Origin of the sequence: Glutamicibacter sp. V16R2B1 (assembly GCF_005774635.1) — a bacterium.
GTDB lineage: Bacteria > Actinomycetota > Actinomycetes > Actinomycetales > Micrococcaceae > Glutamicibacter > Glutamicibacter creatinolyticus.
Genome location: NZ_VATX01000016.1, coordinates 1 through 57671, shown reverse-complemented (window position 1 = coordinate 57671; position 57671 = coordinate 1). Strand labels below are relative to the sequence as shown.

The following is a 57671-nucleotide window of genomic DNA, read 5'->3' as shown; positions in this document are numbered from 1 at the left end:
ACCCGGAAGCGGACATCTACCTCTACATCAACTCCCCGGGCGGTTCGATCACCGCGGGCATGGCCATCTACGACACCATGAAGTTCATCCCGAACGACGTGGTCACCGTGGCCACCGGCCTGGCCGCCTCGATGGGCCAGTTCCTGCTCTCCTCCGGCACCCCGGGCAAGCGCTACGCCACCCCGAACGCCCGCATCCTGATGCACCAGCCTTCGGGCGGCATCGGCGGCACCGCCTCGGACATCAAGATCCAGGCCGAGCTGATCATGCACATGAAGAAGATCATGAGCGAGCTGACCGCCGAGCAGACCGGGCAGAGCCTGGACCAGATCCTGATCGACAACCAGCGCGACAAGTGGTTCACCGCGGAAGAAGGCCTGGAATACGGTTTCTTCGACAAGATCGCCCTGCACGCCGGCAGCGTCAGCGGCGGCGGCGGCGTGGGCAACGAATCCTAAAGCCAGCCCCTCGATTGAATTCACCAGATTTTTTGTAGGAGACACCATGCAGTTCAACCCTGAAGCCACCGCGGGGACAATGCCCGAGGCCCGTTACATCCTGCCGCAGTTCGAAGAGCGTACCCCGTACGGCTTCAAGCGCCAGGACCCGTACGCGAAGCTGTTCGAGGACCGCATCATCTTCCTGGGCGCCCAGGTCGATGACGCCTCGGCCGACGACGTCATGGCCCAGCTGCTCGTGCTGGAATCCATGGACCCGGAGCGCGACGTCACCCTGTACATCAACTCGCCCGGTGGTTCCTTCACCGCGATGACCGCGATCTACGACACGATCCAGTTCATCCGCCCCGAAGTGCAGACCGTGTGCCTGGGCCAGGCCGCCTCGGCCGCCGCAGTGCTGCTGGCCGCCGGCACCCCGGGCAAGCGCCTGGCACTGCCCAACGCCCGTGTGCTGATCCACCAGCCGGCCATGGGCGGCGGGGAGCGCGGCACCGCGACCGACCTGCAGATCCAGGCCGAGGAAGTCATGCGCATGCGCGAATGGCTGGAGAACACCCTCTCCTCCCACACCGGTCAGGACACCGAGAAGGTCCGCAACGACATCGAGCGTGACCTGTTCATGACGGCCGATGAAGCCAAGACCTACGGCATTGTGGACGAGGTGCTCACCTCCCGCAAGCTCGCTCGCCAGGTCGGGCACTAGCAGCAAACCGGGTGGTGACCCGGGAATAAAGAAGTGAACGGTGGCGGTTTACCGAGAGTAACCCCGAGCAGGCAGCGGGCACACGATCGGTAGACCGCCATCTTCAGCTAAAGCGTCGCCGTCCTGTCTTAGACTTAACTTTAGATCACGGTCCTCAACTTATAGGGAGAACAGCGCGATGGCACGAATGGGAGAAGGTTCGGACCTGCTGAAGTGTTCTTTCTGCGGAAAGAGCCAGAAGCAGGTCAAGAAGCTGATCGCAGGCCACGGTGTCTATATCTGCACCGAATGCATTGAGCTGTGCAACGAAATCATCGCCGAGGAGTTCGCCGAGGAACACACCAGCGAGGAATTTTCGCTGCCCAAGCCCCGGGAGATCTTCTCCTCCCTGGAGGAGTACGTCATCGGGCAGGAAGCCGCCAAGCGCGCCCTGTCCGTGGCCGTGTACAACCATTACAAGCGCATCCACGGCAACCAGGACAAGGCCCCCGTCGCGGCCCTGACCAACGACGACCCGCTCAGCGACGTCGAGGTCTCCAAGTCCAACATCATGCTCATCGGCCCCACCGGCTGCGGCAAAACCTACCTGGCCCAGTCGCTGGCCAAGAAACTGAACGTCCCGTTCGCGGTCGCCGACGCGACCAGCCTGACCGAGGCCGGCTATGTCGGTGAGGATGTGGAGAACATCCTGCTCAAGCTCATCCAGGCCGCCGACTACGACGTGAAGAAGGCCGAAACCGGGATCATCTACATTGACGAGATCGACAAGATCTCGCGCAAGAGCGAAAACCCGTCCATCACCCGCGACGTTTCCGGGGAAGGCGTGCAGCAGGCACTGCTGAAGATCCTGGAGGGCACCGTCGCCGCCGTGCCGCCCCAGGGTGGACGCAAGCACCCGCACCAGGACTTCCTGCAGCTGGACACCACCAACATTCTGTTCATCGTCGCCGGCGCCTTCGCCGGGCTGGAGGAAATCATTTCCTCCCGCGCCGGACGCAAGGGCATCGGCTTCGGGGCGCCGCTGACCGCGCTGAAATCCGAAACCGCCTCCTACTCGGATGTACGGCCCGAGGATCTGCTGAAGTTCGGGCTGATCCCCGAATTCATTGGCCGCCTGCCGGTGATCACCACCGTGGAACACCTGGACCGCGAGGCCCTGGTCCGGGTGCTGACCGAGCCGAAGAACGCGCTGGTCAAGCAGTACCAGAAGATGTTCCAAATGGACGGGGTGGCCCTCAGCTTCGAACAACCGGCCCTGGAGGCCATCGCCGAACTGGCGATCGAGCGGGAAACCGGTGCCCGCGGCCTGCGCGCCATCCTGGAGGAGACCCTGGCCTCGATCATGTTCGACCTGCCCAGCCTGGAGGACATCGGGGAAGTGGTCATCACCCGTGAGGTGGTGCTCGACGGCGCCGAACCGACCCTGGTTTCCGCCGCCGTCTCCGACAAGCGCGGCAAGAAGTCCGCCTAGGCTCCGCCGCCGGCTTTGCAGAACCGCAGCCGGCGTCGGCACCGCGGGAGATCGCAGTAGTACACAGAACGCAACGTCGAGAAGAAAGTGGGAATCACCATGGCCGAACGAGCCCAAGTAGGTTTCTGGTTTGATCCGATCTGCCCCTTCGCCTGGGCCACCAGCCGCTGGATGAAGGAAGTGGAAAAGGTCCGCGACGTGGACGTGACGTGGAACGTCATGAGCCTGTCCGTGCTGAACGAGGGACGCGACCTGGATGCGGACTACCGTAAGTCGATGGACAGCGCCTGGGCTCCGGTTCGGGTGATCATTGCCGCCGCGGCCGAACACGGTGAGCAGTACAAGGACAAGCTGTACACCGCCATGGGCGAACTGATCCACTACGAAAAGGTTCAGGACCGCGAGGAAGTGGTCCGCCTGGCCCTGGAACGGGTGGGTCTTCCGGCCGAGCTGGCCGAGGCCGGGAAGAGCGATGCCCACGATGAGGCGCTGCGCGCCAGCCATGAGGCCGGCATCAACAAGGTGGGCCAGGACGTGGGCACCCCGATCGTGGAGGTCAACGGCACCGCGTTCTTCGGCCCGGTCATCACCCGGGTCCCCACCGGCGAGGACGCGGGCAAGTTGTTCGACGCCTCCGTGCAGCTGGCTTCCTTCCCGTACTTCTTCGAGATGAAGCGCACCCGCACCGAGAGCCCGGTCTTCGAGAACTAGGCATGACTCAACGAGAATGGCGACCACTGAGTGTGGTCGCCATTCTCGTTGAGTCCCCTCCAGACCGTAGGCCACGTGAAAGGAAAATCAGTGGCACTAGCTAAGCAAGCTTCCCACGGCGGCTCGACGCGCCCCCACCCCATACCCCGGGTGATCGCGGCGGTGCTGGTGATCCTGGGCCTGCTGGCCCTGCCCACCGGGATCATCAGCCACTGGGGCAAAACACAGCTGCTGGACACCCCCACCTTCAGTGCCGCCCTGGCGCCGCTGGCCCAGGACCCCGGGATCCAGCAACAGGTCACCGACGAAGCCACCGGCGCCATCATGGACCGGGTGGAATCCGTGGTGCACGACTCCCGGATCCCCGCCGACAGGCTGCCGCAGTGGCTCTCGGCCCTGACCCAGCAGACCGGAACGGCGCTGGGGAATGCACTGGACACGGCCCTGGATGAGAAGGTTCAGCCGCTGGTGCATGAGGCGGTGCAGTCCGCGGTGCGTTCCGACGCGTTCGCGCGCGCCTGGGAGCAGGGTGTGCACCTGAGCCACACCCAGAGCCTGGCGGTGCTGCGTGAAGAAAGCTCCACGGTCAACCTGCAGGACTCCGGACGCCTGAGCATCAACCTGGGGGTGCTGGTTGACGCCGTGAAAACCGACCTGGAGCAGCGCGGGGTTTCCCTGGCCTCACTGATCCCGGACGTCGATCATGAGGTGGTGCTGCTGCACTACTCGGATTTGGGCCAGGCCAAGGGGTGGGTGGCGTTCTTTGACGCCACCGGCGGCTGGCTGCTGTGGGCAAGCCTGGGCCTGCTGGCTGCCGGGCTGCTGCTGAACTACCGTGCCCTGCCGTTGACGGCGGCCACTGCCAGCCTGCTGCTGGCCGCGGTGGTCTCGCTGTCCGACTTCGTCCAGTCCTCCCTGGGCCGCTGGCTCGGCCAGGATGGGCAGGGCGGCGGCATCGTGCGCCAGGGGTACACGAACCTGGTGCAGCAGGAGCATTCGCTGCTGGTGGCGTTGGCGATCGGGGTGGGTGTGCTGGCGGTGGTCAGCCGCCTGGTCATCACCCCCGGGCCAGGAGCGGCACGGGATGCCGGTGCCCGAGCGGATGTGCGGGCACGGCTGCGCGAAGGCGTGGGCTACGGGACGATCCTGCTGATCGCGTTGTGGCTCTGCCTGGGATTCGCGGTGTCCCCGCCGGCACTGGCCGCCGTGGTGGTGCTGGCCGTGGTGGGCCTGCTCTCGCTGGGCCCGGCCCTGCGCGCCCTGGGCCGCTAAACCGTCCCGCCGGGGGCAGGCGCTGCGGGCTTCTGAGAAAACCGTGGCTCCGGAAGGATGCTTGTCATTCTTCCGGAGCCACGGTTGTTTTTTGGGTGATCACCCTGCGCGGTGCACCTACTGGGCGGCGACGTCCTCGGCCGGAGCCAGTTCGACGTTGAGCACCTGCAGCTCACCGTCGGACTCGATCAGCTGCAGGTCACGGGCGTTGCCGGCCGACTTCAGGTCGGCGAAGCCCGGACGCAGCTGGTCCAGCAGGCTGGCCGGGGCATGGATCTGCCCGGAGAGCACCTCGGTGCGCTGCTTGACCTTCGCATCGCTCTTGGCCTTGCGGATCCCGGACAGTGCCAGTCCCACGGTGGGCAGCACCGCGGTGTCCGCGCTCTGGCGCACCTGGGCCAGGTGCCCGGCGGTCGGCCAGGCGCTCTGGTGCACTGAACCGGTGCGCCACCAGCTCCAGACCTCCTCGGTGGCGAAGGGCAGGAACGGGGCGAACAGGCGCAGCACCGCATCCAGGGTGGTGGCCAGGGCGGCCAGCACGCTGGCCTGCTCGGCCTGCCCGTGCCCGCCGTAGGCGCGGTCCTTGATCAGTTCCACATAGTCGTCGGTGAACGACCAGAAGAACGACTCGGTGATGTCCAGGGCCCGGGCGTAGTCGTAGGACTCGAACGCGCGCTTGGTGTCCTCGATGACCACCGCCAGGCGGGCCAGCAGCGAACGATCCAGCCCGTTGGTGATCACCGCGGCGTCATCGGTGAGAATGTTCGCCTCGGTGGCACCCAGGTTCAGCACGAACTTGGAGGCGTTCAGGATCTTGATGGCCAGGCGGCGCCCGATCTTCATCTGGTTGATCTCATACGCGGTGTCGGCGCCGAGCCGGGCGCTGGCCGCCCAGTAGCGCACGGCATCCGCGCCGAACTTCTCCAGCACCTCGGTGGGAACCACCACGTTGCCCTTGGACTTGGACATCTTCTTGCGGTCCGGGTCCAGGATCCAGCCGGAAATCGCCGCGTGGCGCCATGGGGCGTCCCCGTGCAGCGCGTCGGCGCGCACCACCGTGGAGAAGAGCCAGGTGCGGATGATGTCATGGCCCTGCGGGCGCAGGTCGTACGGGTAGACCTTGGAGAAGAAGGACTGGTCGGTGTTCCAGCGTCCGGCGATCTGCGGGGTCAGCGAGCTGGTGGCCCAGGTGTCCAGCACATCGGCGTCCCCGATGAAGCCGCCGGGCTGGTTGCGCTGGTCCTCGGTGTAGCCGGCCGGGGCCTCGGCCACCGGGTCCACCGGCAGCTGCTGGGCCTGCGGCAGCAGCGGCGCGTCGTAGTTCGGCTCGCCGTTCTCATCCAGCGGGTACCAGACCGGGATCGGCACCCCGAAGAAGCGCTGGCGGGAGACCAGCCAGTCGCCGTTCAGGCCCGAGACCCAGTTCTCGTAGCGTGAGCGCATGAACGAGGGGTGGAAGTCGATCTGCTCGCCGCGGGCGATCATCGCCTTGCGGCGGTCCTCGTCGCGTCCGCCGTTGCGGATGTACCACTGGCGGGAGGAGACGATTTCCAGGGGCTTGTCGCCCTTTTCGAAGAAGTTCACCGGGCGGGTGACCTTCTTCGGCTCCCCATCGAGCAGGTTCGCTTCCTGCAGCAGCTCAACCACGGTCTCCTTGGCGGAGAACACGGTCTTGCCGGCGATCTGGGCGTAGGCCTCGGCCCCGGCGGGGCTGGTGATCCACTCGGGGGTTTCGGCGATGATGCGTCCGTCGCGTCCCACGATGGCGCGGGTGGGCAGCTGCAGTTCACGCCACCAGGTCACGTCGGTCAGGTCACCGAAGGTGCAGACCATGGCGATGCCCGAGCCCTTGTCGGCCTGGGCCAGGGCGTGCGGGCGCACCTCGACCGGGACCCCGAACAGCGGGGAGGTGACGGTCTTGCCGAACAGGTGCTGGTAGCGCTCGTCCTCCGGGTGGGCGACCAGGGCGGCGCAGGCGGCCAGCAGTTCGGGGCGGGTGGTCTCGATGAAGACCTGCTCGCCGTCCTCGGTGGTGAACGGGTAGCGGTAGTAGGCGCCGGCGACCTCGCGGTCCTCCAGCTCGGCCTGGGCGACCGCGGTGCGGAAGGTGACGTCCCACAGGGTCGGGGCCTCGGCCATGTAGGCGTCCCCGGCGGAGAGGTTCTCCAAGAAGGCGCGCTGGGACACGGCCCGGGAGTTGTCATCGATGGTCCGGTAGGTCATCCGCCAGTCCACGGACAGGCCCAGGGTGGTGAACAGCTGTTCGAAGACCTTCTCGTCCTCCACGGCCAGCTGCTCGCACAACTGGATGAAGTTCTTGCGGCTGACCACGTCCCAGTCGCGCTGGTTCTTGGCCGGCTTGGCCGGCGGCTGGTAGTCCTGGATGTAGGGCTTGGACGGGTCGCAGCGCACCCCGTAGTAGTTCTGGACGCGGCGCTCGGTGGGCAGGCCGTTGTCGTCCCAACCCAGCGGGTAGAACACGTTCTTCCCGCTCATCCGCTGGTAGCGGGCCACCACGTCGGTCTGGGTGTAGGAGAACATGTGGCCCACGTGCAGCGAACCGGAAGCGGTCGGCGGGGGAGTGTCGATGGAGTACACCGCCTCGCGACCGGTGTCCTCATTGAAGTGATAGGTGCCCTCGGTGCGCCACCGGGACGAAAGACGTTCCTCCAGGCCTTCCAATGCGGGCTTGTCGGGAACTGAAACCGTGTTGGGCGTGTCTGTGCCCAAGTTTTCTTCTGCCATGTAAGCCATTCTTTCATGTTTCCTCACCCGGGCGGGCATTGTGGCCCATGGGGTGGGACACCCGGCGGGCAGCGCGTAAGAGTCATTCACCCCACTCGTGGTGGGCCGCCGCACCGTTCTATTCTGGTGCCATGACCAACCATGAAAACTCCCCAGCCCCCGCCACCGAAAGATCCGCCGTCGTCACCGGGGCCTCCAGCGGCATCGGCCAGGCCACCGTCAGGGCGCTGCGCCAGGAAGGGTGGCGCGTCTACGCCATCGCCCGGCGCGCCGAGCGGCTGCAGAGCCTGGCCGCGGAAACCGGGGCCATCGCGCTGGCCGGGGATGTCAGCGAGCAGCACAGCGTCGACGAGCTGACTTCCCGGATCCTTGCCGCCGGCGGGGTGGACACCGTCATCAACGTGGCTGGCGGGGCCCGCGGGGTCGACTACCTGGCCCAGGCCAAGGACGCGGACTGGGACTTCATGCTGCAGGTGAACGTGATGGGCACCATGCGCCTGACCCGGGCGCTGCTGCCGCACCTGCGCACCGTACAGGGCACCGTTTTGAACCTGACCTCCACCGCCGCCCTGGCCAGCTACGAGGGCGGCAGCGGCTACAACGCGGCCAAGGCCGCCCAGCGGGCCCTGACCCAGGCGCTGCGCCTGGAGGAGGTCGAGCACGGGGTCCGGGTCATCGAGGTGCTGCCCGGGCTGGTGGCCACCGAGGAATTCTCGCTGCGCCGGCTGGGCAGCGAGCAGGCCGCCGAGCAGGTGTACGCCGGGGTGGCCGAACCACTGAGCGCGGCGGACGTGGCCGAGGTGATCCGCTACGCGGTCAGCCTGCCGCACCACGTGAACCTGGACGAGATTGTGATCCGCCCGCAGGCGCAGGCCGCCAACCACAAGCTGGTGCGCCGCCAGGAGCCGGGACGGTGACCGGCCCGCAGCCCGGCAGCGACCAGCCGGTGCACCCGGTGCACGTGTTGGCCGCCTCGCACGGCACGGACAACCCGCACGGGCAGGAGCAGATCAACCGGCTGCGCCAGCAGCTGGCCGAGCAGGCCGCCGGGCACCGCGCCCTGCGGGACCAGAGCGTGGAGCTCATCTGGCATGAGGCCTACGTCGACGTGCAGCATCCGCAGCTGCCCGAGGTCCTGAAAAGCCTGCCGGAGGGGGAAGCGGCCCTGGTGCTGCCGCTTCTGGTGGCCGATGGGGTGCACACCACCGAAGACATCGCCGGGGCGGTTGCCGGGCGGGCCAACACGGTGGCCGCCGCACCGCTGGGCGCCTTGCCGGCCCTGGCCGCGGTGCTCGCCAACCGGGCCGAACCACACCTGCACGGTGCCACGACGGTGGTGCTGGCCGCCGCCGGCACCCGTCTGCCGGCCGGGCAGCAGCAGATCAGGGACCTGGCCGGGCAGCTTTCCCAGCGCCTGGGCCGAGATGTGCAGGTGGGCTACTGCGCCGGGGCCGAACCAAGGGTGCCGGCACTGGTGCAGGGGCAGGCGGGGCAGCGCACCCTGGTGCTCAGCGCCCTGCTGGCCGAGGGGTTCTTCCAGGACAAGCTGCGTAGCACCGGCGCCTGGCAGGTGACAACACCGCTGTTGCCCGACGTCATGATCGCGCAATGTTTCCTTGAAAGACTTTTCCAGGCGCTGGAAGAGGCGGCGTGGGTGACGAAAAAAGTCGAAGTTGAGGGCCGCTAAGCCGCACGAAGAGATGTGACAGCGACCGGTTGCCAGCGGGTGGGGCCCACTTCCTACGCTGGCAACCATGACGCAGACAACCACACCAAGCCGCCGGCCCCCACGGGCCGCGAAACCCAACGGGCAATGGAAAATTGATGGCCCCACCCCGCTGAACGCCAATGAGGAACTCAAGCAGGCCGATGACGGGCTGAACGTGCGCGAACGCATCGAGACGATCTACGCGGTGCACGGCTTTGACTCCATCGACCCCGACGACCTGCACGGACGCTTCCGCTGGTGGGGGCTGTACACCCAGCGCGCCCAGGGCATCCCCGGCGGCAAGACCGCCACCTTGGAACCCCATGAGCTGGAAGATGAATACTTCATGCTGCGGGTGCGCATCGACGGTGGCGCACTGAGCACCGAACAGCTGCGGGTCATCGGGCAGATCTCCCGGGACTTCGCCCGCGACACCGCGGACATCACCGACCGGCAGAACATCCAGCTGCACTGGGTGGACATCGTCAACGTCCCGGAAATCTGGCGTCGGCTGGAAGCGGTGGGCCTGCACACCACCGAGGCCTGCGGGGACGTGCCCCGGGTGATCCTGGGCTCCCCGGTGGCCGGGATCGCCAAGGACGAACTGATCGACCCGACCCCGGTGATCCAGGAAATCGCGCGCCGCTACATCGGCAACCCCCAGTTCTCCAACCTGCCGCGCAAATACAAGACCGCGATCACCGGGCACCCCAGCCAGGACGTGGTCCACGAAATCAACGACTTCGCCCTGGTGGGCGTGCAGCACCCGGAACTGGGCATCGGCTACGACCTGTGGGTGGGCGGGGGACTGTCCGCCAACCCGCGCCTGGGTGAGCGCCTCGGCGCGTTTGTCACCCCGGGGCAGGCCCCGGACGTCTGGGAGGCGGTCACCTCCATCTTCCGCGACTACGGCTACCGCCGGCTGCGCAACCGGGCCCGGCTGAAGTTCCTGCTGGCCGACTGGGGCCCAGAAAAGTTCCGGCAGGTGCTGCAGGAGGAGTACCTGGGCTACGAGCTGCCCGACGGGCCGCCGGCGCCCAAGCCCGAACAGGCCGGGGACCACTCCGGGGTGCATGAACAGCACGACGGGAAGTACTACATCGGGCTGACCGCCCCGGCCGGGCGGGTCTCGGGCAGCATCCTGCTCGCGCTCGCCGAGCTGGTCGAGGCCCAGGGCTCACGCCGGCTGCGCACCACCCCGCACCAGAAAATCATTGCCCTGGACATCCCCGGCGAGCACGTGCGGCGCTTCACCGACGCCGCGGCCGCGCTGGGCCTGGACGCGTTCCCGGGACTGGTCAAGCGTTCGGCGATCGCCTGCACCGGCATCGAGTACTGCAAGCTGGCGATCGTGGACACCAAGGACACCACCATCGACGCGGTCCGGCAGATCGAAGCCCGGCTCAGCGACCACCAGGGCCGGCTGCCCAAGGCCCTGTCCCTGCACGTGAACGGCTGCCCGAACTCCTGCGCCCGGGTGCAGACCGCGGACATCGGGCTCAAGGGACAGCTGATCACCAACCAGGACGGCGAACAGGTCCCCGGCTTCCAGGTGCACCTGGGCGGCACCCTGGCCGGGGTGGAGAACGGGGAGGCCGGGCTGGGGCGCACCGTGCGCGGGCTGAAAATCGCCGCCGATGAACTGCCCGAGTACGTCACCCGCGTGCTGGGCAGCTACTCCCGGCACTCCGCGGACGGGGAGTCCTTCGCCACCTGGGCCCACCGCGCCGAGGACGGGGAACTGTCATGAGCCGCACCCCTGGAACCCCGCACACCCAGGAGCAGCTGCGCGCGATCGCGCAGCGCGGCGCCCAGGAGCTGGGCTGGGATGCGCCGGCCGCGGCCGTGGTGGATTTCGCCGCCCGGCACCTGCCCCGGCCCGGGATTGCGGTGGCCTGCTCCATGGCCGATGCGGTGCTGCCGCACCTGGTGGCCGAACGCCTGCCCGGGGTCGATGTCCTGTTCCTGGATACCGGGTACCACTTCCCCGAAACCCATGCGACCCGCGATGCGGTGGCCGCCGGGCTGAAGGTGAACGTCATTGACATCACCCCCGAACTGTCGGTGGCCGAACAGGACGCCGCCCACGGCAGGGACCTCTTCGCCCGGGATCCTGCCGCCTGCTGCCGGATGCGCAAGATGCAGCCGCTGGGCCGGGCCCTAGAAGGATATTCGGCCTGGTTCACCGGGGTGCGCCGGGACGAGGCGCCCACCCGCACCGGCACCCCGCTGGTCACCTTCGACGAGGCGCACGGGCTGATCAAGTTCAACCCGCTGGCCGCCTGGAGCTTCGACGAGCTCAGCGGATACGCCGCCCAGCACGCGGTGCCGCTGAACCTGCTGCTGGCCCACGGCTACCCGTCCATCGGCTGCGCCCCGTGCACCCAGCCGGTCGCCGACGGCCAGGACCCGCGCTCCGGACGCTGGGCGGGGCTGGCCAAGACCGAATGCGGCATCCACCTCTGACACCCCCTTTTTCCCGCCATGACACCTCCGCCGCCGGGCACCCCACCCGCGGTCCCGGCGCCGACCCTGCCCTCCGAAGGAGAACCCGATGACCCTGACCGCTACCGCCCCACCGGCCACCGCCCGCAGCGTGCTGGACGCCCTGGAGGCCGAATCCATCCACATCATCCGTGAGGTGCTGGCCGAATTCGAAAAACCCGCCCTGCTCTTCTCCGGCGGCAAGGATTCGGTGGTGGTGCTGCACCTGCTGGCCAAGGCCGTCGCCCCGGCCCGGATCCCCATCCCCGTGGTGCACATCGACACCGGCCACAACTTCGGTGAGGTGATCAAGTTCCGCGACGCCACCGTCGCCCGGTACGGGTTGCGCCTGATCACCGGCTCGGTGCAGGAGTACATCGAGCGCGGCGAGCTCATCCAGCCGGCCGACGGCACCCGCAACCGGCTGCAGACCCGGGTGCTGCTGGACACGCTGGAGGCCAACGGCTTCGACGCGGTCTTCGGCGGCGCCCGCAGGGATGAGGACAAGGCCCGGGCCAAGGAACGCATCCTGTCCCTGCGCAACGAATTCGGCACCTGGGATCCGCGCAACCAGCGCCCGGAGGTGTGGAACCTGTACAACGGGCGCCACGAGCCCGGCTGGAGCGTGCGCGCCTTCCCGATCTCCAACTGGACCGAAAAGGACATCTGGGCGTACATCGAACGCGAAGGCATCGAACTGCCCGGCATCTACTTCGCCCACTGCCGCCAGGTGTTCGAACGCGACGGGATGTGGCGGGCCGTCACCCCGGTCAGCCAGCCGCACCCGCACGAGACCGTGAGCGTGCGCAAGGTGCGCTACCGCACCGTGGGGGACGCCAGCTGCACCGGGGCGGTGCTCTCCGAGGCCGACACCGTCCCCAAGGTTTTGGACGAACTGGCCCTGAGCACCCTGACCGAACGCGGAGCCACCCGGGCCGATGACCGGATCTCCTCCGCCGCCATGGAAGACCGCAAGAAGGAAGGCTACTTCTAAAATGACCGCCACCCACACCACACCACACGCCACCGCACCGCCGAGCACCACCCTGCTGCGCATCGCCACCGCCGGGTCGGTGGACGACGGCAAGTCCACGCTGGTGGGCCGCCTGCTGCACGATGCGAAGGCGATCCTGGCCGACTCATTGGACGAGCTGGCCCGCACCAGCGCCGAACGCGGCTTCGGCGGCCACACCCCGGCCCTGGATCTGGCATTGCTCACCGACGGGCTGCGCGCCGAACGCGAACAGGGGATCACCATCGACGTGGCCTACCGCTACTTCGCCACCCCACAGCGCTCCTTCATCCTGGCCGACTGCCCGGGCCACGTGCAGTACACCCGCAACACCGTCACCGGCGCCTCCACCGCGGACGCGGCCATCGTGCTGGTCGATGCCCGCCACGGGGTGGTGGAACAAACCCGCCGCCACCTGGGGGTGCTCGGGCTGCTGCAGGTGCCGCAGCTGATCATCGCCGTGAACAAGATGGACCTGGTCGGCTGGGACGAAACCGTGTTCCGCGGCATCAGCGAGCAGGTGGGGGAGCTGGCCGCCGGGCTCGGGGTGGGTACCACCCACCTGATCCCGGTCAGCGCCCTGCACGGGCAGAACATCGTCGAACCGGCCGGGCAGGCGCCCTGGTACACCGGGCCCACCCTGCTGGGGCTGCTCGAAGGGCTGCCGGCCGAAGCCGAACACGGCCCGGCCCGGCTGGACGTGCAATACGTCATCCGCCCGCAGGGGGCGCTGGCCCCCGGGCTGGACCAGGACGAGTACCGGGACTTCCGCGGCTACGCCGGCACCCTGAGCGGCGGGCAGCTGGCACCCGGGGACCCGGTGCAGATCCTGTCCAACGGCCAGGTGCTCAGCAGCCGCATCCGCCAGCTGCGCACCCCCGCCGGGCCGGCTGAACGGGCCGCTGCCGGGGAAGCGGTCATCCTGCTGCTGGAGGACGAGGTGGACATCGCCCGCGGGGACACCATCATCGCCGGCGCACTGCCGGACCCCACCCGGCAGCTGCAGGCCGAGGTGTGCGTGCTCGAGAACCGTCGGCTCAGCGCCGGGGACCGGGTACTGCTCAAGCACGGCACCCGGGTGGCCCCGGCCCGCATCACCGACATCGACTGCGTGCTGCAGGTCGCCGACTACACCCGCCATCCGGCCAACACGCTGGGGTTGAACGACCTGGGCCGGATCAATCTGCGCAGCTCCGCCCCGATCGCCCCCGGCGACTACGCCCACTCCCGCGCCGCCGGCTCCCTGCTGCTGATCGACCCGCGGGACGGGGCCACACTGGCGGCCGGCATCATCCGGCCCCCCGGGGCCGAAACGGATGCGGCACACCACGAGGATCCCGGCCATGTCCCCGCCTAGGCAACCGGTGCCCGCACCCAACGACGGCGCCCGCACCCGCTTCAGCGCCGGCGCCGCCCGGCCCCCGCACCGCATCCGCCGGGTGGGCGGGACGCTGGTGGCGCTGCTGGCCGCGGCCGCGGTCCTCACCGCGTTCCTGCCGGCGCCCCAAGGCGAACGGCGGCAGGCGGCGGGCCCGGCCCAGCAGCTGCGCCTGGGCTACTTCGCCACCATCACCCACGCCCCGGCGCTGATCGCCGAATCCCGGGGACTGCTGGGGCAGGCGCTGCAGCCACAGGGCACCGAACTGGTGCCCCAGGCCTTCAGCGCAGGACCGGCCGCCATCGAGGCACTGAACTCCGGGGCGCTGGATGCCGCCTACCTGGGGCCCAGTCCGGCCCTGAACAGCTACCTGTCCAGCGGCGGAAAGTCGCTGCGCATCATTGCCGGGGCCACCGAATCCGGAGCCAGCCTGGTGGTGGACCCCACGATCACCACGGTGCCCGAACTGGCCGGAAGGCAGCTGGCCACCCCGCAATACGGCGGCACCCAGGACGTGGCGCTGCGCCACTTCCTGGCCGAGCACCAGCTGTCCGACGCGGTGAGCATCACCCCCACCTCCAACGGCACGGTCGCCCAGCTGTTCGCCCGCGGCGCCATCGACGGGGCCTGGCTGCCCGAACCCTACGCCTCACTGCTGGTCGAACGGTACGGGGCCCGCCGGTTGGTGGATGAAGCCAGCCTGTGGCCGCAGGGACGCTTCCCCACTACGGTGCTGGTGGCCCGGACCGAATTCATTGACGCCCACCCGCAGACCGTGGCCCGGCTGGCCGAGGCGAACACCGAGGCGATCGCCTGGCTGAACCAGGCCACCACGGACCAGCAGGTCCAGGCGGTGCAGCAGGCCCTGGCCGCGGCCAACGGGGCGAGCCTGCCCCGCGGCGTGATTCGCGCCGCGCTCGCCGAGGTGGATTTCAGCCCGGTCCCCGACGGCAGCAGCTTCACCACCCTGGTGCAGCACGCCGCCGAGGTGGGGCTAGGCCAGCCGGGGGACGTGAGCGGGCTGATCGATCGGCGCTGGGTGCGCCACCAGGAGGAGCCATGAGCGTCCAGCTGCACGAGCTCAGCCTGCGCTACCCGGGCGGGCCGGTGGTGATCGACCGGCTGAGCACCCGGATCGAGGCCGGGGAGTTCGTGGCGGTGCTCGGCGCGTCGGGATGCGGGAAGTCCTCGCTGCTGAACATCATCGCCGGACTGCTGCCACCGACCGCCGGCTGGGTGGAGGTTCCGGCCGACGGGGCCGCGTTCATGTTCCAGGACGCGAACCTGCTGCCCTGGCTGAACGCCGCGCAGAACGTGGAACTGGCGCTGAAGCTGGCCGGGATCCCGGCGGATCAGCGGGGACAGGACGCGCACCGGCTGCTTGAACTGGTGCAGCTGGGGCACGCCGCGCAGCGCAAACCCCATGAACTCTCCGGCGGCATGCGCCAGCGGGTGGCATTGGCCCGGGCCCTGGCCCAGCAGCGCCAGGTGCTGCTGATGGATGAGCCCTTCGCCGCGCTGGATGCCATCACCCGGGACCTGCTGCATGAACAGCTGCGCGACCTGTGGCGCAGCTCGGGCAAGACCATCATCTTCGTCACCCACAATGTGCGCGAGGCGATCCGGCTGGCCGGTCGGATCCTGGTGCTCTCCTCCCACCCGGGTCGGATCCTGGAAACCCGGCAGGTCAGCGACGCGCTGCGCAACAACCCGGTCCGGGCCGCCGACCTGGCGGACGAACTCACCGCGATCCTCAGAAAGGAGCAGGCCAAAAATGAGCATTCTCGCACCCCGGCTTGAACGGGGCCTGGCACCCGCCGCCCGGCGCCGCCCGCCGGCGGTGCCCTCCCGGATTGATGCGGTTGTTGCCCCGCTGCTGGTGGTGGTCGTGGCGCTGAGCCTCTGGCAGATCCTGGCCTGGGTTTCCCCGCTGCGCGATGACCTGTTCCCGGCCCCGGCCGACGTCGCGGCCCGGCTGCCGGCCGTGCTGGCGGACGGGACGCTGGCGGCGGCGGTGGGCACCAGCCTCTGGCGCGCCGCCAGCGGGTTTGTGCTGGCCGTGCTGATCGCCACCCCCATCGCCCTGCTGCTGGGACACCAGCCGCTGCTGCGCAAAGGAATCGGCCCACTGGTCTCCGCCCTGCAGGTGCTGCCCTCCATCGCCTGGGTGCCGGCGGCGATCATCCTGTTCGGGCTCAGCGACGCCACGATCTACACGGTGCTGCTGCTCGGGGCGATTCCCTCCATCATCAACGGGCTGCTGGGCGGGATGGACCTGATGCCCCCGGCGTACCGGGCGCTGTCCCAGGTGCTGGGCGCAAACCGGCTGCAGCACCTGTGGCATGTGGAGCTGCCCGCCGCCTTGCCCGGCTATGTGTCCGGGCTGCGCCAGGGGTGGGCCTTCGCCTGGCGCTCGTTGATGGCCGCGGAACTGATCGCGGTCGGCGGCGCGCTGGCCCCCGGGGTCGGCTCCCTGCTGCAGCGTGGACGGGACCTGGCCGATTTGCCCCTGGTGATCTTGGTCATAGTGGTCATCCTGCTGGTCGGGGTGCTCATTGAACTGGCCTGCTTTGCCCCGGTGGAACGCAAACTCCTGCGGGACCGGGGAATGAGACGAACTGGAGAAAACAATGGATAAAGGAAGCATTACCCTCATCGGCGGCGGCCCAGGAGACCCGGAGCTGATCACCGTGGCAGGCTACAAGGCATTGATGCGAGCGGACGTGGTCCTGGCGGACCGGCTCGGTCCCACGGCGCTGCTGGACGAGTTGGAAGATCACGTGCAGGTCATTGACGTGGGCAAGGCCCCGGGAAGCCACCTGGCGACCCAGGACGAAATCAACCAATGCCTAGTCAGCGAGGCCCGGCAGGGGAAGAACGCGGTGCGCCTGAAGGGCGGAGACCCGTACGTGCTCGGCCGCGGGGGAGAAGAGGCCGCCTACGCGGCCGCCCACGGGTTTACCGTGCGGGTGATTCCCGGCATCACCAGCGCCGTGGCGGTGCCGGCCGCCGCCGGCATCCCGGTCACCCACCGCGGGCTGGCCGCCGGGTTCAGCGTGGTCACCGGCCACCAGGAGCTTGGCGATGTGCCGTTGCGCACGGACCACACCCTGGTGATCCTGATGGGCGTGGGCCGCCTGGCCGCCACAGTGCAGACGTTAACTGGGCGTGGGCTGGGAACTAACACTCCGATTGCCATAATTGAGCGAGGTTACTCACAGACGCAACGCACAACTATCGGTACTCTAGAAGAGATCGTAGTGCGCGCCCAACAAGCCGCAGTAACGAATCCGGCCGTCATTGTGATTGGTGACGTGGTTCGACTGGCCCCCGATGCTGCAGTGCAGCTGGCTGAGCTTCAGCCGCTGACCCACACCGATACTGCGGTGCCGGCCCTATTCGTTGACTAAGAAAGTAGAAGTTGTTTGATGAGTGAACTTAGCATTCCAGAGCACCTGACCAACCGACCCCTGCGCGTGGCCATCGTCGGCGCCGGACCGGCCGGGATCTACGCAGCCGACATGCTGGCCAAGAGCGAAGCAGTCTCCTCCGGCGCCCTGCAGCTGAAAGTCGACCTCTTCGACGAGCTGCCCACCCCGTTCGGCCTGATCCGCTACGGGGTGTCCCCGGACCACCCGCGCATCAAGGGCATCATCACCGCCCTGCACAAGGTGCTGCACAACGACTGGATCGACTTCTACGGCAACGTGGGCCTGGGGCGGGACATCACCCTGGATGAACTCAAGGCCCGCTACGACGCGGTGATCATCGCCACCGGCGCCCAGAAGGACGCCGACCTGAACATCCCAGGCGTGGACCTGGAAGGCTCCTTCGGCGGCGCCGACTTCGTCTCCTGGTACGACGCCCACCCGGACACCGACCGCACCTGGGACCTGTCGGCCAAGGAAGTGGCCGTCATCGGCAACGGCAACGTGGCCCTGGACGTGGCACGCATCCTGTCCAAGCACGCCGACCAGCTGCTGGAAACCGAAATCCCGGAGCACATCTACGAGCAGCTGAACAACTCGGCCGTCACCGACGTGCACATCTTCGGCCGCCGCGGTCCGGCGCAGGTGAAGTTCACCCCGCTGGAGCTGCGCGAATTGTCGCACTCCAAGGATGTGGACATCGTCCTGTACCCGGAGGACTTCGAGTTCGACGCCGCCTCCGATGAGGCGATGAAGACCAACAACCAGACCAAGACCATGGTCTCCACGCTGACCAACTGGCTGATCGAGCAGGAAGAACGCGAAGAGGCTCCCAGCGCCTCGCGTCGCCTGCACCTGCACTTCCTGCAGTCCCCGGTCGAGATCGTCGGCGAGGACGGCAAGGTTGCCGGCCTGAAGATGGAACGCAATGAACTGGACGGGACCGGCAACGTGCGCGGCACCGGAGAGTTCACCGAATACCCCGTCCAGGCGGTCTACCGCGCGGTGGGCTACTTCGGTTCGGCCGTGGACGGCATCGAATACGATGGCGCTGCCGGCGTGCTGCCCAACGAAGGCGGCCGCGTCCTGGACGCCCACGGCCAGCATGTGCCGGGCCTGTACGCCACTGGCTGGATCAAGCGCGGTCCGGTGGGCCTGATCGGCCACACCAAGGGCGACGCCCTGGAGACCATCAACCACCTGCTCACCGACCTGGACCAGCTGGCCCAGCCGAGCCAGGACGCACCGATCACTCAGCTGCTGGAGGAACGCGGCGTGGACTTCGCCACCTGGGAAGGCTGGCTGGCCCTGGACCAGCAGGAGAAGCAGCTGGGCAGCGAGGCCGGAACCGTGCCGACCCGCTTCGGCGAGGTTACCCGTGACCGCGTCAAGGTAGTTTCCCGCGAAGAGATGCTGGAGCATGCCCGGGCAAAAAAATTTGCTGAGAGCCTGTAAGCACTACCCCAGGCTCTAGAACCGGCCCCCGCGCCGCGACAGGAACCCCCTGTCGCGGCGCGGGGGCCGTTCTGCAACCAGCAGCCCTTTTCGAGGTGACAAGGCGGTTTTGGAGTGCACCGGTATCGGGGGTCACTGCTTCTTTTCCCAAAGGTCGCTAGACTGAGGCCATGGCTAATGAACAGAGGAAAAAGGCACGGAAGGAAGCGAACCTTGCTGCCGATCTTGAGATGATTTGGCAGGAAGAGTCACCCGAAACCGCGGCGAGCACGAAGTTTGCCGATCAGGTCGACGGGGAACTGGGGACCCGCCCCTCCAAGAACGGCAAGGATTCCTAGATAACCGTTGCGGCGTGCGTATCTTCGCGAACGCCGGACAACTGCGACCGACACGAGCCAGTCAGTAGCCGCCACCGGGTCCTTGCGGGCTCAACCATGTCCCGAGCGCGGTGCCTCAGAAAGCCAGATCATTCCCTTTGGCGGCCTGGCCGGGCCTCGCAACCCGGCCGGCAGCCGGTTCAACCTCACTTAGGTCGCAGGTTCGGGTGGCCCAAGGATCACCAGCTGGGCTTGTTTATGGACATGTAGCGGTCCACCGCGCCGGTGACATTGGCACCGAAGGATCCCGGATTGCAAAACACCACACACATTTGCGCTCTCGGCAACCAGAAAGGCGGGGTCGGAAGACCCACGACTATCTTCCACCTGGCCCGTTCTGGCATGCTCTGCGGGCTGCATGTGCTCGTGCTGGACAACGCCCCTCCGAGCAACCTCACGGCCGTAGCTGCCGCCGAACCAGTAACCGAGAAGCAGAGACGCCCTTGCCCATGACCGGAGAGGCCCCGGAAGACGTTCGCCTACCGGATCGCGCGCGTTGCCATGACCTAAACAGGTTGACAGCACGGGGCAGCGTATCAACGCAACGCTGCCCCGTCCTCGACTCTTCAGCGAAGGGCTCTCCGGCTCCAATACGCCTGCGCCGGAAGCTCTGAGCATTCGGCAATGGAGCACAGAGGTAAGGTGAGGAACGTAATAGGAAACCAGGAGACGCGCCCCGCGCTAAAGAGGGCGGAAAAATGGTCTCTGCCCTCATGTAAGGAGACCCATAATGAAGGAAAACCTATCTAGTCATATTCGTGGCTTTGTTTTCTCCTTCATCAGTTCGCTCGGAACTGTCGTCCTGGCTACGCTCTCTTCGCTCCTTGGATATAACTCAAATTCACTCTCCGACAGCCTCTCAACGCTAGTGGTATTCTTCGCCGTTTCCAGCGTCTTCGCTGCACTGATAGCTTCTGTCGTCTCGACGGGACTGTTCGTGCTGGGGAGCCGAAAGGGGCGAGTTTCCGGAGGAATTATTGCCTCCGTCGCGGGCGTGCTGCTTCTGGGCTTCGTCTTTGCTCTCCTCACGCAGCAGATTCCCGACTATGACGTGACGCTGCTCCTGATCATTGGAGGCTGCCTTGGATCACTCACCGGCCCAATTAGTTTCATCGTCGCCCTCCAGCCCCAGGCTGCCCGTGAAAACAGCCTGGATCTACACTCCTCCTAGAACGTTTTCGCCAAGCGACTACCAGCCCACCCAATGACCTGCTGATTTGGCATTGACCCTCGCGATCAGACTTTTTTGTGCCGGGGGCGATCACCAATAACAAGTTCTGGTCCAAAGCAAGGATGATAGAAACGAAGTTCTCTCAAGTGCTGATGCTTGTCCCATACGGCGGTCGTCGTTCACCGGGGCACCCGCTCTACTGATCTGGGTTGCTAGAGGTCTCTATGCTCGCGGCCAAGATGCGCGTCGCGTATACCCCGCCCGCGAGAATGCCCAATGAAGGTGCCTCATACGGACGCCAAAAACGATCGTTTTAAGACCGTCTTGCCTTGCACTCACTATTTCGAGTGACACGCCGCAGAAAGGCGGCCCGAAACCTGTGCCCGAAACCAAAACCAACCGAAACTGTCTAAGGATCGTTTTCAGGTGACTTGGTAAAATGAAGTGGGTCATTTTCTTGGAAGGAGTCCGGTCGTGACCGAGAAGTTTGATATTGAGGAACGCTGGCCAGAACTGTTTGCGCAGCTCGATGCTAACCAACGCAATGCCGTTCGGCAGTCACTGGCTGCGGCCTGGCATGAGGGATGGGTCCCGAACCGCGAGGACGTCGAGAACTTGACCGACGAGGCCCGCGGCGCGATCGACCAGGCGGAGTACTTACGTCGTGTCGATGCAGCGGCTGAGCGTCACCGGTCCGGTACGCACACGGTAGCCAAATGACCGAATTTGATACCTGGAAATCGTATTTCTATCCTCCTCCGGATCATGTGCCGACGCGGAATCTGCTGAATTTGGGCGCGCAGCTGAGGTAAGCGCTCCGCCACCGCGGTCAGATGCTCCTGGGATTCGGCCAGTTCGTCAATGATTTCCGGTGCATGCCTCTGTTGGCCCGAGGCCTCGGACGGCTGGAAGTAAGGGCGCAGTGAATCGGCGGGCACGGCGTTGCTCCAGTCAGAAATCACCAGCAGCAGGTCGCAGGACCGCTGGGCGGTGACACGGACGGTTGACGTTACATGAGGTCGGGGTGGCGGTTCGGCTACTCATTTTCAACCCAGCCCCGGGCCTTGCGGCAAGCCCCCACCCAGAGGATATGCTGAAGGTACCAAGGAAAGAACAATGGCGTTCTCCTTGGTTTTTCCTTGCCCGCGGTACACCGCGGCCTCACGAGCTGGTGTGCCGAGGCTCCCTGTCAATAGCTGCCCCGCCAGTGGAACAAGCCGCGCGCCGGGCGGAAACCGCCTCAGCCGGCGCGCGCGAGCAGTGGCTCGAGCTGCCCCGCCAACGCCAGCAGATCAGCATCCTGGTGGGCGCTACCCTGCACCGTCATCCCCACCGGCAGTCCGTGCGAGCCCCGGCCGGCGGGCGAGGTCACCGACGGCACGCCCAGCATCGTGCCCGGCCCGACATTCCGGGTCATCAGTGGGAACAGGGCAGTCGGCTGGCCACAGTGGTCCACCACATGGTCCTCGCCCACCCGCTGGGGAAGCGCAGGCATGGTGGGAAAGAACAGGGCGTCGAGACGTTGGTGCTCCATGAGCCGGGCATACCGCTCTCGGGCCGCTGCCATGGCGAGCCTGGCCTGCTGATAGGAGCGTTGGTCCACCGGCTCGCTGGCATAGCTGTCCAGGATGCCGCGCACGTCGGGGGAGGCCGCCCGGTGAACCACCTCGGCCCACGCCCGGGTTGGGCTCAGGTCCTCGGCCGCCGCCAGGTAGGCGCTAAGCAGCCGCGGGGCCTCCCACCCCACCAGGTCCCACTGCGCCCGGTCGGTCAGGGCAATGATCGGGGACAGGTCCACATCAACGAACTGCACATGGGGTTCCAGGGACTTTAGCGCCCGGCGCAGCACCCGGGCCACGTCGGGATCGAGGTCCCGGTGGAAAGCGGCGGGCAGTCCCAGGCGCGCACGCGCGACCGGGGCAGGTGCCGGCGGGGTGTTGCTGATCCAGTTGTCCAGCAGGCCCGCCTCGGCCACGGTGGGGGTGTGCACGCCAATGGTGTCGCGGGAGGTGGACAGCCCGATGATCCCGTCAATGGGCCAACGTCCGGTGCTGGGACGAAACCCGACCACCCCGCAGGAGGAGGCCGGGATGGAAATTGAGCCGCCGGTGTCCGTACCCAGGGAAATGCGCACGGTTCCGGCGGTCACGGCCGCGGCGCTGCCGCCACTGGATCCGCCCGCGGTGCGCTGCCGATCATAAGGGTTGCGCACCGGCCCGTAGACGGCGTTGTTGCTGGTGATCCCGAACGCCAGCTCATGCATGTTCGTCAGGCCGTGCACCCGACCGCCATGCTGGCGCAGGATGGAAACCACCAGTGCATCAGCCGGAGCCCGGTACCCGCCATAGACGGGACTGGCCGCGTTCGTCGGAAGGCCCTGCACCTGGATATTGGCCTTGACGGCAAAGTTAAACCCGCCCTCACCCGCGATGGGGGCATTGTCGTGCGGTGGACCGGCGTCGGTGTCCGGCAGATCCTCCAGATGCGTCCAGATCCCGTGCTGCCCGTGATGGTCCGTCATTGACTTTCCTGGTCCCTTCGAACAATGCGCGGCGCGGTGCTCCCATCCGTGCCGACCACCCCGAGCCTAGGGCAGAAGCCGCTCACCGGCCAGCGTTCAGGGCAGCCGGGGCCGTGTTGGCTGAGGATGTGCCGAAGCACGCGGTCAGGGTGGCATGACGTGGTGGACAAATCCGGGTAAAGTGGAAGACGTACGACGTTGATCCGGCCATCACCGGGGAGTCCTTGGAAGAACAGCCCGGTTCCGGGCCTAGTAGAACCGAGCGGGACCAGCCCGTGACAGCTGAAGACAAGCGGTTTGTCCGCCGGCCCCCACGCGGTGCCGGATGGGGGAACAAGCGGGGTGGTACCGCGGCCACAGGTCGTCCTCGCAGTGGATGTTTCCGAACCTACGCTTGTAAGGATGGCCGCCTACGATGAGCTTCTACCCGAAGGTCACTACCGATCCCTCCGGTTCCACCCCGGCATCTCCGCGCTTCCCCGAGATCGAAAAACGAGTCCTCGAGTACTGGAAGCAGGACAACACCTTCCAGGCCTCCATTGACCAGCGCGAAGACAACGAATTCGTCTTCTACGACGGCCCGCCGTTCGCCAACGGCCTGCCGCACTACGGCCACCTGCTCACCGGCTACGTCAAGGACCTGGTCGCCCGCTACCAGACCCAGCGCGGACACCGTGTGGAACGCCGTTTCGGCTGGGACACCCACGGGCTGCCGGCCGAGCTGGAGGCCATGAAGCAACTGGGGATGGCCGATAAGAAGCACATCCTGGAGATGGGCATCGACAAGTTCAACGACGCCTGCCGCAGCTCGGTGATGAAGTACGCCGACGAGTGGGAGGAGTACGTCAGCCGCCAGGCGCGCTGGGTCGACTTTGAAAACGACTACAAGACCCTGAACGTCGAATACATGGAATCGGTGATCTGGGCGTTCAAGCAGCTCTCCGACAAGGGGCTGACCTACCAGGGCTTCCGCGTGCTGCCGTACTGCTGGAAGGACGAGACCCCGCTGTCCAACCACGAGCTGCGCATGGACGACGACGTCTACAAGAACGTCCAGGACCAGACGGTGACCGTCACCTTCCCAATCCTGGAGGGCGAGCTGCCGGTCTCCCGCCACCTGGTCGGCGTGCAGGCCCTGGCCTGGACCACCACCCCCTGGACCCTGCCCACCAATGAGGCGCTGGCCGTGCACCCGGACGTGGAATACGTGGTCGTGCCCGCCGGGGAAGCCGGTGTGAAGGCCTCGGCCGCCAGCGGCAGCTTCCTGCTGGCCCGCGACCTGCTCGGCTCCTACGCCAAGGACCTGGGCTACGCCGACGCCAAGCAGGCCGCAGCCGCCATCACCGCCAGCTACCAGGGGCGCGAACTGGCCGGGCTGCGCTACGAACCGCTGTGGGACACCTACACCGACACCGAGAAGTACGGCACCGAAAACGCCTGGCAGATCGTCACCGCCGACTACGTGACCACCTCGGACGGCACCGGCCTGGTGCACCAGGCCCCGGCCTACGGTGAAGATGACCAAAAGGTCTGCGAGGAAAACGGGATCCCGGTGATCCTCTCGGTCGATGAGGGCGCCAAGTTCCTGCCGGTGTTCGCCGGCGGACCGCTGAACGACATCGTCGGGGTGCAGGTCTTTGACGCGAACAAGACCATCACCAATGTCCTCAAGGACGACGCCCGACTGGTCAAGCAGGCCTCCTACGAGCACTCCTACCCGCACTGCTGGCGCTGCCGCCACCCGCTGATCTACCGTGCGATCTCCTCCTGGTATGTGGAGGTCACCCAGATCAAGGACCGGATGCTGGAGCTGAACGAGCAGATCAACTGGATCCCGGAGAACGTCAAGCACGGCCAGTTCGGCAAGTGGCTGGAAAACGCCCGCGATTGGTCGATCTCCCGCAACCGCTTCTGGGGATCCCCGATCCCGGTGTGGGAGTGCGACGGGGTGGAGTGCACGCACCGCGAGGTGTTCGGCTCCCTGCAGGAGCTGAAGGACTTCTTCGGCCGGCTGCCGGTGAACCATGAGGGCGAGCCGGACCTGCATCGCCCCTTCATCGACGAGCTGACCAAGGCCCACGCGGGCTGCGCGGCCGGGGGCACGCTGCGCCGCGTCGAGGACGTGCTGGACGTCTGGTTCGACTCGGGTTCAATGCCCTACGCCCAGGTGCACTACCCGTTTGAGAACCGTGAATGGTTCGACACCGGCCACCACCCGGCGGACTTCATCGTGGAGTACATCGGGCAGACCCGCGGCTGGTTCTACACCCTGCACATCCTGTCCACCGCCCTGTTCGACCGCCCGGCGTTCACCAACGTGATCTCCCACGGCATTGTGCTCGGCTCCGACGGGCAGAAGATGAGCAAGTCGCTGCGCAACTACCCGGATGTCACCGAGGTGCTGGACCGCGACGGCTCGGATGCGATGCGCTGGTTCCTGATGGCCAGCCCGATCCTGCGCGGCGGCAACCTGGTGGTCACCGAGCAGGGCATCCGCGAAGGGGTGCGCCAGGTGCTGCTGCCGCTGTGGAACGTGTGGCACTTCTTCAACCTGTACACCAACGCGGCGAACAACGGCGCCGGGTACGAGGCGAAGATCTCCCACGATTCGCCGGACCCGCTGGACCAGTACATGATCGCCGCCACCGGCCAGCTGGTGCGCGAGGTGACCGCCGCGTTGGATGAGTACGAGGTCTCCGACGCCACCGACGCGGTGCGCCAGTACATGGACACCCTGACCAACTGGTATGTGCGCCGCTCCCGCCAGCGCTTCTTCGACGAGGACACCCACGCCTTTGACACGCTGTACACGGCGCTGGAGACCCTGGTGAAGGTCGCCGCCCCGCTGCTGCCGCTGGCCTGCGAGGAAATCTACCGCGGGCTGACCGGGCAGCGTTCGGTGCACCTGACCGACTGGCCGGACGCCGAGCAGTTCCCGGCGGATGCCGCGCTGCTGGAAACCATGGACACCACCCGCAAGATCTGCTCGGTCGGCTCCTCGCTGCGCAAGGCCAAGAACCTGCGTGTGCGCCTGCCACTGGCCGAACTGAAGGTCGTGCTCAGTGACGCCGCCCGCCTGGAAGGCACCTACGCCTCGATCATCAAGGATGAGCTGAACCTGAAGCAGGTCACCCTGATCGACGCGGCCGGGGTGGACGCGGCCAGCTACGGGATCAGCCAGCAGCTGGTGGTCAACGCGCGCGCCGCCGGCCCGCGCCTGGGCAAGAACGTGCAGCAGGCCATCAAGGGCGCCAAGTCCGGTGACTGGTCCGTGGCCGACGGTGTGGTCACCGCCGGCGGGCTGGAGCTGGTGGAGGGTGAGTACACCCTGGACACCGTGGTGAACGCGGAGGCGGACATCGCCGCGGCGGTCATCGACGGCGGCTTCCTGGTGCTGGACACCGAGGTCACCGAGGAGCTGGCCGCCGAGGGCATCGCCCGCGACATGGTGCGCAGCATCCAGGCCGCCCGCAAGGACGCGGATCTGCAGGTCTCGGACCGGATCCGCACCACCATCAGCGCGAACGAAACCGTGATTGCGGCCCTGGAGGCGAACCGGGAACTGATCAGCGGTGAGACGCTGACCGTTGACCTGGTCCTGCAGGCCAACGGTGCCGCCAAGGAACCCCAGGTGAAGGTCGAGGTCAGCGCGTGAGCGAACTGGAACGGGTGTACGCCGAACTGCTGGCGCGCGCCCCGGAGAACAAGATTGAGCCGCGCATGGCCCCGATGTTCCGGGCCATGGAGGTGCTGGGCGAGCCGAACAAGGCCTGCCCGGTCATCCACATCACCGGCACCAACGGCAAGACCTCCACGGCGCGGATGATCGAGTCGCTGCTGCGCGCGCATGACCTGCGCACCGGGCGCTACTCCTCCCCGCACCTGGTCTCGGTCACCGAGCGGATCAGCATCGACGGGGAACCGGTCGATGATGAGACCTTCGTGCGGATCTGGGACGAGATTGCCCCCTACCTGGACCTGGTGGACTCGGAGCTGCAGGCCAACGGGGAAAACCGGCTGACCTACTTTGAGGCCGTGACCATCCTGGGATTTGCGATCTTCGCCGACGCCCCGGTGGACGTGCTGGTGCTGGAGGTGGGCCTGGGCGGGATCACCGATGCCACCAATGTCGCCGACGGCGACGTCTCGGTGATCACCCCGATCTCCCTGGACCACACCGACCTGCTGGGCGACACCACCGAGCTGATCGCCGAGGAGAAGGTGGGGATCCTCAAGCCCGGCGGCTACCTGGTCTCCGCGGTGCAGTCGGTCGACGCGGCCGACGTGCTGCTGCGCCTGGCCCGGGAGCTTGAGGTGCCGTTCGCCTTTGAGACCCTGGACTTCAAGCTGCTGGAGCGCAAAGTCGCCGTGGGCGGTCAGATGCTGGACATCCAGGGCCAGGCCGCGCGCTACGACGAGCTGTTCCTCCCGCTTTACGGTGCCCACCAGGCGCAGAACGCCACCGTCGCGCTGGCCGCGGTGGAGGCGTTCCTGGGTGGGGGAGCCAAGGAGCTGAACGTGGAACTCATCCGCCAGGGCTTCGCCGAGGTGACCAGCCCCGGACGCCTGGAGATCGTGCGCACCGCGCCGACCGTGCTGGTGGACGCCGGGCACAACCCGGACGGGGTCCAGGCAGCGGCCACCGCGGTGAAGGAATCCTTCGGGTTCAGCCGCCTGGTGCTGATGGTCGGGATCCTGCAGGAGAAGGACGCCGCCGGGATGCTCTACCAGATGCGCGAGGAATACGGGGAACTGGTTGAGGATCTGTGCCTGACCCAGTCCTCCTCCCCGCGGGCCATCCCCGCCGGGGAACTGGCGAACCTGGCCCTGGAGGCCGGCTGGCCTGAAGAGGACCTGCACGTGACCGAGGACCTGGAAGACGCCATCGAATGGTGCGTGGGCCGGGCCGAGGCCGGCAACGACCTGGCCGGCGGCGTGCTGGTCACCGGGTCGATTACGCTGGTGGGCGAGATTTCACTGTTGTTGAAGGGACGTGAGTAGCACTCATGGCACGTCTGACCAAGGCCCAGCGCGAATGGCGCCCGGGCATGCGCAAGAAGCCGCGCTCGCTGAAAATCATATTGGCCTCCTCGGTGCTGTCCCTGGAGGCGTTCGTGGCGCTGTTCTTCACCCTGGCCACCCTGGGGCTGAAGCGCTCTGAGGTTGCCCCGGGACTCATCCTGGGCGGGGGAGCGGTGATGATCGCGCTGTGCATCATCACCTGCGCCTTCCTGCGCAAGCCGTTTGGAATCGTCATGGGCTGGATCATCCAGCTGATGTTCATCCTGTGCGGTTTCGTGCTGGCCGACATGTTCTACATCGGCGCCGCGTTCGCCGCCTGCTGGTGGTATGCCCTGTACAAGGGTGGGCAGATGGACGTGGAGAACAAGCGCCGGGAAGCCGAGCAGGCCGAATGGGAACGCAACAACCCACCGGTAGAATCCTAGATAAGTATCAATTTCGTCGAAGACAAGAGGTATTTACATGTCTGACCGCACCCTGATCCTGGTCAAGCCCGATGGCGTCAAGCGTGGGCTGACCGGACAGATCCTGGCCCGCATCGAAGCCAAGGGCTACACCATCGCCAAGCTGCAGCAGCTGCAGGCCACCCGCGAGATGCTGGCCGCGCACTACGCCGAGCACGAGGGCAAGCCGTTCTACGAGCCGCTGGTGGAGTTCATGCTCTCCGGGCCGGTCGTGGCGATCGTGGCCGAGGGCCACGGCGTGATCCCGGGCTTCCGTTCGCTGGCCGGCGCCACCGACCCGACCACCGCCGCCCCGGGGACCATCCGCGGCGACTTCGGCCGCGACTGGGGCGTGAAGGTGCAGCAGAACCTGGTGCACGGCTCGGACTCGTCCGAATCCGCCGAGCGTGAGATCGGCATCTGGTTCGGCAACTAGCCATCACGGACTAGCTCGGCGAAGCTCCGCCGTCGCTCACGCCCGGGTGTTGTCTCCCATTGGAGGCAGCACCCGGGCGTTTTGCGTTCCCGCGCCGCTCACGCCGGCAAGGGCCCGTCCCGGATACAAACAAGCCCCAGGAGCCCGCGGCGCATGCCGCAGTCCCTGGGGCTTGATTCGGGTGGTTCGTGCTCTAGAGCCAGCCGCCGAGCGTGTCGCTGGTGCGGCCCGCGTTCTGCAGGTAGCCGCTCGCGGGCTCATCCAACCAGCCGCTGTCCGTGCTTCCGCCCGTGGCCGCCGCTGAGGCGGCAAACCCGTTCTCGGTCAGCAGCTGACCGCCGCCGCCTTCGCCCGCGGGATGGACGGCGCGTGAATCACGGGCCGCGGCGGTAAGGGTTCTGGGATTTTCTGGCCCTTCTGAGGAACTGACGTTCAGCATGAGGCTACCTTCCTGCCTTCGCATCCAACTTTCGAAGGCACATGAGTTTCGCTGTGACCTGGATCTTGTCCTGGCTGCCCGCGGGTGCCGGCGGCGAGAGCGCGAGAAGCCGAAGACGAAGTCACAATTTTAACTTAATTCACATTAAACACACTTGAGGTTCACCCGGTCAACGCAGTTGCCCTTGATGACGCCTTGCGATGTTGCGACCTACTGCTCCGTGTCTGAACGTTGGGCCTTGTCGGAGTGTTCTTCCGAGTTGGCGATGATCTCATCTGCCATCTCGTCCACGTCCTGCTTGACCTCGTCGACCTTCTCCTTCTTCTTCAGCTTTTCCAAAGCCTTGTCCTCGGCACGGATCTCGGCCTCGATCTTGATCTGCGCCTTGGCGGCGGCGACCGCGTCCATGTTCTCGCGCTCGGTCCAGACCTTGATGATGCCCCAGGCCACGGCGGAGAGCGGGACTGCCAGCACGGCGCCGACGATCCCGCCCAGCACGGTGCCGGCGGTCAGGGCCATCAAGATCACCAGGGCATGCAGGTTCAGCGCCTGGGCCATGACCACCGGCTGCAGGAAGTTGCCTTCCAGCTGGTTCACGATGATCACCGCGGCAAGCACCACCAGGGCGACCAGCGGGCCGCTGGTGACCAGGCCGACCAGGGTGGCCAGGATGCCGGCCACGGTTGCGCCGACCATGGGGATGAACGCGCCGAGGAAGACCACCACGCCCAGCGGCAGGGCCAGCGGCACCTGCAGCACCAGCAGGGTGGCGGTCACGCCGATGGCATCCACGGCTGCGATGATCGCGGTGCCGCGGATGTAGCCGCCGAAGGTGTGCAGCGCCCGGTCACCGGAGGTGATCCACTTGTGGCGGTAGTGCTTCGGGGTCCAGGAAATGAAGAACGCCCAGATCCGGTCCCCGTCCTTGAGGAAGAAGAACAGGATGACCATCAGCAGGATGCTGCCGGTGACAAAGCTGCCGGCGGCGGTGATGGTGTTCAGGGCTCCGGCGCCGAACTGGGAGCTGGTGATGAACGAGGTGACGGTGTCCACCGCCTCATCGATCTGGCCCTGGTCCACTGTGAACGGCATGTCGCCGATGAACCGCTGCACCAGGTCGTTGAGCTGGTTAAAGCCCTCCGCGGCCTGGTTGACCAGGGTGTTCCATTCGCGCATGACCGAGAAGACCAGGCCGGTGCCGATCCCGCCAAGAACCAGCAGCGACCCGAGGAAGACGACCCAGGCGGACAGCATCGGGGACAGGTGCTTGCGCAGCTTGGTGACCAGCGGCCACAGGGCGCAGGAGAGGATCAGCGCGATCAGCGTCGGGATCACGATCATGGTCAGGCGCAGCATGCCAATGATGACGAAGCCGGCAACCAGTCCCACAATCAGGATCTGCAGGCAGCGGATCCCCAACCGGCCGAGCATGTCGGTCCACAATCCCTGAACCGTGAACTCCGGCCGCTCACGAACCGGTGCTTCTGCCGCGACCACCACTTGTTGTGTCGGTGGCCTGTTTTTTGAGGATGCAGCCTTGCGGAAGAACGCCATTCTTGCTCCTACGTCAGGGGGATTGATCAATTAAACAATAGGCTAGCGGTCGCCGAAGCGCGCGAGACACGTCCAAAAGGATGAGTTAATTCAACGGTCCGTCACTGCTTGGTTCCCGCCCCTAGTGGGTTGCCGCCAGCCCCGCGGCGGGGGAGGCGGGGTACTCGCTGGCCAGCAGGCCCATCAGGATCCGGTCGTGGAACCGGCCATCATGAAAAACGGCGGCCCGTTGGCGGCCCTCGGGGCGAAAACCCAGCCTGGTGTAGGTGCGTTGGGCGCGCTGGTTGTACTCGTACACCCCCAGGTGGATGCGGTTCAGCCCCAGCTGGTGGAAGCCATGGCGCAGCATCAGTGCGGTGGCCTGCGCCCCCAGGCCCTGTCCCCGGAAATCCGGGCCGAGGATGATCGCGAACTCGGCCGCCCGGGCCGGGGTGTTCCCGCCGTAGAGCGTCGCGTGCCCGATCAGCGGCCCGCCGACCAGCTCAATGCTGAAACCGGCATCGCGGGAAGTCGGCCGGTTCTGGCTCCACGTCTGCCAAACCCGGTAAAGGCCCTTCATCGGCTGGGGCAGCACCAGGTTCGTCTGGTGCACCATGGTTGCCGGGTCATTCCACCAGCACGACAACGGCTGCAGGTCCTCCGCACGCAGTTCGCGCAGACGAACCCGGTCAGGCCTCGCGCCGGTTGCCGCGGCGCCGAAGTCTGCGGCGGGTCTAGCCAAAGTACTCGTCGGCCAGCTGACTGAGCAGGATCTTGTCGTGGAATTCGCCGTTGTGGAACCCGGCCTGCCGTGCCCGGCCCTCCTCACGGAAACCTGCCTTGGTGAAGGTGCGCAGCGCCCGCTCGTTGTACTCCCAGATGCCCAACCCGATGCGGTTCAGGCCCATTTCACGGAACCCGAAATCCACGATCATCTTGGTCGCCTCGGTGCCGTAGCCCTGGCCCACATAGGAGCCCCCGATCATCATCATCAGCTCGGCCGAGCGGGCCGAGGCGTGGTAGTTGTACAGCGCAGTGTGCCCCACCAGCGTGTCGTCGGGCAGGGTGATGCACAAGCCGATGCCGTCCTTCGTGCCCCGGTTCTGACTCCAGTCCCGGAAGATCTCCGCAGCCTCGGTGCGCGGGTGGGGCAGGACAATGTTGCCCTGCAGCGCCATGAATTCCGGGCTGTTCCACCAGCCGGCAAGGACTGGCAGGTCTTCTTCCTGAAGCTCTCGCAGCCTGATGGTGTCGGAGACCAACAGGTTGATGCCGTAGTCCTGGGCTGTTTCCGTATTCCAATTGTCATGGGCCATGACTCAAACTTAGTCGGTTTTTCTCCCGGTGTGCCAGATGGGTCACTTTTGCCATGGTTTACGCTGGGTGGCCCACCGGCAGGAGCAGGCGGAATTGCGGTGCAGCGGCCGGACGCGGTGCGGGCGACATGCCCGGGCAAGCCCTGCGCTAGAGCTCCCGGGCCGCCTGGGCATGGGCCCGCGTCCGGCAGATGAGTCCATCCACCGTCCAGGCCAGCGCGGCCCCGGCCACATAGGCGAACAGGTCCAGCACCGCGAAGCTGGTGCCCAACACCAGGCGCAGGATGGGCAGTGACTGGGCCAGCTGCAGGGGCAGGGGAGTCAGCTGCAGCAGTTCCACCGCCACGCACCACCCCAGGGAACCCAGGAACAGGCGCAGCCGGGCCGCGCGTGGGAAAAGGAAACCGAGCAGCACATACAGCAGCGTGGCGTAGAGCAGACCCCCCGCCAGGTCGGCGGCCAGCCCCAAGGGCAGGAAGCGGGCGAAAAGGCCGATGGGGACCACCAGCAGTGCGGTGATCCCCATCCACGCCCGACGCGTTAGTACCATGCGGCGCATCAGCAGGCTTTCGTCGTGCCCTAGCCGAAGAAGGCGTTCGGGAAGCGCAGGACCACGGTCGCGGCGACGACCAGCAGCAGGACCACGGTAATCACCCACGACCACTCGGCGAAGAACTTCTTCACGCCCGCCCCGGCCGGGATCACCCCGTGGATGACGTTGCGAGCGGTGGTGTGCACGAACAGCGGGATCACCATGGCCCATACGACCATGCAGTACAGGCACAGCGCGCTGATGTCATACAGTGCCTGGGACCACAGCCAGATGATGAACACCATCGCCAGGGTGATGCCGATCTGGAACCCTATCCAGTACCAACGGGCAAAGCGGGCCCCGGCCAGCAAGGCCATGCCCACGGTGATTACGATCGCGAATCCCACGATGCCCAGCAGCGGGTTCGGGAAGCCCAGCAGTTCGGCCTGCCAGGACTTCATGACCGTGCCGCAGGAAATCCAGGGGTTGATGTCGCAGCTGGTGACGTAGTCCGGGTTCTTGTACAGGGCCAGCCGATCCAGCACCAGTACACCGGAGGCGATCCAGGCGATCACGCCGGTCACCACCGTAAAGATTCCAAAACCGCGATCCTTGGCCCACCGGGGCAACACGCCCGGCGTCGGGGGATTCTCTACAGCTGAATTCATGTTCTGCCTAGTCCGTTTGCTCATTGGAATGCACGGTTTTGCGCATTGGTTATTCCAATCCTAAAAGCACTTACTGTGTGCTCCCATAGCGAAGATCATCCGCCATGCGGCTAAATGTGAGAGAATGTTGGTGGTTGTTCGTGGATCCACAGTCTGCTTTCAACCCAACGAGAGACTTTGAACGACAGATCGTCAGGCGATGCATCGCTCCGGTTGAGTGCCCAAGAAAGTGCGCCTCCCGGGGGAATACCGCGGATCGAAGGGCCGTATAGGAAAACGGCCGGTTCTGAAGCACACCCGTTGACCGTGTCCAGTTTCCACGGTGCAATACGTTGCATCGCGAAAATCGGTGAGACGGACCTACAGAGGACTTTGATGCCCGACAGGCCAGAAACGTGGCCGACCGCATGGCATAAATGAATAGAGTTTCGGCTGCTGCGCTGTCTGTGGAAGCGCCGGCGCTGGAATGTTTTAGAGGAGTACGCGAACCTGATGAGCGCATCAAAAGAACGCAAGAGTGGTTCCGGAGGAAATAAGCGTGGCAACCGTTCGACTCGTGCCCGGCGCACGACCGTAGCCACCACCCCGGCCCGCCCGCTGCGCCAGGCAATGACCCTGGCCGAACTGAACGCGGCCGCCGGCGTGGAACCCACCGGCACCCGCATGCGGGTCACCCGCCGCACCCCGGTCTCCACCCCGGACACCGCACGTATGAATCGCCAGGCCGAACGCCGCCAGCGCGCCACCCAGGCCGACGCCGAGGCCAGCGCCAACGAGACCAGCACGGACAAGGCCAGCGCGGCCCAGGGCGGCCAGGACACCGACCGCAAGCAGGCCCCGGCCGAGTCCCGCCAGCCCAAGACCTCCAAGGCGCCCCGCCAGCAGGAACCGACCGCGGCCCCCGAGGCAGTTGCCGAATCCACCGGGGCGACCGAAACCACCGAAATCGATGTCGCCGCTGAAGCCAGCGAAAGCGGCGCAGCGAAGGAAAACGAGGACCACACAGGCGCCCTGCTCGCGCAGCACGGCAGCACCATGATGATCAATCCCTTCGCCGTGCCCGAGGCGGCCCACACGGTCGTACGCCACGCCATCCCCAAGACCAAGCAGCAGGCCGAAGCCGAACAGCGCGGGGAGGAACACCACGACGAGGACGCCGATGAGGTCACCTCACGCCGTCGGCGTCGCCGCCGCCGCGGGGAAGTGGATCTGGAACTGGATGGCGGTTCGCAGGATGACCCGCCGAACACCGTCACCCGGGTGCGTGCCCCGCGCGCCAGCCTGGACACCCCGGTCTCCAACAAGGTCACCTCGGTGCGCGGCTCCACCCGCCTGGAAGCCAAGCGCCAGCGCCGCCGCGAATCGCGGGAAACCGGTCGCCGCCGTCAGGTGATCACCGAGGCCGAGTTCCTGGCCCGCCGCGAGTCGGTGGAACGCCAGATGATCGTGCGCCAGCGCGAGGACCGCATCCAGATCGGTGTGCTGGAGGACGGGGTGCTGGCCGAGCACTTCGTGTCCAAGACCCAGCAGGATTCCCTGATCGGCAACGTGTACCTGGGCAAGGTCCAGAACGTGCTGCCCTCCATGGAGGCCGCTTTCGTGGATATCGGGCGCGGACGCAACGCCGTGCTATACGCCGGCGAAGTCAACTGGGACGTCGCAGCCCTGGAGGGCCAGCCGCGGCGCATCGAAAACGCGCTGAAGGCCGGCGACTCGGTGCTGGTGCAGGTGACCAAGGACCCGGTGGGCCACAAGGGTGCCCGCCTGACCAGCCAGGTCTCCCTGCCCGGACGCTACCTGGTGTACGTTCCCGGCGGTTCAATGACCGGCATCTCCCGCAAGCTGCCGGACGTGGAGCGCCAGCGGCTGAAGAAGATCCTGAAGGACCACCTGCCGGAGAACGCGGGCGTCATCGTGCGCACCGCCGCCGAGGGCGCCAGCGAGGAAGAGTTGATGAATGACATCAACCGCCTGCGCGCCCAGTGGGAGGGCATCGAGGAACAGTCCAAGTCGAACAAGACCCTCGCCCCAGAACTGCTGCACTCCGAACCGGACTTGACCATCAAGGTCGTGCGCGATGTGTTCAACGAGGACTTCACCAAGCTGATCGTCTCCGGCACCCAGGCCTGGGACACCATCGAAGCCTACGTGATGTACGTGGCCCCAGACCTGATGGGCCGCCTGGAGCAGTGGAAGAACGAAGAGGACATCTTCGCCCACTACCGCATCGACGAGCAGATCAACAAGGCGCTGGATCGCAAGGTGTTCCTGCCCTCCGGCGGTTCGCTGGTCATCGACCGCACCGAGGCGATGACCGTGGTGGACGTGAACACCGGCAAGTTCACCGGCTCCGGCGGCAACCTTGAGGAAACCGTCACCAAAAACAACCTGGAGGCGGCCGAGGAGGTCGTGCGCCAGCTGCGCCTGCGCGACATCGGCGGCATCATCGTCATCGACTTCATCGACATGGTACTGGAGGCCAACCGGGACCTGGTCCTGCGCCGGCTGATCGAGTGCCTGGGCCGCGACCGCACCAAGCACCAGGTCGCCGAGGTCACCAGCCTGGGTCTGGTGCAGATGACCCGCAAGCGCATGGGCACCGGCCTGTTGGAAGTCTTCGGGGAGGCCTGCGAGGTCTGCGCCGGACGCGGGGTGATCACCCACGAGGAGCCGGTGGAGCACCGCAAGAGCTACAACTCGCACGGTGAATCGCACGCCAAGAAGAACCAGGAATCCAAGTCCAGCCGTTCCCGGCGCCGCCGCGGCGGCTCCAGCGGCCAGGAGGAAACCAAGCCCACCGAGCAGCGGGCCGCCCAGGAAACCGAGAGCGACGAGAAGAGCGAGGCCGCACGCAGCGCCCTGGCCAGCATCGCCGCCGCCTCGCACCTGACCGAGGCCGAGGAAGCGGAAGCCAAGCAGGAATCCGGCAAGGACCAGGCTCCGGTGAGCCTGGAGCAGCTGGAAGCCGCCCTGCCGGGCCAGGACCGCGATGAGGACACCGGCGAGCAGAAGCCGCGCAAGCAGCGCCGACGCCCGCGTTCGCGGTCCCGCAACGGTCAGGACGCCGAGACCGCCGAGCAGCACTCCGGCCAGGAGGCTGCCGATGCACCGCAGCAGGAGGCCGGGCAGGGCGATCAGCCCGCCGCCGGGCAGCAGACCGAGCAGGCTCCGGCCCAGGCCGCGCCCGAGCGCGCCGAGTCCGGCGAGGACAAGCGCCCGGCACGCACCAAGCGCGGTTCGCGCCGTGCCGGCAGCCCCGCCGGGTCCGCCACCGGTGCGGTCAGTGAGCAGCCGCTGCTGACCGGGCTGGCCCTGCCGGCCGTCACCATTGAGGCGCCGGCCCAGGCCGCCGCGCAGTCCGCTGCCGCACAGCAGCCGGTTGTGCAGTCGTCCGCGCCGGCCGCCCCACAGAGTTCCACGAAGCCAAAGCGCCGCAGCCGCCGGGCCACCTCGGCCCAGGGGGATGCGAACGCGGAGGTTGTCGTGAGCGAAGTAGCCACTGCCCAGGGCAACCGGGTGCAGATGGATACGTCCAGTAAGCCAAGCGAAACTCCCGCCGAGCCGGCCGCCAAGCCGGTCATGCTCGGGGTCGGGGTTCCGGTACGCGAACTGAAATGATGATCCTGATCACGCAGGGCGCGCCGGGGCGGGTTTTCATTTGCCCCGGCACGCTTTCCTAGCGTAATCTGGTTCATCGGTGCTAAACGCCAAGATCACGGTTTTGTCCGCTCGGCGTCACGGCACAAGCGCATGAGATCCCCAGGTCGTTCCGCTGTATAAGGAATACGGGTTGATTTCTGCGCCGTAAGACAATGAAACGTCGAGTAGAAGTGAGTACCCACGTGGTGTACGCAATTGTCCGCGCTGGCGGCCACCAGGAAAAGGTTTCCGTTGGAGACCTCATTACCGTTGACCGTCTTCAGGCTGCCGAAGGCAGCTCCATTGAGCTTCCGGCCCTGCTGCTGGTGGATGGCGAGAAGGTAACTTCCGCTGCTGCCGAGCTGGCTAAGGTCAAGGTCACCGCCGAGGTCGTTGAGAACCTCCGCGGTCCGAAGATCGTCATCCAGAAGTACAAGAACAAGACCGGTTACAAGAAGCGCCAGGGCTTCCGTGCCGCCTTGACCAAGGTCAAGGTCACCTCGATCGCCTAATTTCTGGCGTATCGTAGAGATCAAGAAAATTTGTAGCGAAAGAGGTTTAAGCTATGGCAAGTAAGAAAGGTGCGAGCTCGACCAAGAATGGTCGCGACTCCAACCCGCAGTTCCTGGGTGTAAAGCGCTTCGGCGGCCAGGAAGTCAACGCCGGCGAGATCATCGTGCGCCAGCGTGGCACCCACTTCCACCCGGGCAACGGTGTGGGACGTGGCAAGGACGACACCCTGTTCGCCCTGACCGCCGGTGCGGTTGAGTTCGGCACCCGTCGTGGTCGCCGCGTGGTGAACATCGTTTCTGCCGCCTAGTTCTAGGCACCAGGCAAAACTTTTTAGTACGCCAAGGGGTGGGTCGGATTACCGGCCCACCCCTTGCGTGCGTTTCGCTAAACTTAATGGCGAGTGTCTTTTGCACCGCCAGAACCAAGGAGAAGAACCCCCGTGGCTTCATTCGTTGACCGCGTCACCCTGCATGCCACCGCCGGAAACGGCGGACATGGGTGCGTGTCCATCCGACGCGAGAAATTCAAGCCCCTCGGCGGCCCCGACGGCGGCAACGGAGGCAACGGCGGCGACATCATCCTCGAAGTCTCCCCACAGGTCACCACGCTGCTGGACTACCACCACCTGCCGCACCGCAAGGCCAGCAACGGCGAACCGGGCAAGGGCGGGCTGCGCCCGGGCAAGCAGGGCGTGGACCTGGTGCTGCCGGTCCCGGCTGGCACCGTGGTGAAGAACCGTGCCGGGGACATCCTGGCCGACCTGATCAACCCGGGGGACCGCTACCTGGCGGCCGCCGGCGGGCAGGGCGGGCTGGGCAACGCCGCCATCGCCTCGGACAAGCGCAAGGCCCCGGGCTTCGCGCTGCTGGGCATCCCCGGCCAGGAGCAGGACGTGGTCCTGGAGCTGAAGTCCGTCGCGGACATCGCCCTGGTCGGCTACCCCTCGGCCGGCAAGTCCTCGCTGATCGCCGCGCTGTCCGCGGCGCGTCCGAAGATCGCCGACTATCCGTTCACCACCCTGGTGCCGAACCTGGGCGTGGTGCAGGCCGGTGAAGTGCGCTACACCGTGGCCGACGTGCCCGGGCTGATCCCCGGCGCCTCGGAGGGCAAGGGGCTGGGTCACGAGTTCCTGCGCCACGTTGAGCGCTGCGCCGCGATCGTGCACGTGCTTGACTGCGCGTCCCTGGAATCCGAGCGCGACCCGATCACCGACCTGGAGGTCATCGAGGCCGAACTGGCCGCCTACGAGGTCGACTCCTCCTATGCCGGGACCGACGGGACCATCATCCCGCTCAGCGAACGCCCCAAGCTGGTGGCGCTGAACAAGGTCGACATGCCCGACGGGCAGGACATGGCCGAATTCGTGCGCCCCGAACTGGAAAAGCGCGGCTACCGGGTGTTCGAGGTCTCGGCCCTGTCGCGTAACGGATTGCGCGAACTGTCCTTCGCCATGGCTGAATTGGTGGAGCAGGAGCGCGCCAAGCTGGAGCACGCCGCCCCCGTGGTGGAGGTGCCGGTGGTTCGCCCGCGCTCGGTGAACCGTCAGGAATTCACGATCCGCCGCGAGGAGCAGAACCTGGAACCGCTGTGGCGGGTCATCGGGGAGAAGCCCGAACGCTGGATCCTGCAGACCGACTTCTCCAACGACGAGGCCGTGGGCTACCTGGCCGACCGGCTGAACCGGCTGGGCGTGGAGGACGCACTGTTCAAGTCCGGGGCCCGCCCCGGGGACGCGGTGGTCATCGGCGCCGAGGACAACGCGGTCGTCTTTGACTGGGAGCCGACCATGGCCGCCGGGGCCGAGCTGCTGGGCGGTTCGCGCCGCGGCGAGGACGTGCGGCTGGAAGACCGCAGCCGTCCCACCCGCGAACAGAAGCGCGCCGAGCACGAGGAACGCAAGGCCGCCAAGGCCGCGGCCCGCGCCGAACTGGAAGCCGAGCGCAAGGCCGGGATCTGGACCGAAAGCGTGCAGGGCAAGAGCGCCCGGCGCGCCGCGGCCGAGACCGGACAGACCGAGGAAGACTAGCACCGGCCCGCCACGGGCCGCAGGAACCAGGCAGGGGAAGAACCACCTTCATGAGCGTACGTGCCACCAAGACGCTGTCGGCCATCACCTCCCGCCACCAGCTGCCGCAGGCGCAGCGGCTGGTGGTCAAGGTCGGCTCCTCCTCGCTGACCACCGTGGACGGCGGGATCTCGCACGAACGGCTCTCCGCCCTGGTGGACGCGCTGGCCGCCACCGTGAAGGCCGGCACTGAGGTGGTGCTGGTTTCCTCCGGTGCGGTCGCCGCCGGGCTGGCCCCGCTGGGCCTGGCCAAGCGTCCCAAGGACCTGGCCACCCAGCAGGCGGCCGCCGCCGTCGGCCAGGGCCTGCTGCTGGCCCAGTACACCACCGAGTTCGCCGCCCACGAGCTGACCGTCGCCCAGGTGCTGCTCACCGCCGATGACCTGCGCCGCCGGCAAACCTACACGAACGCGCTGCGTTCCCTGGTGCGGCTGCTGAACCTGGGGGTGCTGCCGATCGTGAACGAAAACGACACGGTGGCCACCCACGAAATCCGCTTCGGGGACAACGACCGGCTCGCCTCCCTGGTCGCCCACCTGATCAAGGCCGACGCGCTGCTGCTGTTCTCCGACGTGGACTCCGTGTACGACGCGCACCCCCGCCACGGCGGGCAGCGCATCGCCCTGATCAAGAACCCCAGCGAACTGGAGGCGGTGAACCTGGGCACCCCGGGGGAGGCCGGGGTGGGCACCGGCGGGATGATCACCAAGGTCGAGGCCGCGGTGATGAGCTCCTCCTCGGGCATCCCGGCGCTGGTGACCAGCGCCGAGAACGCGGCCGACGCGCTGGCCGGGAAGGACGTGGGCACCTGGTTCGCCGCCCGCAACACCCGCCGTTCGGCACGCGACGTGTGGCTGGCCCACCTGGCCAAGCCGCAGGGCAAGCTCTACATTGACGCCGGAGCCACCCGGGCGGTGCGCAGCGGGGAAAACTCGCTGCTGGCCGCGGGCATCACCGCCGTGCACGGTGAGTTCGAGGCCGGGGACGCGGTGGAGGTCTGCAACGAGCAGGGCGCCGTGCTGGCCCGCGGGCTGGTCAACTACGCCTCCCACGAGCTGCCGGCCATGCTCGGACGCACCACCAGCCAGCTGGCCACCTGGCTGGGTGAAGGTTACGAACGGGCCGTGATTCATGTCGACGATCTGGCCTTGGTCTAGGGCCAATTCCTATCATGGAGGCATGAGTCTGCATGCCGCCACCCCCGCCAACGACCAGGGCCAGCACGCCACCGACGCCGCCGCCGGCCAGGGCCAGGAGGTGACCGAACAGGTCTACCGCCTGGCCGACCGGGCCCGGAAGGCCTCACGCCTGCTGGCGCGCGCCAACCGGGACTGGAAGGACCGCGCCCTGCGCCAGATCGGCGCCACCCTGGACGCCAACCGCGTCTCCATCCTGCAGGCCAACGCCAAGGACCTGGAGGCCGGGCGCGCCAACGGCACCTCCGCTGCCATGCTGGACCGGCTGAAGCTGGATGATGCCCGCATCGACGGGCTGATCGGCGCCCTGGAGGAACTGGCCGGACTGCCGGACCCGGTGGGCACCGTGCTGCGCGGGGAAACCCTGCCCAACGGGCTGCGCATGCGCCAGGTCAACGTGCCCATGGGCGTGGTCGGCACCATCTATGAAGCCCGCCCGAACGTGACCGTGGACATTGCCGGGCTGGCCCTGAAAAGCGGCAACGCGGTCCTGCTGCGCGGCGGTTCGGCCGCCCTGAACTCCAACCTGGCACTGGTCGGGCTGATCCGCGACGCCCTGGAGAAGGTCTCGCTGCCGCGGGACATCGTAATCTCCGTGGATGAATACGGACGCCCCGGAGCCGATGCCCTGATGGGGGCGCGCGGCAAGATCGACGTGCTGATCCCGCGCGGTGGACGCGAACTGATCCAGCGGGTGGTCACCACCGCCAAGGTGCCGGTCATCGAGACCGGTGAAGGCAATGTGCACATCTTCATCGACGAGTCGGCGGACACCGACACCGCCGTGGACATCCTGCTCAACGCTAAAACCCAGCGCCCGAGTGTGTGCAACACCGTGGAGACGCTGCTGATCCACCAGGACGCGGCCGCCGGACGCAGCGTGCTGGAGGAGCTGTCCAAGGCCGGGGTGCGCCTGCACACCGACCCGCGTGCCGCCGGGCTGGCCGAGGGCCTGGACCCGGTCCAGGCCGATGAGCAGGACTGGGCCAATGAATACCTGGACCTGCAAATCGCGGTGAAGGTCGTGGACGGGATCGATGAGGCCATGGAGCACATTGCCGAATACTCCACCGGGCACACCGAGGCCATCATCACCAGCAGCCTGCAAAACTCCGAACGCTTCGTGGCCGAGGTCGACTCGGCCGCGGTGATCGTCAACGCCTCCACCCGCTTCACCGACGGCGGGCAGCTGGGCCTGGGCGCCGAGGTGGGGATCTCCACCCAGAAGATGCACGCCCGTGGGCCAATGGGGCTGGCGGAGCTGACCACCACCAAGTGGATCGTGCAGGGCGACGGGCACATCCGCAAATAGTTTCTGCAACCTGTTTTCGGTACGATGTAGAAGAACAAACTATTCACAAACGATCGATGGCAGGCCGTTGATCACCAAGAATATCTGGAGAGTTAGTTGAACGCGCTGAACCTGGCTACCGCAGCCTCCACCTCATCCCTCTCAGGCGAGACCTGGGCACTGCTGATCGGTGTGGGCATTTTCGTCGCGCTGATGGTCGGCCTGCTGATCACCATGTCGTACACCAACGTCGGCAACCGCCACCAGGTGAAGCCGGAACCGCACGACATCCACCGCCAGACCAAGGTGCACGAGACCAAGCACTAGGCCCCGGTGAATTCAACAGCACAGCACCGCCCATTCCGCCTCGGCGTGATGGGCGGTACTTTTGACCCCATCCACAACGGCCACCTCGTCGCCGCCAGCGAAGTCGCTGCCGAATACGACCTGGACGAAGTGGTGTTCGTTCCCACCGGTGAGCCGTGGCAGAAGGCCGACCGGAAAGTCACCCCCGCCGAGCAGCGCTACCTGATGACCGTGATCGCCACCGCGTCCAACCCGCGCTTCACCGTCAGCCGCGTCGACATCGACCGCGAGGGGCCGACATACACGATCGACACGCTGCGCGACCTGCGGGCCGAACGCCCCACGGCGGAACTGTTCTTCATCACCGGCGCCGACGCGATGAACCAGATCATGAGCTGGAAGAACGCCGACGAACTGTGGAACCAGGCACACTTCGTGGGGGTCACCCGTCCCGGCCACCAGATGCCAGAAGTCGCACAGTCCAGCGCCTCCGAACTGGAGATCCCGGCACTGTCGATCTCCTCCACGGATTGTCGGGCCCGCGTTGGACAGGGAAAACCGGTATGGTACTTGGTGCCGGATGGTGTGGTGCAGTACATTGCAAAATATGGGCTCTATACCGAGTCGCAGCCTGAAAGTGGCACCCAAAACACGGCATAATCACTTGGTAAGGGTGCATGCAGAAGTCTACGCGGTCGGGAGAAGGACAGGATGAGCGATAACACGCAACCGGCTTCAAGCCGGCGTGCTTTGCGTGAAAAGCGTCGGGCGGAAATGGAGGCCCTGCTGGCCAACAGCAAGGCCGAGCAGGAAGCCAGGGAACAGGCAGCCCGTGAAGAGGCAGTCGATTCCAAGAAGGCTCCGCAAACCCCTGCCGCGGCCCCAGGGAAGCAGACCTCTAAGCCTTCCTCCACCTCCGGTTCGAACACCTCTAAGCCCGCTTCGGGCGCAAAGCCCGCACCGCAGAACGCACCCAAGGCCGACGAGGCACCCAAGAAGCCTGCCAACAAGAGCGGCGCCGCCAAGGCCGCCGCGGCCAAGAAGGACACCGCCAAGAGCGGCGCAACCCAGCAGAGCGCCGAGCCTGAGGCGGTAAAAAGGGCTGCCGAGAAGCCAGCCGCAACCAAGCCTGTGGCTGCCAAGCCCGCCGCGAAGCCGGCGGATGCCAAGACCCCAAACGGGAAGCCCGCTGACGCCAAGGCCGGGGACTCCAAGCCTGCCGCCCAGTCGAGTGAAAGCGAATCTGGTGACACGGCGGGGGAGCGCGCGTCCCTGCGGCGTGCCCGGGACCGTGAAGCGCTGCGTGAGCGCCGTCGGCTGCAGGAGGAAGTCTCCCAGCTGACCAACCACATTCCCGCCGTTGAGCCCGGGGATGACCCGAAGCCGCTGACCCGCCGCCAGCTGCGTCTGCAGGCCCTGGCCGAACAGCAGAAGGCGGAGAACGCCGGGGCAGCCAAGCCGGACCCGGCCAAGGCCAAGAATTCCACGCCGTCCAAGGACGAGGACTCCCCGGAAACCACCGTCATGAGCGTGGAGGAGGCCCTGGCGGCCCGCCGTGAAAGCGCCCCCGCGCCGCCAGTGGACCCGAACCTGCTGCGTGATGACGACAACGACATCGATCTGGAAGTTCTCGCCCACCAGCGCGAGATGGCGGCCCGCGCCGCCATCATCTCCCGCCGTGCGGCCGAACGCGAACGCCTGCGTCAGCAGAACGCCAAAGCCGGCCAGGAAGCTCCCGCATCGGATCCCTTCACCGGAGCGATGGGCAACATCAGTGAACTTGAGGACAAGGTCTCACGTTCCGGGGTGCCCAGCCCGAAGACCGAGAGCGTGTCCCTGGACCTGGATTCCACCGGCAAGATCGCCCCGGCCAAAAAGCCGGCGGACAAGTCCGGCAAGAAACCTGAAGCCAAACCGGCCGGCAAGACCCCGGCAAAGCCTGCGGCGAAGGAAGCTGCCAAGCCCGCGCCCAAGCCTGCGGCACAGAAGCCGGCAGTGAAGAAGGCCACACCAGCGGCCAAGCCGAAGCCCAAGGAAGAAGAGCAGGCCACCTCAGCCCAGGCCACTTCGGGCGACCCGGTGCAGATGCCGCGTGTCGAAGCCGTCAGCGCCCAGGGACTGCAACCCCTGGACGCCCAGACCGCTGGTGTGCGCCGCGCCAACAACATGTTCCTGACCATGATTGCGGCCCTGGCCGTGGGCGGGATCGCATTGGTTGTCGGCATCATCATGATGCTCAACAACTAAGCTGTGTCCGTCAACTATAATTGAGCTGACTTAATTCATCGTCAAGGAGACACTCCACTATATGGGCGCACACGCTGATTCCATCGCACTTGTTCACGCTGCCGCACTGGCCGCCAGCGAGAAGAAGGCCGAAAACCAGGTCGCATTGGATGTTGCCGACCGCCTGGGCGTGACCGACGCCTTCCTGATCGTCTCGGGGTCTTCCGAGCCGCAGGTCAACGCCATTGTGGACGAGATCCAGGCGAAACTGCTGGAAAAGTTTGACCTGCGCCCGGTGCGTCGTGAAGGCTTCGGCATGGGCCGTTGGGTCCTGCTGGACTACGGTGACGTCGTGGTGCACGTACAGCACCAGGAAGACCGGGTGTTCTACGCGCTGGAACGTCTCTGGGCCGACTGCCCGGTCATCGACCTGCCGGCAGAGGTCGCTCAGGAACAAAGCTAGGTTTGGATTTGCGTCTGAGTCGGCAACTCACTTATGATTATTGAGTTGCCTGATGAGGGCGGCAAACCTTTCGGGGGTATGGCGCAGTTGGTAGCGCGTCTGCATGGCATGCAGAAGGTCAGGGGTTCGAATCCCCTTACCTCCACTGAATAAGAGATGGCGTCGGGTTTCCGGCGTCATCTTCTTTTTGTGCCCGGGTATATCGCTAGGAATAGCAGAAGCGGTAGCTAAGTAGTTTACGTTCTCAACGCACTCTGACCCAGTACCTCGCAGGAAGCGATCTCCACGGGTCTAGGTCGGGCTCATGCTGAGAGAAGCGGGTAGCTGTGCATTGCGTTGCCTGAGGGCTCTGGCGATGACGGGGTTTCGGCTAAACGACGAAAGCCGCTCATTCGCGCGTCAAGCCGGGGGTTTTGTTAGTCCCTGGCAGTTTTCTTGGATTGAACCATTCAGCACGTCACCTCGAAGCTTCGTTCCGTGCACTGTCGGCTGTTCGAGTTTTAGGACCGCTTCTGTTCCTGGATCCGGTTAACAAGATATCCGATTGTCCATCCGTTGATGCCAAATAGCAGGAACACGCCGATAGCTAGCGGTAGCGGAACCATCCGCTGAAGAGAAGCAACGGCAACACGGTCGCGAGCATCGCAAGGAAATGCACGAGCGATCGTTTCGCGAGCGGCCATGAATTGATGTCGTAGATGGGCATCACAGCAATGGTCGCCGCTGCGATCAGTCCCGCAAACAAGGTGTCATTCGACTGTGCGGCATCCTCGATGAAGAACGCGAGGGTGACCATGATTACCCCTGTTACTGCGCCTGAAACAAGGAACGGCGTCGCCGGCTTCACGCTCCCCACCCTAGCGCCCCTGCACGGCTCTGCGGTAGCGATGAACGCCTTTTAGGTTCTCACGTCGTTGTCGTTGCAGCGTAGGCACGGGCCGATCTGGAGGGGCCACCCCTTCTTGCGTGGTTGCCCATTGCCCAGCGTGTTCCTGGTCGCCGCGTTTGTCTCAAAGCAGGCTGGCGCCTCATTCGCTGGGAAGCGGCTGCCACTACTTACCCTGCTTGAGGAGCGAGGGCCCAGTTTGTGAGGCCTTCGAGGATGACTTCACGTGGGAGCGAACCAAGGATGCTGCGGATCAGTGCCGGTTAGTCCCGTGGACGATGTACTGCTAAGTATTTGCCGGGGGAGACCTGGTAGTTTCCGGTTCGCCTACGGTTCGAACCCCGTAGGCGAACCGGAAACTGGCGGCAGAAACAAGGAAACCCACCCTCACCAGTCATTGATGACCTTGTGAGAGCGGGTTTCCTTAGCAGTGGAGCTAAGGGGAATCGAACCCCTGACCTTTTCATTGCGAACGAAACGCTCTACCAACTGAGCTATAGCCCCTGACCTAATCGAGACTACTCCTGTCACTTGGTAGTTACCAAATCGGTTTCCTGTCAGGTTCGATACCTACCGGATAGACGCCGCTCACGCCGCTCGCTCAGAATTTCCTGTTTGACTACGCATCGGCTGGAATTGAGTTCCTTCGCCTCTGTAGGGTGAACACAGGTGGGCGTGGACGGCGTGCCTACAGCAGGGGAGAAGGGGAAGCATGATCGAATTTCGTGCAGTACAGATGCAGTACCCGGGCGGCACCATTGCCGTGCGCGATTTCAGCTACACGATCCCCTCCCATAAGGTGATCGCCCTGGTTGGCTCCTCCGGCTGTGGGAAGACCACCTTGCTGCGGATGGTGAACCGGATGGTCGAGCCGACCTCCGGCAGTGTGCTGATCGATGACGAGAACGTGGCCGACGCCGATCCAGTGCGCCTGCGCCGCTCAATCGGCTACGTCCTGCAGGCCGGGGGCCTGTTGCCGCACCGGACCGTGCTGGAGAACATCGCCACCGTACCCATGCTCAACGGGACTGCCCGCCGCCAGGCGTTGGGCGAAGCCGAAGAACTGCTTTCCCGGGTCGGCTTGGACCAGAAGATGGCCCAACGCTATCCGGGGCAGCTCTCGGGCGGGCAGCAGCAGCGCGTGGGAGTGGCCCGGGCCTTGGCCTCGGATCCGAACATCCTGCTGATGGATGAGCCGTTCGGTGCGGTTGACCCGATTGTGCGCCGTGAACTGCAGGACGAGCTGGCCCACCTGCAGCAGCAGCTGGGCAAGAGCATCGTGCTGGTCACCCATGATATCGACGAGGCATTCCGGTTGGCCGACGAGGTGGTGATCCTGCGCGAGGGTGCCCAGATCGCCCAGGCGGGTTCACCCACCGAAATCCTCAGTGATCCGGCCGACGACTTTGTCCGCGAATTCACCGGGGCACACCGCGGCAGCCGCCAACTGAGCGAAAAGGTAGTGAACGGAACTCGGCTGGCGGTCGATGACCGGGGCCGGGCGGTAGGGGTGCTGCCTTCGTGACCTGGCTGAGCCATTCCTGGCCTTGGATCTTTGAGCTCACCGCACGCCACCTGGCACTGAGCGTGCCAGCCATCGTGCTCAGTGTGCTGATCGCGGTGCCGCTCGGGCGACTGGCGTACCGTCATCCGCGGGTGGGCGGAGCGTTGCTCTCGGCCGCGACCCTGCTTTACGCGATCCCGGCCCTTCCACTGCTGATCATCATCCCAGCACTCTTCGGGTTCTCATTGCGGTCCCCGGCGACGATTATCGTGGCGCTGACGCTGTACGGCATCGCATTGATGGTGCGTACCGCCGCTGATGCGTTTAACTCCGTGCCTGCTGAGGTGCGTCAGGCCGCGATGGCGATCGGCCATTCCCCGCGTCAGACGTTCTGGAAGGTGGAATTGCCGCTGGCTATCCCAGTGCTGATTTCCGGAATGCGGGTGGTGGTGGTCTCCACGGTGGGGCTGGTGACGATTGGGGCGCTGGTCGGCATCGCGAGCCTGGGCACCTTGTTCACGGACGGTTTCCAGCGTGGAATCACCGCCTCGGTGCTGACCGGGATTATCGCCACCGTCATCCTGGCCTTGGTGCTTGACGGGCTGGTGCTCCTGCTGGGTCGCATCGCCACCCCCTGGGCCTCCCAGCACGTGGCAATCAAGGCCCAGGACACCACCCGTGAGGTGAGCGCATGAGCTTGTTCTTGGATGCACTGCAGTGGCTCGCTGAGCCAGCCCACTGGTCGGGGGCGAATGGCATCGGCACCCGGCTGGGTGAACACGTTTTCATCACGCTGCTGGTGGTTGTGGTCGCCGCCGTCATTGCCCTGCCCGTCGGGATTGCAGTGGGACACACCGGCCGCGGCCGAACCCTGGTTGTGGGCGTTCTCGGAGCGGCACGTGCCGTACCCACGCTGGGGCTGCTCACCCTATTGGGGTTGTGGCTCGGGATTGGTTTGAAGGCTCCGGTCATCGCGCTGATCATCCTGGCGATTCCTTCACTCTTGGCGGGCGCCTACGCGGGGGTCGAATCGGCCAACCGCACCGTGGTGGATGCGGCCCGGGCGGTGGGCATGAGCGAAGGCCAGCTCATCCGCCGTGTCGAGCTGGCCCTGGGCGCTCCGGTCATCATCGGCGGCGTGCGCGCCGCAGTGCTGCAGGTCATTGCCACGGCAACCCTGGCGGCCTACACGGCCGACGTCGGGCTGGGCCGCTACCTGTTCGCAGGCCTGAAGACCAGGGATTACGCCCAGATGCTCGCCGGAGCCATTCTCGTCGCGGTGCTTGCCGTGCTGGCCGAGATCCTGTTGGCTATGTGGCAACGACGTGCACGGCGCAAAGCGAGCCCGGCGGCCCGTGAAAGACAGGAATCGGAGCTGTCCGGCAACGGCAGCCAGGTATAAGGAGAAGATCGAACCATGAGGAAAATGATCCGAACCGGAATCATCGGTTTGGCCGCAATGTTTGCGCTGGCCGGTTGCGGCTCCGGTGATCCACTGGATTCCGGCGAGTCCCCAGCCTCCGGGAAGGGCGAGCCGATTGTCATCGGCTCACAGGACTACTACTCCAGCGAAATCATTTCTGAAGTCTATGCCCAGGCACTGGAGGCCGAGGGCTACAGCGTGGACCGCCAGTTCCGCATTGGACAGCGTGAGGTCTACGTTCCGGAGCTGGAGTCCGGAGACATCGATCTTTTCCCGGAGTACACCGGTCCGCTGCTGCAGTACTGGGAGCCGGACACCGAGGCACGGCTGTCCGATGACGTCTATGAGTCATTGAAGAAGGCGGCCCCGGAGGGGCTGCGCGTGCTGGAACAGTCCCCGGCCACCGACCAGGACTCCTACACGGTCACCAAGGAGTTTGCCGAGCGTTGGGGAGTCGAGACAATTGACGACCTGGCCAAGGTCACCGAGCCAATGACCATGGGGGCGAATTCCGAGGCCGAGGAACGCCCCAACGGACCGAAGGGCCTGAAAGAAACCTACGGCGTCGATGTGGGCTTCACCCCGATCGAGGACAGCGGTGGCCCGCTGACCGTCAAGGCACTGAATGACGGTTCCATTCAGCTGGCCATCATCTACACCGCCGACCCAACCATCGCCCAGAACAAGCTGGTGTCGATCAAGGACACCAAAGGGCTGTTCCTGGCCTCCCACGTGGTCCCGCTGGCCAGTGACAACGTGGATCAGGGAGCAGAGGACGTGATCAACAAGGTCAGTGCCGCCATGCAACCCGAGGACCTGCTGAACATGAACCGGCGCAGTGTGGCGGACCAGTTGCCCGCCTCGGAGATCGCCCGAGAATGGCTGCGCAAGGCGGATCTGGGCTAGCTTCCCCTAGGCCACTGTCACAGGCCCTGACGAATCACCCCGCGGGTGGTTCGTCAGGGCCTTATGCGTTGGCCAACGAGCGAACGCGTGAGCCTGTGGCCGCGCTAGCTGCGGGCCTGAACGTCCTGGTCGGCCCCGCGCATGATCTTTTCCAGATCGTCTTCCTCGGGCACCGACAGGTAGCGCTCCAACGAGTCATTGAGCTCGCGCAACCACGGAGTGTGGTGCACGGCCGCCATGGTTCCGGTCATCACCGATGGGTACACCTGATCTCGGTAATTGAGGATGTTGTGCTGCTTGTCGTTCTTCCAGGACAGGAAGATGCGTGAAACCTCATCCAGATCGAACATCGGGTAATCGGTTTGCTCGATCAGATCCCGGATGTAGTCGGCCTGGAAATAAACCTCATCGGCGGCCGATTCCAGGCTGTGAAGCCGATCGAGCCAGGTCTCGATGCTGCGGCGCTGCTCGGCCTTCCCCGGCAGCTGCGCACGGCCCAGGATCACGTCGCGCACGTACCACGCCTGGGCGTCAAACATGTTGAACGTGAACCACTGATCCTGCGAGCCGAGGTAGAACAACTTGTTGTTCGCTTCGCTGACCACCCCGCGGTACAGCGTATCCGGGTAGAGGTTGTTGGGGGAGGACAGCGCCAGGTGGGAAGGAAGGAACGGATAGTGGTGCAGATAGCCGGTACACAGCACCACGGCATCGAAGCGCCGTGATTCGCCGTTGCTGAAGTGGGCGGTGGATCCTTCGAACCGCTCCACCAGCGGCAGTTCCTCCATGCCTTCTGGCCAGTCAAAGCCCATGGGGGTACTGCGGTAGCTCATGGTGACCGAGCGGGCACCCATCTTAAAGGTTTGCACCCCGATGTCTTCGGCAGAGTAGCTCGCGCCTATCAGCAGGACATCCTTGTCGGCCAAGCCCTCCGCGCCGCGGAAGTCGTGGGCGTGCAGCAGCTGACCCGGGAAAGTCTCAATCCCCTCAAAGTCGGGGACATTGGGGAAACTGAAGTGTCCGGAACCCACAATCACCTGATCGAATTCACTGGTCTCGGTCGTACCCGATTTCAGGTCCTCAACGGTCAGGGTGAACTTCTGACTGCTTTCATCGAAGTCAACCCACCGTACGATCGTGCTGAAGCGGACAAACTGCTTCACCCCCGACTTTTCGGCGCGGCCGTTGATGTAGTCCCACAGCACAGCGCGAGGCGGGTAGGAGGAAATCGGCCGACCGAAATGTTCATCAAAGGTGTATTCCGCGAACTCCAGTGCTTCCTTCGGCCCGTTGGACCACAGATGCCGGTACATGCTTGAGTGCACCGGCTCACCGTGGCGGTCCAGTCCGGTTCGCCAGGTGAAGTTCCACTGCCCACCCCAGTCATCCTGCTTCTCGAAGCAGACGATTTCCGGGATTTCTGCTCCCTTTTTCTTCGCGGATTCGAACGCTCGAAGTTGCGCCATTCCGCTGGGTCCTGCACCGATAATTGCGACGCGTTGTGCCAATAGTACCTCTCCGGCTTAGAGCCTGATCTCATTCGTCGCGCGGCAAATCAAACAAAAAATCCGACTGATGTTCGCCGCGCGGAAGAACAGGCACCAGCCGCCATCTCGGCTAAACGCAACAAAAAGTGGTCACTTGCCGAGGAAAAATCTCACCAATTCTGGGAGCCAATGTCTTTCAGTCTAGCAGAACTCGACTCCGCACCTGCGGAAATATGCGCGTGATCCAAGCGGGCGACGCGCTGATCGACGTAGAAATTTCGTGCTGAGTAGGAAATTGACACCCTGTATTTGATAGGTGATCCACGGTATATGGACGAATGTTCGGATAATGTTTTGGTGCAAATCTGTGTAACCAGATTACAGAATACGATTGAAATCCGGAACGTGCGGGAGCGCAATGCAGCTGACGAATGCCGGAAGGGTTCAGGCAATATTTCGTACCCGATTCTCAGATGGCACGCTGTCAAATTGGTGGCCTGATTTATCGCGAATAGGGTCATGCTCCCGGCATCCGGGGAAGGTCTTGCCCTGTGGGCATCCGGGCCCATGTCGCCCGTGCGCCATCTCTTGCTAAGCTCTGCTGCATGGTGGCCTGGGACGAATCACTTGAAGGCGTACTGGTGCTGCCCAACGGCAGTACGGTCCGTGGGCTTCCCAGGCGAATCGCGTTCCAATTGACCCCACCGCCTGAGCTGCTGGTCCGCCTGGCTGGGCGCAGGCCGGTTCAGGATGATCCGCACCAACGATGGATCAAATGGCCGGATTTTCGGGCCCCCACCGACACCGGGCAAGCGCTCAACGAGCTGCGAACGGCGTTCGAGCGCTGCGCCGAGGAGCGGGTGCTCATTAGTTGCCACGGAGGTATTGGACGTACCGGTACGGCGCTGACGGTCATGGTCATGCTTGCCGGGATGCGTTGCGGGTGCGCCGTCGAGTGGGTGAGGGAACGATACTCTCCGCGCGCGGTCGAAACCGTGTTTCAGCGCCGCTGGCTGAATACTGTGGACGATATTTTGTTCGCCTAGGAGCACCGTCGAGCGCGGCGATAAAGTTGGGGGACAGGCCCCAGGTTGGGCCGGTGAGGCAGTCAGGGGCAACGTACGACGAGGAGAAGCGGTGAGCGAGCACGGCATGACCAAACAGGATGAACTTCACCCGGGCAGCAGCATCGTGGCGATTCGGGACGAAATTCAGCGTCTTGAGGATCCGCGCATGCGGGCCGTCAATGAGAGGCAGGGCAATGACTTCGGCATCAACCTGACCAAATTGCGGGCGATGGCCAAGGCCCTGAAAACGAACCAGGAGCTGGCCGAGGAGCTCTGGCAAAGCGGGGAGAGCACCCTGCGGCTGCTGGCGCTCCTCACCTGCCGCCCCAAGGCCTTCAGCCAGGAGCAGCTCGATGCCTGGCTGCGTGAGGCCAGGGTTCCCAAGGTGCAGGACTGGTTGCTGAACTACGTGGTGAAGAAGAGCAAGTTCCTCGAACCGCTGCGGCAGTTGTGGATCGCGGACCGCGATCCCGTAATTGCCAGCGCAGGCTGGGAGCTGACGGCCCACCAGGTCATCAAGGCCCCACAACTGCTGGAGCTTGCGGCCTTGTTGGACACCATCGAGGAGCAGATGGCCGCCGCGCCAGAACGTCTGCAGTGGTCCATGAACACCACACTGGCCCAGATCGGCATCAACCACCCAGAGCACCGCGAACGGGCCCTGGCCATCGGAAACAGGCTGCAGGTCCTGGCCGACTACCCCACCTCCCCGGGCTGCACCTCACCGTTCGCCCCGGAATGGATCAACGAAATGGTGCGCCGCCAATAAGCCGCGGCCCAATAAACCCGGCGCCCCGCCTCTGCGGCCGCACCCGTCCCACACATGCAGAAAGGCTCCACCGCAATTTGCGATGGAGCCTTCAGCAATTCACCTGTAGGGTAATCGACAGCTAGGCGACGTCCTGTGGTTGACGGTTGCGGTAGCTGAGCTTGGAGACCAGCCAAAGCAGACCGGTCAACCCCAGGGTCAGGAGCAACTGGGTGCGCGCGGTCGCGTCAGTCATTGCAATGCCCACCACGGTCGCCATCGCCGCAATGGTGGCCAACGACAGGTACGGGAAGCCCCACAGGCGCAGCGGCATCTGCAGGTTCTCGCGATCTGCCCGGCGACGCAGCACGAACTGGGTCACCGCAATGAACGACCAAATCACGATGATGGTTGAGCCGACCACGTTCAGTAGCAGCGGCATGACCGCATCGGGCCAGATCCAGTTCAGGCCCACCGCAATGAACGAGAAGGACACCGACCAGACCACCGCGTTGGCCGGAACACCCTTGCCGGTCACGTGGGTGACTGCGGTGGGGGCCATCTTGCGGGTACCCAGCGAGTAGAGCATGCGCGAGGCGCCGTAGATGTTCGCGTTCATGGCCGAGAGCAGGGCCACCACGATCAGCAGCGACATCATCAGTTCGACACCCGGCACGTGGAGCACCGACAGCACGGCGGCGAACGGGCCTTCGACAACCTCCGGTGAATTCCACGGCAGCACGGCCACGATCACGATGATCGAACCGAGGTAGAAGAACAGGATGCGCAGCATCACCTGCGAGACGGTGCGCTTGATGTTCCCGGCCGGGTCATCGGACTCGGCCGCCGCGATCGAAACGACCTCGATACCACCAAAAGAGAAGATCACGATCAGCAGCGCCGCGGCGATGCCAGCCATGCCGGCTGGTGCGAACCCGCCATGGGCGGTGAAGTTTGCGAAGCCAATGGGCTGGTTGGTGGGGATCACGCCCACGATCACCAGGGCACCGAGCACCAGGAAGGCCAGGATGGCGGCGACCTTGATGAACGCGAACCAGAATTCGAACTTGCCGTAGTTGCCCACACCCAGCAGGTTGATGCCGGTGAACAGCACCACGAAGGCCAGTACCCACGCCCACTGGGGGATGCCGGGGAACCAGATCACCAGCATCGCGGCGGCGCCGGTGGCTTCGGCCGCAATCACCACCACCAGCTGGATCCAGTACAGCCAGCCCACGGTGCTGCCGGCACTGCGGCCCAGGGCCTTGTGCGCGAACGTGCTGAAGGCACCGGCGGACGGGTTGGCGGCCACCATTTCGGCGAGCATGGCCATGATGACAATAACAATCGACCCGGCCAGCAGGTAGGAGATCAGCACGGCGGGCCCTGCGATGGAGATCGCCTGGCCCGAGCCGACGAACAGACCCGCGCCGATGGCCCCGCCCAGGCCCATCATGGAAATCTGGGAGCGGGTCAGACCCGAATGCAGCGCATTGGAGTCAGTGCTCTTGGTGGTGGTCTTGTGTTTCACATCAGCCCCGTTCATGCGTTGACCCCGGACAGTTTGGGAGCCAGGGCGGCCAGCACCCGGTCCACGTCCTCCGCGGTCCCTGAGGAAATCCGCAGCCCCTCGCCCGGGAAGGCGCGCACCACCACACCGCCGTCGTCCAGGGTAGCCTCCAGCTCACTGGTGCCCTCACCGGCCGGTACCCACACGAAGTTCGCCTGGGACGGCACGGCCGGGTAACCGGCGGCGATCAGGCCCTGGTAGAGCCGCTCACGCTGTTCAACGACCTCGTTAATCCGCAGCGCCAGCTCGTCCTCGGCGGCCAGAGAGGCCACCGCCGCGGCCTGGGCAAGATTGGTCACGCCGAACGGGACGGCGACCTTGCGCAGGTTTTCAGCCACCGGCTCCGGGCTGATCGCGTAGCCGATGCGCAGACCCGCCAGGCCATAGGCCTTGGAGAAGGTGTGCAGCACGGCCACGTGCGGGTACTTGGCGAACAAGGCCAGCCCGTCGGCGCGAACCTCAGAACGGTCAAAATGCACGTACGCCTCATCGATGACCACCAGCACGTTGCGCGGAACGGCTGCGACGAACTTCTCCAGTGCCTCGGCCTCCAGAACGGTGCCGGTCGGGTTGTTCGGGTTGCAGATGAAAATCAGACGGGTGCGGTCGGTGATTGCATCGAGCATGGCCGGCAGGTCATGGCCGTAGTTCTCATCCAACGGCACCTGCACCGGCACGGCGCCGGAAACGCGGACCAGGGAGGGGTAGGCCTCAAAGGAGCGCCAGGCGAACATCACTTCATCGCCGGGACCGGCGACTGCGTGGATCAGCTGGGCTGCCACCTCCACCGAACCGGAGCCCAGGGTGATGTTCTGCGGCTGGACACCGTTCTTTTGCGCCAGCGCGGCAATGACGTCGGTCGCCCTCATGTTCGGGTAGCGGTGAATCATTTCCAGCTCCTGGCCCACCGCCTTGACGACCGAGGGCAGCGGAGGGTGCGGAGATTCATTCGAGGAAAGCTTGGAGGCTCCCGGGGCGGCAGCCTTTCCCTGACGGTAGGCAGGTACCAGCTCCAGGCCTGGGCGGTGGTGGATGGTCATGACATTCCTCTCTGAATGGAACATGCGCCCTCCCGGTGGCCGCGGTGGCGGCGGTACGGGCAGTGGCAGGTGGGAAGCGTTTGGACGCGGCCGCGAGACTAGGACATCAACCAGTGCCGGGCCGGGGGATGACTGCCGTATCGGCGCCGCGCGCCAACGCGGTGGACACCAGGTGTGGTCGACAGCTGGAATTGCGTGCTCATTCCCCGGATTCTGTTCCTCGTGCTTGGCCGTAATTAAAGCCCTGTTCGGTGAACAGGATCACGAACTGTGATGGTAGAAGTCTCATTGCGCCCACTGCAAGTGGTGCGCACCACACTGTGCGAATTGACCAACTTCTGGCTACGGCGAAGGTATTTCACTATACAGACTGTATAGCTAGAACCTGTTAATCTTCCCGGTCTGCCTGCGCCTGGACGAGCGGGAGAGTCCGGCCCTGAAAATGCTCGCGCAGGGCCAGTGCGGAGGAGGTTCGGGCGACGCCCGGCACCTGCGCAATGCGGTCGAAGACATCCTGAAGTTCCGAGGCGTTGCGCGCCACGACCCGCAGCTGCAGGTCAAAGTCGCCGGTGACCGTGTACATGTCCATAATTTCCGGGATGCTGCGCGCCAGGGCACCGGTGACCCGCTCGTGTCCGAACTTCTGGTTGATCTCCACAGAGCAGAATGCCACCAGCTGATATTCGAAACCGGCCGGCTGGATGCGTGGAACGATCGCCTCGATGACCCCGTTGTCCTGGAGCCGAGACAGGCGGCTGGTCACGGTTCCGCGGGCGACCCCCAGCCGACGAGCGCACTCCATGGCTGGCAGCATGGGGGAGTCGGTGAGTAATTGGATCAGCTGGGCATCCAATCGATCAAGTCGCACGGGGTCGGTCCTCGCAGTTGGTGGCTTGGGTCTCACCCCAGATTACCGTTCCAGTGGGAAAGTCCTCTCCCGAATAGCGCGTGGGCTGAATTCTCTGCACCGCTCGGTGGAGTCTCTGGCCCTGGTTCAGGGGCGAAGGGCCGCCCCGGCCATGTCTCAATGCCATCCATGGGTTACTGTGACGTAATCTACAGAGAAGGTGATGGCCGGCTCCGTCAGGCGTAGACGCCTGCGGCAAGATCCGCTGATCGAAAGCGGGGGGAAGGACTGAGGATGAATCACCAAGACTCCTTGGAATCGGTGCGGGGGATGAAGGTGCTGATCACCGGTGCCGCCCAAGGCATGGGCGCCATCTTCGCCCGGACGGCCGCGGCGGAGGGGGCTCAGTCACTGTTCCTCTGGGATATCAATGAAGAATTGCTGCAGTGCACCGCCGATGAGTTGCGCCAGCAGCACCCGCAGGTGGCAATCCATGCTCAGGTGGTCGACTTGAGCAGTCGCGCATCGATCGAGCGCGCCGCCGAGAAGGTACGCCACCACGGTGAGGTGCAAGTGCTCATCAACAATGCCGGGGTCGTGACCGGCGGAGCCTTCACGGAGCAGGAGCCCGACCACATTGAGGCCACCCTTGCGGTGAACACCCTAGCTCCGATGTACCTGGCCTCCCACTTCCTTCCCGGGATGCTGGGCAGCCGCGGACCGGGGCGGATCCTGACGATTGCCTCGGCGGCGGCCCTGGTCTCCAACCCGAACATGAGCGTTTACGCGGCCTCCAAGGCGGCCGTGTTGACCTGGAGTGATTCGGTTCGTTTGGAGTTGGAGCGGGTCCGGGGACACCAGGTGAAGATCACTTCATTCTGCCCCACCTATGTCTCCACCGGTATGTTCGCGGGGGTCAACAAGATGCTGTTCACGCCGATTTTGTCCCCAGAGCAGGTTGCGAGAAAGGCGTGGGAAGCGATGCTGCGTGGCACCCCGATTGTGTTAATGCCGTGGACTAGCTGTTCTTCCCACGGAGGTTGTGGGCAACGGCGCGTTGTGTGAGAAGAGGTGAGGACCTCCGGTATCGATATGGGTAACCACACTCATCTCGAATCACACGAAGGTCCTCATGTCTTACATTACTCATGCCCGCGCTTCGCTGACACCGCAGGGCCGACTGAAAATGGTCCTGCTGGTCATCAACGAGA

Annotated in this window: 52 protein-coding genes, 2 tRNA genes and 1 pseudogene (1 of these 55 running past the window's edge); 41 read left to right on the top strand and 14 right to left on the bottom strand. The window is 65.5% G+C overall.

Annotated elements, in window-relative coordinates:
* From FDN03_RS12855 to FDN03_RS12835, 5 genes are all read left to right on the top strand, one after another.
* A protein-coding gene (locus FDN03_RS12855) for an ATP-dependent Clp protease proteolytic subunit (RefSeq protein ID WP_054821410.1) crosses the window boundary here: on the top strand, window positions 1-458 show its 3' portion. It extends 142 nt beyond the left edge of the window; only the last 458 of its 600 coding nucleotides appear in the window; its start codon lies beyond the left edge, outside the window; the stop codon is at window positions 456-458.
* Between the two features lie 46 nt (window positions 459-504).
* Entirely contained in the window at window positions 505-1161 is a 657-nt protein-coding gene (locus FDN03_RS12850) for an ATP-dependent Clp protease proteolytic subunit (RefSeq protein ID WP_138177717.1), read from the top strand.
* Between the two features lie 178 nt (window positions 1162-1339).
* Window positions 1340-2632, top strand: coding sequence for an ATP-dependent Clp protease ATP-binding subunit ClpX (gene clpX / locus FDN03_RS12845; protein WP_138177715.1), 1293 nt, complete (start codon window positions 1340-1342; stop codon window positions 2630-2632).
* A 99-nt stretch (window positions 2633-2731) separates the two neighbouring features.
* Window positions 2732-3343: a DsbA family protein gene (locus FDN03_RS12840; RefSeq protein WP_138177713.1), complete on the top strand. Its 612-nt coding sequence runs from the start codon at window positions 2732-2734 to the stop codon at window positions 3341-3343.
* A 90-nt stretch (window positions 3344-3433) separates the two neighbouring features.
* Complete coding sequence (locus FDN03_RS12835) at window positions 3434-4615, top strand: hypothetical protein (protein ID WP_138177711.1); 1182 nt, start codon at window positions 3434-3436, stop codon at window positions 4613-4615.
* A 117-nt stretch (window positions 4616-4732) separates the two neighbouring features.
* On the opposite strand, the gene valS is transcribed toward FDN03_RS12835, so the two are convergent.
* Window positions 4733-7360: a valine--tRNA ligase gene (valS, locus tag FDN03_RS12830; protein ID WP_138177709.1), complete on the bottom strand. Its 2628-nt coding sequence runs from the start codon at window positions 7358-7360 to the stop codon at window positions 4733-4735.
* A gap of 131 nt (window positions 7361-7491) precedes the next feature.
* Between valS and FDN03_RS12825 the strand changes: the two genes are divergently transcribed.
* The 14 genes and pseudogenes from FDN03_RS12825 to FDN03_RS12760 all read left to right on the top strand — a co-directional run bounded on the left by FDN03_RS12825 (window position 7492) and on the right by FDN03_RS12760 (window position 21093).
* Window positions 7492-8277, top strand: coding sequence for an SDR family oxidoreductase (locus FDN03_RS12825; RefSeq protein ID WP_138177707.1), 786 nt, complete (start codon window positions 7492-7494; stop codon window positions 8275-8277).
* Window positions 8274-9047 carry a CbiX/SirB N-terminal domain-containing protein gene (locus FDN03_RS12820; RefSeq protein ID WP_138177705.1) on the top strand — a complete coding sequence of 258 codons (774 nt, stop codon included), beginning with the start codon at window positions 8274-8276 and terminating at the stop codon, window positions 9045-9047. The genes FDN03_RS12825 and FDN03_RS12820 overlap by 4 nt, the downstream gene beginning before the upstream one ends.
* Before the next feature lie 67 nt (window positions 9048-9114).
* Entirely contained in the window at window positions 9115-10818 is a 1704-nt protein-coding gene (locus FDN03_RS12815) for a nitrite/sulfite reductase (protein WP_138177703.1), read from the top strand.
* On the top strand, window positions 10815-11534 hold the full coding sequence (locus FDN03_RS12810) for a phosphoadenylyl-sulfate reductase (protein WP_138177701.1): 720 nt from the start codon (window positions 10815-10817) through the stop codon (window positions 11532-11534). Before FDN03_RS12815 ends, FDN03_RS12810 begins: the two co-directional genes overlap by 4 nt.
* Before the next feature lie 88 nt (window positions 11535-11622).
* Entirely contained in the window at window positions 11623-12546 is a 924-nt protein-coding gene (gene cysD / locus FDN03_RS12805; protein ID WP_138177699.1) for a sulfate adenylyltransferase subunit CysD, read from the top strand.
* A 1-nt stretch (window position 12547) separates the two neighbouring features.
* Window positions 12548-13921: a GTP-binding protein gene (locus FDN03_RS12800; RefSeq protein WP_138177697.1), complete on the top strand. Its 1374-nt coding sequence runs from the start codon at window positions 12548-12550 to the stop codon at window positions 13919-13921.
* On the top strand, window positions 13908-15005 hold the full coding sequence (locus tag FDN03_RS12795; RefSeq protein WP_171021252.1) for an ABC transporter substrate-binding protein: 1098 nt from the start codon (window positions 13908-13910) through the stop codon (window positions 15003-15005). The genes FDN03_RS12800 and FDN03_RS12795 overlap by 14 nt, the downstream gene beginning before the upstream one ends.
* A complete protein-coding gene (locus FDN03_RS12790) occupies window positions 15002-15742 on the top strand; it encodes an ABC transporter ATP-binding protein (protein ID WP_138177694.1) in 741 nt (246 codons plus the stop codon). Before FDN03_RS12795 ends, FDN03_RS12790 begins: the two co-directional genes overlap by 4 nt.
* Window positions 15717-16580, top strand: a complete 864-nt coding sequence (locus FDN03_RS12785; protein ID WP_138177692.1) for an ABC transporter permease subunit — start codon at window positions 15717-15719, stop codon at window positions 16578-16580. The genes FDN03_RS12790 and FDN03_RS12785 overlap by 26 nt, the downstream gene beginning before the upstream one ends.
* A pseudogene (gene cobA / locus FDN03_RS12780) lies at window positions 16579-17352 on the top strand (uroporphyrinogen-III C-methyltransferase); the annotation flags it as partial. The gene FDN03_RS12785 and the pseudogene cobA, both read left to right, overlap by 2 nt.
* Window positions 17353-17370: 18 nt before the next feature.
* Entirely contained in the window at window positions 17371-18825 is a 1455-nt protein-coding gene (locus FDN03_RS12775) for an FAD-dependent oxidoreductase (protein ID WP_138177688.1), read from the top strand.
* Window positions 18826-18995: 170 nt separating this feature from the next.
* Entirely contained in the window at window positions 18996-19163 is a 168-nt protein-coding gene (locus FDN03_RS16445; protein WP_171021251.1) for a hypothetical protein, read from the top strand.
* 769 nt (window positions 19164-19932) lie between these two features.
* Window positions 19933-20373 (top strand): hypothetical protein, encoded by a 441-nt coding sequence (locus FDN03_RS12765; protein WP_138177686.1) that lies wholly within the window; start codon window positions 19933-19935, stop codon window positions 20371-20373.
* 474 nt (window positions 20374-20847) lie between these two features.
* Entirely contained in the window at window positions 20848-21093 is a 246-nt protein-coding gene (locus tag FDN03_RS12760; RefSeq protein ID WP_138177684.1) for an antitoxin VbhA family protein, read from the top strand.
* A gap of 520 nt (window positions 21094-21613) precedes the next feature.
* On the opposite strand, the gene FDN03_RS12755 is transcribed toward FDN03_RS12760, so the two are convergent.
* Window positions 21614-22894 carry an amidase family protein gene (locus FDN03_RS12755; RefSeq protein WP_138177682.1) on the bottom strand — a complete coding sequence of 427 codons (1281 nt, stop codon included), beginning with the start codon at window positions 22892-22894 and terminating at the stop codon, window positions 21614-21616.
* A 415-nt stretch (window positions 22895-23309) separates the two neighbouring features.
* Here FDN03_RS12755 and ileS point away from each other — a divergent pair, with 415 nt between their 5' ends.
* Genes ileS through ndk form a run of 4 tightly spaced genes read left to right on the top strand, consistent with a single transcriptional unit; the run spans window position 23310 to window position 28795 of the window.
* Window positions 23310-26549: an isoleucine--tRNA ligase gene (gene ileS, locus FDN03_RS12750; RefSeq protein WP_138177680.1), complete on the top strand. Its 3240-nt coding sequence runs from the start codon at window positions 23310-23312 to the stop codon at window positions 26547-26549.
* The gene (locus tag FDN03_RS12745) at window positions 26546-27895 is read left to right on the top strand and encodes a folylpolyglutamate synthase/dihydrofolate synthase family protein (protein ID WP_138177678.1); all 1350 of its coding nucleotides are present in this window, start codon (window positions 26546-26548) and stop codon (window positions 27893-27895) included. Before ileS ends, FDN03_RS12745 begins: the two co-directional genes overlap by 4 nt.
* A gap of 5 nt (window positions 27896-27900) precedes the next feature.
* Entirely contained in the window at window positions 27901-28341 is a 441-nt protein-coding gene (locus FDN03_RS12740; protein ID WP_138177676.1) for a DUF4233 domain-containing protein, read from the top strand.
* 37 nt (window positions 28342-28378) lie between these two features.
* A complete protein-coding gene (gene ndk / locus FDN03_RS12735) occupies window positions 28379-28795 on the top strand; it encodes a nucleoside-diphosphate kinase (RefSeq protein ID WP_138177674.1) in 417 nt (138 codons plus the stop codon).
* A 193-nt stretch (window positions 28796-28988) separates the two neighbouring features.
* On the opposite strand, the gene FDN03_RS12730 is transcribed toward ndk, so the two are convergent.
* The 6 genes from FDN03_RS12730 to FDN03_RS12705 form a co-directional block, all read right to left on the bottom strand.
* Entirely contained in the window at window positions 28989-29234 is a 246-nt protein-coding gene (locus tag FDN03_RS12730; RefSeq protein ID WP_138177672.1) for a hypothetical protein, read from the bottom strand.
* A gap of 210 nt (window positions 29235-29444) precedes the next feature.
* Window positions 29445-30677 (bottom strand): AI-2E family transporter, encoded by a 1233-nt coding sequence (locus FDN03_RS12725; protein WP_249354564.1) that lies wholly within the window; start codon window positions 30675-30677, stop codon window positions 29445-29447.
* A 232-nt stretch (window positions 30678-30909) separates the two neighbouring features.
* Window positions 30910-31509, bottom strand: a complete 600-nt coding sequence (locus FDN03_RS12720; protein WP_171021250.1) for a GNAT family protein — start codon at window positions 31507-31509, stop codon at window positions 30910-30912.
* Window positions 31502-32083 (bottom strand): GNAT family protein, encoded by a 582-nt coding sequence (locus tag FDN03_RS12715; RefSeq protein ID WP_138177666.1) that lies wholly within the window; start codon window positions 32081-32083, stop codon window positions 31502-31504. Before FDN03_RS12715 ends, FDN03_RS12720 begins: the two co-directional genes overlap by 8 nt.
* 148 nt (window positions 32084-32231) lie before the next feature.
* Complete coding sequence (locus FDN03_RS12710; protein ID WP_171021249.1) at window positions 32232-32633, bottom strand: DUF2809 domain-containing protein; 402 nt, start codon at window positions 32631-32633, stop codon at window positions 32232-32234.
* 29 nt (window positions 32634-32662) lie between these two features.
* Entirely contained in the window at window positions 32663-33283 is a 621-nt protein-coding gene (locus FDN03_RS12705) for a vitamin K epoxide reductase family protein (RefSeq protein WP_138177662.1), read from the bottom strand.
* A gap of 492 nt (window positions 33284-33775) precedes the next feature.
* Here FDN03_RS12705 and FDN03_RS12700 point away from each other — a divergent pair, with 492 nt between their 5' ends.
* The 11 genes from FDN03_RS12700 to FDN03_RS12650 all read left to right on the top strand — a co-directional run bounded on the left by FDN03_RS12700 (window position 33776) and on the right by FDN03_RS12650 (window position 45127).
* Window positions 33776-36901 (top strand): Rne/Rng family ribonuclease, encoded by a 3126-nt coding sequence (locus FDN03_RS12700; RefSeq protein ID WP_249354562.1) that lies wholly within the window; start codon window positions 33776-33778, stop codon window positions 36899-36901.
* Between the two features lie 224 nt (window positions 36902-37125).
* Window positions 37126-37434, top strand: coding sequence for a 50S ribosomal protein L21 (rplU, locus tag FDN03_RS12695; RefSeq protein ID WP_138177725.1), 309 nt, complete (start codon window positions 37126-37128; stop codon window positions 37432-37434).
* 53 nt (window positions 37435-37487) lie between these two features.
* Window positions 37488-37742 carry a 50S ribosomal protein L27 gene (gene rpmA / locus FDN03_RS12690; RefSeq protein WP_054821895.1) on the top strand — a complete coding sequence of 85 codons (255 nt, stop codon included), beginning with the start codon at window positions 37488-37490 and terminating at the stop codon, window positions 37740-37742.
* Window positions 37743-37874: 132 nt separating this feature from the next.
* Entirely contained in the window at window positions 37875-39461 is a 1587-nt protein-coding gene (gene obgE / locus FDN03_RS12685) for a GTPase ObgE (protein ID WP_138177660.1), read from the top strand.
* A 50-nt stretch (window positions 39462-39511) separates the two neighbouring features.
* Window positions 39512-40657: a glutamate 5-kinase gene (gene proB, locus FDN03_RS12680; RefSeq protein WP_138177658.1), complete on the top strand. Its 1146-nt coding sequence runs from the start codon at window positions 39512-39514 to the stop codon at window positions 40655-40657.
* Between the two features lie 22 nt (window positions 40658-40679).
* A complete protein-coding gene (locus FDN03_RS12675) occupies window positions 40680-42008 on the top strand; it encodes a glutamate-5-semialdehyde dehydrogenase (protein ID WP_171021248.1) in 1329 nt (442 codons plus the stop codon).
* A gap of 96 nt (window positions 42009-42104) precedes the next feature.
* Window positions 42105-42314, top strand: coding sequence for a hypothetical protein (locus tag FDN03_RS12670; protein WP_138177654.1), 210 nt, complete (start codon window positions 42105-42107; stop codon window positions 42312-42314).
* A gap of 6 nt (window positions 42315-42320) precedes the next feature.
* A complete protein-coding gene (gene nadD, locus FDN03_RS12665) occupies window positions 42321-42953 on the top strand; it encodes a nicotinate-nucleotide adenylyltransferase (RefSeq protein WP_283205490.1) in 633 nt (210 codons plus the stop codon).
* Between the two features lie 51 nt (window positions 42954-43004).
* Window positions 43005-44540, top strand: a complete 1536-nt coding sequence (locus tag FDN03_RS16605; RefSeq protein WP_212743913.1) for a hypothetical protein — start codon at window positions 43005-43007, stop codon at window positions 44538-44540.
* Between the two features lie 61 nt (window positions 44541-44601).
* A complete protein-coding gene (gene rsfS / locus FDN03_RS12655; protein ID WP_054821324.1) occupies window positions 44602-44982 on the top strand; it encodes a ribosome silencing factor in 381 nt (126 codons plus the stop codon).
* 72 nt (window positions 44983-45054) lie between these two features.
* A tRNA-Ala gene (locus FDN03_RS12650) sits at window positions 45055-45127 on the top strand.
* Window positions 45128-45568: 441 nt separating this feature from the next.
* On the opposite strand, the gene FDN03_RS12645 is transcribed toward FDN03_RS12650, so the two are convergent.
* Both FDN03_RS12645 and FDN03_RS12640 read right to left on the bottom strand, forming a co-directional pair.
* Window positions 45569-45829, bottom strand: a complete 261-nt coding sequence (locus tag FDN03_RS12645) for a DUF3021 family protein (protein WP_138177652.1) — start codon at window positions 45827-45829, stop codon at window positions 45569-45571.
* A gap of 470 nt (window positions 45830-46299) precedes the next feature.
* Window positions 46300-46372 (bottom strand) — tRNA-Ala (locus FDN03_RS12640).
* Between the two features lie 208 nt (window positions 46373-46580).
* Here FDN03_RS12640 and FDN03_RS12635 point away from each other — a divergent pair.
* The 4 genes from FDN03_RS12635 to FDN03_RS12620 are packed head-to-tail and all read left to right on the top strand — an operon-like array spanning window position 46581 to window position 49701.
* Complete coding sequence (locus FDN03_RS12635) at window positions 46581-47393, top strand: ATP-binding cassette domain-containing protein (protein ID WP_138177650.1); 813 nt, start codon at window positions 46581-46583, stop codon at window positions 47391-47393.
* Window positions 47390-48067: an ABC transporter permease subunit gene (locus FDN03_RS12630; RefSeq protein ID WP_138177648.1), complete on the top strand. Its 678-nt coding sequence runs from the start codon at window positions 47390-47392 to the stop codon at window positions 48065-48067. The genes FDN03_RS12635 and FDN03_RS12630 overlap by 4 nt, the downstream gene beginning before the upstream one ends.
* Window positions 48064-48774 (top strand): ABC transporter permease subunit, encoded by a 711-nt coding sequence (locus FDN03_RS12625; RefSeq protein ID WP_138177646.1) that lies wholly within the window; start codon window positions 48064-48066, stop codon window positions 48772-48774. Before FDN03_RS12630 ends, FDN03_RS12625 begins: the two co-directional genes overlap by 4 nt.
* A 24-nt stretch (window positions 48775-48798) precedes the next feature.
* On the top strand, window positions 48799-49701 hold the full coding sequence (locus FDN03_RS12620; protein WP_212743911.1) for an ABC transporter substrate-binding protein: 903 nt from the start codon (window positions 48799-48801) through the stop codon (window positions 49699-49701).
* 104 nt (window positions 49702-49805) lie between these two features.
* Here the strand turns inward: FDN03_RS12620 and FDN03_RS12615 are convergent, their stop codons facing one another.
* Window positions 49806-51209, bottom strand: coding sequence for an NAD(P)/FAD-dependent oxidoreductase (locus FDN03_RS12615; RefSeq protein ID WP_138177642.1), 1404 nt, complete (start codon window positions 51207-51209; stop codon window positions 49806-49808).
* Window positions 51210-51793: 584 nt separating this feature from the next.
* On the opposite strand from FDN03_RS12615, the gene FDN03_RS12610 reads away from it, so the two are divergent.
* Together FDN03_RS12610 and FDN03_RS12605 are read left to right on the top strand one after the other, a co-directional pair.
* Entirely contained in the window at window positions 51794-52234 is a 441-nt protein-coding gene (locus FDN03_RS12610) for a protein-tyrosine phosphatase family protein (RefSeq protein ID WP_138177640.1), read from the top strand.
* Window positions 52235-52340: 106 nt separating this feature from the next.
* The gene (locus FDN03_RS12605; protein WP_138177721.1) at window positions 52341-53024 is read left to right on the top strand and encodes a DNA alkylation repair protein; all 684 of its coding nucleotides are present in this window, start codon (window positions 52341-52343) and stop codon (window positions 53022-53024) included.
* Window positions 53025-53145: 121 nt separating this feature from the next.
* On the opposite strand, the gene FDN03_RS12600 is transcribed toward FDN03_RS12605, so the two are convergent.
* From FDN03_RS12600 to FDN03_RS12590, 3 genes are all read right to left on the bottom strand, one after another.
* Window positions 53146-54534, bottom strand: a complete 1389-nt coding sequence (locus FDN03_RS12600) for an amino acid permease (protein WP_249354558.1) — start codon at window positions 54532-54534, stop codon at window positions 53146-53148.
* An 11-nt stretch (window positions 54535-54545) separates the two neighbouring features.
* Window positions 54546-55613: a histidinol-phosphate transaminase gene (gene hisC / locus FDN03_RS12595; RefSeq protein ID WP_138177636.1), complete on the bottom strand. Its 1068-nt coding sequence runs from the start codon at window positions 55611-55613 to the stop codon at window positions 54546-54548.
* A 388-nt stretch (window positions 55614-56001) separates the two neighbouring features.
* A complete protein-coding gene (locus tag FDN03_RS12590) occupies window positions 56002-56481 on the bottom strand; it encodes an Lrp/AsnC family transcriptional regulator (protein ID WP_138177634.1) in 480 nt (159 codons plus the stop codon).
* A gap of 309 nt (window positions 56482-56790) precedes the next feature.
* On the opposite strand from FDN03_RS12590, the gene FDN03_RS12585 reads away from it, so the two are divergent.
* Window positions 56791-57525 carry an SDR family NAD(P)-dependent oxidoreductase gene (locus FDN03_RS12585; RefSeq protein WP_171021246.1) on the top strand — a complete coding sequence of 245 codons (735 nt, stop codon included), beginning with the start codon at window positions 56791-56793 and terminating at the stop codon, window positions 57523-57525.
* Window positions 57526-57671 lie beyond the last annotated feature (146 nt).

Coding starts and splice junctions, on each gene's coding strand:
- FDN03_RS12715 (WP_138177666.1), bottom strand. CDS start 32,083: ATGGCCCATGACAATTGGAATACGGAAACAGCCCAGGACTACGGCATC.
- FDN03_RS16445 (WP_171021251.1), top strand. CDS start 18,996: ATGGCTAATGAACAGAGGAAAAAGGCACGGAAGGAAGCGAACCTTGCT.
- FDN03_RS12740 (WP_138177676.1), top strand. CDS start 27,901: ATGGCACGTCTGACCAAGGCCCAGCGCGAATGGCGCCCGGGCATGCGC.
- FDN03_RS12825 (WP_138177707.1), top strand. CDS start 7,492: ATGACCAACCATGAAAACTCCCCAGCCCCCGCCACCGAAAGATCCGCC.
- ndk (WP_138177674.1), top strand. CDS start 28,379: ATGTCTGACCGCACCCTGATCCTGGTCAAGCCCGATGGCGTCAAGCGT.
- ileS (WP_138177680.1), top strand. CDS start 23,310: ATGAGCTTCTACCCGAAGGTCACTACCGATCCCTCCGGTTCCACCCCG.
- FDN03_RS12815 (WP_138177703.1), top strand. CDS start 9,115: ATGACGCAGACAACCACACCAAGCCGCCGGCCCCCACGGGCCGCGAAA.
- FDN03_RS12765 (WP_138177686.1), top strand. CDS start 19,933: ATGAAGGAAAACCTATCTAGTCATATTCGTGGCTTTGTTTTCTCCTTC.
- FDN03_RS12710 (WP_171021249.1), bottom strand. CDS start 32,633: ATGGTACTAACGCGTCGGGCGTGGATGGGGATCACCGCACTGCTGGTG.
- proB (WP_138177658.1), top strand. CDS start 39,512: ATGAGCGTACGTGCCACCAAGACGCTGTCGGCCATCACCTCCCGCCAC.
- clpX (WP_138177715.1), top strand. CDS start 1,340: ATGGCACGAATGGGAGAAGGTTCGGACCTGCTGAAGTGTTCTTTCTGC.
- FDN03_RS12605 (WP_138177721.1), top strand. CDS start 52,341: ATGACCAAACAGGATGAACTTCACCCGGGCAGCAGCATCGTGGCGATT.
- FDN03_RS12755 (WP_138177682.1), bottom strand. CDS start 22,894: ATGACGGACCATCACGGGCAGCACGGGATCTGGACGCATCTGGAGGAT.
- FDN03_RS12675 (WP_171021248.1), top strand. CDS start 40,680: ATGAGTCTGCATGCCGCCACCCCCGCCAACGACCAGGGCCAGCACGCC.
- FDN03_RS12635 (WP_138177650.1), top strand. CDS start 46,581: ATGATCGAATTTCGTGCAGTACAGATGCAGTACCCGGGCGGCACCATT.
- FDN03_RS12705 (WP_138177662.1), bottom strand. CDS start 33,283: ATGAATTCAGCTGTAGAGAATCCCCCGACGCCGGGCGTGTTGCCCCGG.
- FDN03_RS12585 (WP_171021246.1), top strand. CDS start 56,791: ATGAAGGTGCTGATCACCGGTGCCGCCCAAGGCATGGGCGCCATCTTC.
- FDN03_RS12775 (WP_138177688.1), top strand. CDS start 17,371: ATGAGTGAACTTAGCATTCCAGAGCACCTGACCAACCGACCCCTGCGC.
- FDN03_RS12850 (WP_138177717.1), top strand. CDS start 505: ATGCAGTTCAACCCTGAAGCCACCGCGGGGACAATGCCCGAGGCCCGT.
- FDN03_RS12730 (WP_138177672.1), bottom strand. CDS start 29,234: ATGCTGAACGTCAGTTCCTCAGAAGGGCCAGAAAATCCCAGAACCCTT.
- FDN03_RS12625 (WP_138177646.1), top strand. CDS start 48,064: ATGAGCTTGTTCTTGGATGCACTGCAGTGGCTCGCTGAGCCAGCCCAC.
- FDN03_RS12785 (WP_138177692.1), top strand. CDS start 15,717: ATGAGCATTCTCGCACCCCGGCTTGAACGGGGCCTGGCACCCGCCGCC.
- FDN03_RS12795 (WP_171021252.1), top strand. CDS start 13,908: ATGTCCCCGCCTAGGCAACCGGTGCCCGCACCCAACGACGGCGCCCGC.
- rpmA (WP_054821895.1), top strand. CDS start 37,488: ATGGCAAGTAAGAAAGGTGCGAGCTCGACCAAGAATGGTCGCGACTCC.
- FDN03_RS12620 (WP_212743911.1), top strand. CDS start 48,799: ATGATCCGAACCGGAATCATCGGTTTGGCCGCAATGTTTGCGCTGGCC.
- valS (WP_138177709.1), bottom strand. CDS start 7,360: ATGGCAGAAGAAAACTTGGGCACAGACACGCCCAACACGGTTTCAGTT.
- FDN03_RS12800 (WP_138177697.1), top strand. CDS start 12,548: ATGACCGCCACCCACACCACACCACACGCCACCGCACCGCCGAGCACC.
- FDN03_RS12790 (WP_138177694.1), top strand. CDS start 15,002: ATGAGCGTCCAGCTGCACGAGCTCAGCCTGCGCTACCCGGGCGGGCCG.
- FDN03_RS12810 (WP_138177701.1), top strand. CDS start 10,815: ATGAGCCGCACCCCTGGAACCCCGCACACCCAGGAGCAGCTGCGCGCG.
- cysD (WP_138177699.1), top strand. CDS start 11,623: ATGACCCTGACCGCTACCGCCCCACCGGCCACCGCCCGCAGCGTGCTG.
- FDN03_RS12840 (WP_138177713.1), top strand. CDS start 2,732: ATGGCCGAACGAGCCCAAGTAGGTTTCTGGTTTGATCCGATCTGCCCC.
- FDN03_RS16605 (WP_212743913.1), top strand. CDS start 43,005: ATGAGCGATAACACGCAACCGGCTTCAAGCCGGCGTGCTTTGCGTGAA.
- FDN03_RS12610 (WP_138177640.1), top strand. CDS start 51,794: ATGGTGGCCTGGGACGAATCACTTGAAGGCGTACTGGTGCTGCCCAAC.
- rsfS (WP_054821324.1), top strand. CDS start 44,602: ATGGGCGCACACGCTGATTCCATCGCACTTGTTCACGCTGCCGCACTG.
- FDN03_RS12700 (WP_249354562.1), top strand. CDS start 33,776: ATGAGCGCATCAAAAGAACGCAAGAGTGGTTCCGGAGGAAATAAGCGT.
- hisC (WP_138177636.1), bottom strand. CDS start 55,613: ATGACCATCCACCACCGCCCAGGCCTGGAGCTGGTACCTGCCTACCGT.